This is a genomic window from Streptomyces sp. NPDC051907 (assembly GCF_040681075.1).
In the GTDB taxonomy this organism is placed as follows: Bacteria; Actinomycetota; Actinomycetes; order Streptomycetales; family Streptomycetaceae; genus Streptomyces.
In genome coordinates, this window is the sequence record NZ_JBFAYB010000076.1 from 1 (window position 1) to 45,458 (window position 45,458).

General features: G+C 72.2%; 34 protein-coding genes and 2 pseudogenes. 20 read left to right on the top strand and 16 right to left on the bottom strand.

All coding sequences use genetic code 11. The annotated features are described in order from the left end of the window. Nucleotides 1–100: 100 nt before the first annotated feature. On the bottom strand, nucleotides 101–1,567 hold the full coding sequence (locus tag AB0M39_RS30385; RefSeq protein ID WP_365369206.1) for a Gfo/Idh/MocA family oxidoreductase: 1,467 nt from the start codon (nucleotides 1,565–1,567) through the stop codon (nucleotides 101–103). A gap of 248 nt (nucleotides 1,568–1,815) precedes the next feature. Continuing rightward, nucleotides 1,816–2,262, bottom strand: a complete 447-nt coding sequence (locus AB0M39_RS30390) for a MarR family transcriptional regulator (protein ID WP_365369208.1) — start codon at nucleotides 2,260–2,262, stop codon at nucleotides 1,816–1,818. A gap of 157 nt (nucleotides 2,263–2,419) precedes the next feature. Between AB0M39_RS30390 and AB0M39_RS30395 the strand changes: the two genes are divergently transcribed. The 3 genes from AB0M39_RS30395 to mltG all read left to right on the top strand — a co-directional run bounded on the left by AB0M39_RS30395 (nucleotide 2,420) and on the right by mltG (nucleotide 5,845). Then, nucleotides 2,420–4,231 (top strand): ABC transporter ATP-binding protein, encoded by a 1,812-nt coding sequence (locus tag AB0M39_RS30395; protein ID WP_365369211.1) that lies wholly within the window; start codon nucleotides 2,420–2,422, stop codon nucleotides 4,229–4,231. 105 nt (nucleotides 4,232–4,336) lie between these two features. Further along, nucleotides 4,337–4,930 (top strand): hypothetical protein, encoded by a 594-nt coding sequence (locus AB0M39_RS30400; protein WP_365369214.1) that lies wholly within the window; start codon nucleotides 4,337–4,339, stop codon nucleotides 4,928–4,930. A 63-nt stretch (nucleotides 4,931–4,993) separates the two neighbouring features. Continuing rightward, the gene (gene mltG, locus AB0M39_RS30405) at nucleotides 4,994–5,845 is read left to right on the top strand and encodes an endolytic transglycosylase MltG (RefSeq protein WP_365369217.1); all 852 of its coding nucleotides are present in this window, start codon (nucleotides 4,994–4,996) and stop codon (nucleotides 5,843–5,845) included. Nucleotides 5,846–5,936: 91 nt separating this feature from the next. On the opposite strand, the gene AB0M39_RS30410 is transcribed toward mltG, so the two are convergent. From AB0M39_RS30410 to AB0M39_RS30425, 4 genes are all read right to left on the bottom strand, one after another. Continuing rightward, on the bottom strand, nucleotides 5,937–7,028 hold the full coding sequence (locus AB0M39_RS30410; protein WP_365369220.1) for an NAD(P)-binding domain-containing protein: 1,092 nt from the start codon (nucleotides 7,026–7,028) through the stop codon (nucleotides 5,937–5,939). 192 nt (nucleotides 7,029–7,220) lie between these two features. Then, nucleotides 7,221–8,756, bottom strand: a complete 1,536-nt coding sequence (locus AB0M39_RS30415) for an aldehyde dehydrogenase family protein (protein ID WP_365369223.1) — start codon at nucleotides 8,754–8,756, stop codon at nucleotides 7,221–7,223. A gap of 2 nt (nucleotides 8,757–8,758) precedes the next feature. Further along, nucleotides 8,759–10,099 (bottom strand): VOC family protein, encoded by a 1,341-nt coding sequence (locus AB0M39_RS30420; protein WP_365369226.1) that lies wholly within the window; start codon nucleotides 10,097–10,099, stop codon nucleotides 8,759–8,761. 106 nt (nucleotides 10,100–10,205) lie between these two features. Beyond that, the gene (locus tag AB0M39_RS30425; protein WP_365369229.1) at nucleotides 10,206–11,435 is read right to left on the bottom strand and encodes an FAD-binding oxidoreductase; all 1,230 of its coding nucleotides are present in this window, start codon (nucleotides 11,433–11,435) and stop codon (nucleotides 10,206–10,208) included. Nucleotides 11,436–11,609: 174 nt separating this feature from the next. Here AB0M39_RS30425 and AB0M39_RS30430 point away from each other — a divergent pair, with 174 nt between their 5' ends. From AB0M39_RS30430 to AB0M39_RS30440, 3 genes are all read left to right on the top strand, one after another. After that, nucleotides 11,610–12,584: a LysR family transcriptional regulator gene (locus AB0M39_RS30430; RefSeq protein WP_365369232.1), complete on the top strand. Its 975-nt coding sequence runs from the start codon at nucleotides 11,610–11,612 to the stop codon at nucleotides 12,582–12,584. Then, the gene (locus AB0M39_RS30435; protein WP_365369235.1) at nucleotides 12,581–13,003 is read left to right on the top strand and encodes a YjbQ family protein; all 423 of its coding nucleotides are present in this window, start codon (nucleotides 12,581–12,583) and stop codon (nucleotides 13,001–13,003) included. Before AB0M39_RS30430 ends, AB0M39_RS30435 begins: the two co-directional genes overlap by 4 nt. A 320-nt stretch (nucleotides 13,004–13,323) precedes the next feature. Continuing rightward, a complete protein-coding gene (locus tag AB0M39_RS30440; RefSeq protein ID WP_365369237.1) occupies nucleotides 13,324–16,224 on the top strand; it encodes an AAA family ATPase in 2,901 nt (966 codons plus the stop codon). 45 nt (nucleotides 16,225–16,269) lie between these two features. Here AB0M39_RS30440 and AB0M39_RS30445 read toward each other — a convergent pair whose 3' ends face one another. From AB0M39_RS30445 to AB0M39_RS30455, 3 genes are read right to left on the bottom strand one after another with little or no spacing between them, the layout of a single operon-like run. Continuing rightward, the gene (locus AB0M39_RS30445) at nucleotides 16,270–18,453 is read right to left on the bottom strand and encodes a bifunctional serine/threonine-protein kinase/ABC transporter substrate-binding protein (RefSeq protein ID WP_365369239.1); all 2,184 of its coding nucleotides are present in this window, start codon (nucleotides 18,451–18,453) and stop codon (nucleotides 16,270–16,272) included. A 10-nt stretch (nucleotides 18,454–18,463) separates the two neighbouring features. Continuing rightward, a complete protein-coding gene (locus tag AB0M39_RS30450) occupies nucleotides 18,464–20,740 on the bottom strand; it encodes a bifunctional serine/threonine-protein kinase/ABC transporter substrate-binding protein (RefSeq protein ID WP_365369242.1) in 2,277 nt (758 codons plus the stop codon). Continuing rightward, entirely contained in the window at nucleotides 20,740–21,537 is a 798-nt protein-coding gene (locus tag AB0M39_RS30455) for a hypothetical protein (protein ID WP_365369244.1), read from the bottom strand. The genes AB0M39_RS30450 and AB0M39_RS30455 overlap by 1 nt, the downstream gene beginning before the upstream one ends. A 346-nt stretch (nucleotides 21,538–21,883) precedes the next feature. On the opposite strand from AB0M39_RS30455, the gene AB0M39_RS30460 reads away from it, so the two are divergent. Both AB0M39_RS30460 and AB0M39_RS30465 read left to right on the top strand, forming a co-directional pair. Continuing rightward, nucleotides 21,884–22,228 carry a hypothetical protein gene (locus AB0M39_RS30460; protein WP_365369247.1) on the top strand — a complete coding sequence of 115 codons (345 nt, stop codon included), beginning with the start codon at nucleotides 21,884–21,886 and terminating at the stop codon, nucleotides 22,226–22,228. Then, entirely contained in the window at nucleotides 22,228–22,878 is a 651-nt protein-coding gene (locus tag AB0M39_RS30465; protein ID WP_365369250.1) for a hypothetical protein, read from the top strand. The genes AB0M39_RS30460 and AB0M39_RS30465 overlap by 1 nt, the downstream gene beginning before the upstream one ends. 101 nt (nucleotides 22,879–22,979) lie before the next feature. Here the strand turns inward: AB0M39_RS30465 and AB0M39_RS30470 are convergent, their stop codons facing one another. Next, nucleotides 22,980–23,546, bottom strand: coding sequence for a hypothetical protein (locus AB0M39_RS30470; protein ID WP_365369252.1), 567 nt, complete (start codon nucleotides 23,544–23,546; stop codon nucleotides 22,980–22,982). A 517-nt stretch (nucleotides 23,547–24,063) separates the two neighbouring features. Here AB0M39_RS30470 and AB0M39_RS30475 point away from each other — a divergent pair. From AB0M39_RS30475 to AB0M39_RS30485, 3 genes are all read left to right on the top strand, one after another. Further along, on the top strand, nucleotides 24,064–24,891 hold the full coding sequence (locus AB0M39_RS30475; protein WP_365369254.1) for a hypothetical protein: 828 nt from the start codon (nucleotides 24,064–24,066) through the stop codon (nucleotides 24,889–24,891). Nucleotides 24,892–25,096: 205 nt separating this feature from the next. After that, a complete protein-coding gene (locus tag AB0M39_RS30480; RefSeq protein WP_365369257.1) occupies nucleotides 25,097–26,494 on the top strand; it encodes a serine/threonine-protein kinase in 1,398 nt (465 codons plus the stop codon). 164 nt (nucleotides 26,495–26,658) lie between these two features. Further along, nucleotides 26,659–27,354 carry a pentapeptide repeat-containing protein gene (locus AB0M39_RS30485; protein ID WP_365369259.1) on the top strand — a complete coding sequence of 232 codons (696 nt, stop codon included), beginning with the start codon at nucleotides 26,659–26,661 and terminating at the stop codon, nucleotides 27,352–27,354. A 93-nt stretch (nucleotides 27,355–27,447) separates the two neighbouring features. On the opposite strand, the gene AB0M39_RS30490 is transcribed toward AB0M39_RS30485, so the two are convergent. After that, nucleotides 27,448–29,607 carry a M48 family metalloprotease gene (locus AB0M39_RS30490; protein ID WP_365369261.1) on the bottom strand — a complete coding sequence of 720 codons (2,160 nt, stop codon included), beginning with the start codon at nucleotides 29,605–29,607 and terminating at the stop codon, nucleotides 27,448–27,450. Further along, nucleotides 29,594–30,136: a hypothetical protein gene (locus AB0M39_RS30495; protein ID WP_365369263.1), complete on the bottom strand. Its 543-nt coding sequence runs from the start codon at nucleotides 30,134–30,136 to the stop codon at nucleotides 29,594–29,596. The genes AB0M39_RS30490 and AB0M39_RS30495 overlap by 14 nt, the downstream gene beginning before the upstream one ends. A 432-nt stretch (nucleotides 30,137–30,568) precedes the next feature. Between AB0M39_RS30495 and AB0M39_RS30500 the strand changes: the two genes are divergently transcribed. The 3 genes from AB0M39_RS30500 (at nucleotide 30,569) to AB0M39_RS30510 (ending at nucleotide 35,467) form a co-directional block, all read left to right on the top strand. Next, a complete protein-coding gene (locus AB0M39_RS30500) occupies nucleotides 30,569–32,437 on the top strand; it encodes an APC family permease (protein ID WP_365369266.1) in 1,869 nt (622 codons plus the stop codon). Between the two features lie 194 nt (nucleotides 32,438–32,631). Next, a complete protein-coding gene (locus AB0M39_RS30505) occupies nucleotides 32,632–34,563 on the top strand; it encodes an amino acid transporter (protein WP_365369269.1) in 1,932 nt (643 codons plus the stop codon). A gap of 157 nt (nucleotides 34,564–34,720) precedes the next feature. Next, complete coding sequence (locus tag AB0M39_RS30510; protein ID WP_365369271.1) at nucleotides 34,721–35,467, top strand: DUF4118 domain-containing protein; 747 nt, start codon at nucleotides 34,721–34,723, stop codon at nucleotides 35,465–35,467. A 96-nt stretch (nucleotides 35,468–35,563) separates the two neighbouring features. On the opposite strand, the gene AB0M39_RS30515 is transcribed toward AB0M39_RS30510, so the two are convergent. The 4 genes from AB0M39_RS30515 to kdpB all read right to left on the bottom strand — a co-directional run bounded on the left by AB0M39_RS30515 (nucleotide 35,564) and on the right by kdpB (nucleotide 40,370). Next, nucleotides 35,564–36,100, bottom strand: coding sequence for a hypothetical protein (locus AB0M39_RS30515; RefSeq protein WP_365369274.1), 537 nt, complete (start codon nucleotides 36,098–36,100; stop codon nucleotides 35,564–35,566). A 54-nt stretch (nucleotides 36,101–36,154) separates the two neighbouring features. Then, complete coding sequence (locus AB0M39_RS30520; RefSeq protein ID WP_365369277.1) at nucleotides 36,155–36,934, bottom strand: GNAT family N-acetyltransferase; 780 nt, start codon at nucleotides 36,932–36,934, stop codon at nucleotides 36,155–36,157. Nucleotides 36,935–37,138: 204 nt separating this feature from the next. Next, nucleotides 37,139–37,948: an SDR family NAD(P)-dependent oxidoreductase gene (locus AB0M39_RS30525; RefSeq protein ID WP_365369280.1), complete on the bottom strand. Its 810-nt coding sequence runs from the start codon at nucleotides 37,946–37,948 to the stop codon at nucleotides 37,139–37,141. 262 nt (nucleotides 37,949–38,210) lie between these two features. Then, nucleotides 38,211–40,370 (bottom strand): potassium-transporting ATPase subunit KdpB, encoded by a 2,160-nt coding sequence (gene kdpB, locus AB0M39_RS30530; protein WP_365369282.1) that lies wholly within the window; start codon nucleotides 40,368–40,370, stop codon nucleotides 38,211–38,213. Between the two features lie 698 nt (nucleotides 40,371–41,068). On the opposite strand from kdpB, the gene AB0M39_RS30535 reads away from it, so the two are divergent. The 6 genes and pseudogenes from AB0M39_RS30535 to AB0M39_RS30560 all read left to right on the top strand — a co-directional run. Continuing rightward, nucleotides 41,069–42,406, top strand: coding sequence for a hypothetical protein (locus tag AB0M39_RS30535; RefSeq protein ID WP_365369284.1), 1,338 nt, complete (start codon nucleotides 41,069–41,071; stop codon nucleotides 42,404–42,406). A gap of 170 nt (nucleotides 42,407–42,576) precedes the next feature. After that, nucleotides 42,577–42,666, top strand: coding sequence for a potassium-transporting ATPase subunit F (locus AB0M39_RS30540; protein ID WP_365369286.1), 90 nt, complete (start codon nucleotides 42,577–42,579; stop codon nucleotides 42,664–42,666). A 26-nt stretch (nucleotides 42,667–42,692) separates the two neighbouring features. Beyond that, a pseudogene (locus AB0M39_RS30545) lies at nucleotides 42,693–42,818 on the top strand (sensor histidine kinase KdpD); the annotation flags it as partial. A gap of 441 nt (nucleotides 42,819–43,259) precedes the next feature. Then, on the top strand, nucleotides 43,260–43,349 hold the full coding sequence (gene kdpF / locus AB0M39_RS30550) for a K(+)-transporting ATPase subunit F (protein WP_018845955.1): 90 nt from the start codon (nucleotides 43,260–43,262) through the stop codon (nucleotides 43,347–43,349). An 8-nt stretch (nucleotides 43,350–43,357) separates the two neighbouring features. Continuing rightward, nucleotides 43,358–45,022 (top strand): potassium-transporting ATPase subunit KdpA, encoded by a 1,665-nt coding sequence (gene kdpA, locus AB0M39_RS30555; protein ID WP_365369289.1) that lies wholly within the window; start codon nucleotides 43,358–43,360, stop codon nucleotides 45,020–45,022. Next, a pseudogene (locus AB0M39_RS30560) lies at nucleotides 45,019–45,458 on the top strand (potassium-transporting ATPase subunit B); the annotation flags it as partial. The gene kdpA and the pseudogene AB0M39_RS30560, both read left to right, overlap by 4 nt.

Here is a 45,458-nt window from a genome sequence, read left to right on the forward strand (position 1 = left end):
GGTGCCTCGGGGCGGGTCCGGATGGCTTCGTCGAGCGCGCCGGTCGGGAGGTTGCGGCCAGCGCCTGCGCCCGGGGGCTCTGGGCGAGGGCCAGGCGCCGTCACTCGGGCTTGGCGGAGTCCATCCCCGGCCGCGCCTTCCGCCACTCGCCGCGCGTGAAGTCCGGTATCTGCTGCGGCGCGCCCTTCGCCTTGATCGAGGCATGGCTCAGCGGAACCGGCGCGGTCCACGTCGCCGCGTCGTACACGTCGAAGTCCGGGACCAGGCCCAGCCGCATGCACTGCATCAGCCGGAAGACCATGATGTAGTCCATGCCGCCGTGGCCGCCCGGCGGGTTGGCGTGCTCCTTCCACAGCCAGTGGTCCCAGTCGGCATACTGGGCGAAGTCGGCCCACTTGTCGTCGGTGTGGTCGGGCTCGACATAGATCCGGGCGGGGTAGTCCTCGAAGACGCCCTTGGTGCCGCCGAGGCTGTTGACGCGGCTATAGGGGTGCGGCGTCGACACATCGTGCTCGAGCCGGATGACCCTGCCCTTCGCCGTCTGCACCATGGAGATCGTCCGGTCGCTCTCGATGTACGTCTCCTTCCAGCTCGGGTCGCCCGGCGGCATGTTGGCCCTGCGGTACTCGGCGAGGCCGAGCGCGGGGGTGCCGAAGCTGGAGATGCTCACCGCGCGGTCGCCGCGGTTGACGTCCATATAGTTGGCGACCGGGCCGAAGCCGTGGTTGGGGTAGAGATCGCCGCGCAGCCGCGTGTGCCACAGCCGCCGCCAGGGGCCCTCGTAGTAGTCGGGGTCGAACATCAGGCCGCGCAGATCGTGGTTGTACGCGCCCGCGCCGTGCAGCAGATCGCCGAACGTGCCGGCGTGCGCCATGCGCAGCACCCGCATCTCGTTTCTCCCGTAGCAGCAGTTCTCCAGCTGCATACAGTGCCGGCGGGTCCGCTCGGAGAGGTCGACGAGCTGCCACAGCTCGTCCATCCGCATCGCGACCGGACACTCGACGCCGACGTGCTTGCCGTTCAGCATCGCGGCCTTGGCCATCGCGAAGTGCACGTCCCAGGGCGTGGCCACATAGACGAAGTCGACGTCTGCGCGCTCGCAGAGGTTCTCGTAGTCGTGCTCGCCCTTGGCGTAGACGGCGGGCGCGGGCTGGCCGGCCTTGACGACCTTGGCCGACGCGCTCTCGACCTTGGCCTTGACCGGGTCGCAGAGGGCGACGACGCGGACGCCGGGGAGGGCCAGGAAGAGGTCGATCATGCTGCCGCCGCGGTTGCCGAGACCGATGATCCCGACGCGTACGACGCTGCGCCGCTCGAAGGCGACGCCCGCCATCGTGCGGCCCCGTCGGGCGGGCGCGGCGGCCTCGCCGGACGTGCCGGAGGCCCCGGCGGCGCCGGCCGCGGCGGTCCCCTCGGGCTCCGCGGCCGAGGCGGCGCCCGTCCCCAGCGCGCCGAGGGCGAGCCCCGCGCCCGCCGCGCCGGCGGTGGTCCGCAGGACGGAGCGGCGGCTCAGCGCGCCCTCGTCGCCTTCTTCCTCACCGTGGTTGTGGTGTGCTGCGTCGTTCATCGAGCCTCCAGGAGAGCTGACGTTGCGCGGCTGGTACACGAACCTCGGTAAGGACCCTGGTAGTTGGTGCTGCTGATGCGCAAGAGCTCAGTTTGGACTCTCGTTCCGGGTCCTTGGACTCTTCTGCGCGGGGGCGGATCGGCCTGACGACGCGGCTGCGCCCCGGCTCTACGACGCGACGGCGCCCCGGCTCTACGACGCGACGGCGCCCGGGCTCTGCGACGCGACGGGGCGGCCGTGACCGGCCTTCAGCAGCCGCGTCCCGGGCCGTCGACGAGGGCGGACAGCAGACCGCCGAAGACCTCGCGCTGCTCGGGCGTGAGCGGGGCCAGGATGTCCTCCGCGGCCGCGCGGCGCGCGTGGCGCAGCGCCCTCAGCACGGCGCGACCCCGGTCGGTGATCTCGATCCTTATCACCCGGCGATTGGTCGGATCGGGGGCGCGGCGCACGCAGTCGCTCGCCTCCAGGCCGTCGACGAGGCTGGTGACGGCGCGTGGCACCACTTCCAGCCGGGCGGCGAGATCGGCCATCCGCGGCGGCTCGTCGTAGTGCGCCACGGTCCGCAGCAGACGGGACTGCGCGGGGGTGATCGCGACGTCGAGCGACTCCAGCTGGCGCTTCTGGCTGCGGTGGAGCCGTCGGCTGAGCCGCAGCAGCTGCTCGGCCAGCAGGCCGTCGGGGTCGGGGGAGCTCATGCTGGGAACAGTATCAGGACCGCGGTCATTGTGAAGATAGGTAACAATGAGCTATGCTCGCAAAGATCTTTGCTGCTCTGCCCGACGGACCTGACTGTCCTGGCCCGTCCCTCGTTGGTTTCTCACCCTCGCTGTCACTCGACCTCTGAAGGAGCCCATGCGCCCCCAGGACCCGTCCGTCTGGACGCCGCCCCCGCCCGATCCGGAGCAGCCGCCCGCCCAGGTGCGGCGGATCCTCCGGCTCTTCCGTCCCTACCGCGGCCGGCTCGCCGTCGTCGGCCTGCTGGTCGCCGCCGCCTCGCTCGTCTCGGTCGCCTCGCCGTTCATGCTGCGCGAGATCCTCGACACCGCGATCCCGCAGGGCCGCACCGGGCTGCTCAGCCTGCTCGCGCTCGGCATGATCGCGACCGCCGTGCTGACCAGCGTCTTCGGCGTGCTCCAGACGCTGATCTCCACCACCGTCGGCCAGCGCGTGATGCACGATCTGCGCACCGCGGTCTACGCCCAGCTCCAGAGCATGCCGCTCGCCTTCTTCACCAGGACCCGCACCGGAGAGGTCCAGTCGCGCATCGCCAACGACATCGGCGGCATGCAGGCGACCGTGACCTCCACCGCGACCTCCCTGGTCTCCAATCTCACGGCCGTGGTCGCCACGGTCGTCGCGATGCTCGCGCTGGACTGGCGGCTCACCGCCGTGTCGCTGCTTCTGCTGCCGCTGTTCGTCTGGATCAGCCGCAGGGTCGGCCGCGAGCGCAAGAAGATCACCACGCAGCGGCAGAAGCAGATGGCCGCCATGGCCGCGACCGTCACCGAGTCGCTCTCCGTCAGCGGCATCCTGCTGGGCCGCACCATGGGCCGCGCGGACTCGCTCACCCAGTCCTTCGCAGACGAGTCCGAGAAGCTCGTCGACCTCGAAGTGCGCTCCAGCATGGCCGGCCGGTGGCGGATGGCCACCATCGGCATCGTGATGGCCGCGATGCCCGCGCTGATCTACTGGGCCGCCGGATTCGCGCTCCAGCCGGGCGGCACCGCGATCTCCATCGGCACGCTCGTCGCCTTCGTCTCGCTCCAACAGGGCCTGTTCCGGCCGGCCGTGAGCCTGCTCTCCACCGGAGTGCAGATGCAGGCCTCGCTCGCCCTCTTCCAGCGGATCTTCGAGTATCTGGACCTGCGGGTGGACATCACCGAGCCCGCGAAGCCCGTCCCGCTGGACAAGGTCCGCGGCGAAGTGCGGTTCGACGGCGTCGACTTCGCCTACGACGACAAGCAGGCACGACCCACCCTCGACGGGATCGACGTCACGGTCCCCGCGGGCGGCAGCCTGGCCGTCGTCGGGCCGACCGGCTCCGGCAAGTCCACGCTCAGCTATCTGGTGCCGCGGCTGTACGACGTGAGCCGAGGCCGGGTCACCCTCGACGGAGTCGACGTACGCGACCTCGACTTCGACACCCTCGCCCGGGCCGTGGGCGTCGTCTCCCAGGAGACGTATCTCTTCCACGCCTCCGTCGCCGACAATCTGCGCTTCGCCAAGCCGGACGCGACCGACGAGGAGATCGCCGCGGCGGCGCGCGCCGCGCAGATCCACGACCACATCGCGTCCCTGCCCGACGGCTACGACACCCTCGTCGGCGAGCGCGGCTACCGCTTCTCCGGAGGCGAGAAGCAGCGGCTCGCCATCGCCCGCACCATCCTGCGCGATCCGCCCGTGCTCATCCTCGACGAGGCGACCAGCGCCCTCGACACCCGTACGGAGCATGCTGTCCAGCGAGCCATCGACGCGCTCTCCGAGGGCCGCACCACCATCACCATCGCGCACCGGCTCTCCACCGTCAGGGACGCCGACCAGATCGTCGTCCTCGACGCCGGGCGCATAGCCGAGCGCGGCAGCCATGAGGAGCTGCTCGACCGGGACGGGCGCTATGCCGCCCTGGTGCGCAGGGACGCCGAGTTGGCCCCCGTGGCGCCCTGATCGGGGACGCCCCCGACGCCCTACGGCAAGTCCGGCGCAGGTCCGGCCCGTTCGGCACACCCCCGACTTCGGAGGCTCTCGTTCCGTACGGCATGATCACCGCCCATGAGAGCTCTTCATGGGGTGGAACTCCCCGGATTCCGACCTGTTGACCACGACGTATGGGCGAACGACGAAGGCGATGTGCTGTCGCTGCACCTCTTCGGCCTGGCGCCCGACCTGCCCGCTTCGCTCGACGACGGGCCCGCGCTGCGCGCCGCGCTCACCCGCCACACCGCGGAGGCCGGCGGCGGTCTGATCGAGGCGTCGGTCAAAACGCTCGGCGAGCTTCCCGCACTGCGGCAGATAGTGAAGCTGCCGCTGCCCGGACAGCCCACGGGCCAGGCGTTCATCGGCAGTTTCACCGTGCCCCGCGCCACCTGTAGCACCGTGGTGAAGATCATGGCGCCGGAGCGCGGGACGACGGGGATACGGGAGGCGACGGTGATGGCCCAGGTCGGCCACGAGGCGTACTTCCGGCCGCACCCGTACGCCCCCGAGGTCCAGGGCGGCCTGCCCTTCCACGCCGCCGACCATGTGCAGTGGGACGCGCAGTTCCCCGACCACCCGCTGTCCCGGGTGCGGCGGACGCTGGCCGATCTGGCCGAAGTGGTTCAGGTCGATCCGGGGTTCGCGGCGCTGCCGCCCTTCTCGCGCTGAGCCGCCCGTGTCGCCCCGCGCCGGGCGCCGGGTTCGGCGCCCGGCGCGGGTTAGCGTGACCATATGAGGAACGAACCGTCGTCGGCCGGGCCCGGGCGCAGGTTCCGTCTGAGCGGCCGTGGCTGGCTGATCCTGATCGTCAGCGCGGCCCTGATCGCGGCCGCCGCAGTGCTCACGCCGCTGCTGCTCAGAGAAACCGAGTCGCAGAAGGCCTCGCTGCTGGTCCCCGAGGGATGGCGGGCCGCCCAGGTGTACGCGGCCGTCGACAAGGCCCTGGACGAGCCGCCCGGCACCGCGCGCAAGGCGGCCCGCTCGGCGGGGCTGAAGCTGCCCGCCGACGCCAAGGGCAACCCCGAGGGATACCTCTTTCCCGCCACGTATCCGATCGACGACCAGACGACCCCGAAGAGCCTGCTCGCGTACATGGTCGCCACCGCGAACGAGCGGTTCGGGGCCGAGCGCATCGCGAACGGCGCGCAGCGCAGCGGGGTGACGGTCTATCAGACGGTGAGCATCGCCAGCATCGTGCAGGCCGAGGCGGACACGCCCGAGGACATGGGGAAGGTCGCCCGGGTCGTCTACAACCGGCTCGAGCGCGGGATGCCGCTCCAGATGGACTCGACCCTCAACTACGCGCTGAATCGCAGCACTTTGGACACCACGGCCGACGACACCAAGATCGACAGTCCGTACAACAGCTATGAGCGCAAGGGGCTGCCGCCCACGCCCATCGCCAACCCGGGCGAGCAGGCGGTGAACGCGGCGATCGAGCCGCCGCGCGGCGACTGGCTCTACTTCGTCACCGTCGCCCCCGGGGACACCCGGTTCACCAGCGACTACGAGGAGCACCAGCGCAATGTGGAGGAGTTCAACGCCCACCGCAGCAGCGCGCGCGGCGCCGAAGACGGCGGCTGAGGAAGGCGGCTGAGGAGGGGGCTGACGACGGTGGCTCGCGCGGCGCCGAAGACGGCGGCTGACGGCGCCTGAGGGCGGGACTGAGGGCGCCTCAGAATGCTGAGGCCGGCGCCGGCGCCCGCTCCAACAGCCGCTTGACGTCCCGCACCGCCGCCCGGCCCGCACGGTTCGCGCCGATGGTGGAGGCCGAGGGCCCGTAGCCGACGAGGTGGACGCGTTCGTCGCGCACGGCGCGCGTGCCCTCCAGCTGGATGCCGCCGCCCGGCTCGCGCAGCCGCAGCGGCGCCAGATGGTCGACCGCCGCGCGGAAGCCGGTCGCCCACAAGATCGCGTCCGCCTCCACGCTCCGACCGTCGTCCCAGGCCACCCCCGTCGGGGTGATCCGGTCGAACATCGGCAGCCGGTCCAGGACGCCCGACGCGCGGGCGCGCCGCACCGCGTCGTTGAGCGGCAGCCCGGTCACCGAGACCACGCTCAGCGGCGGCAGCCCGCGCCGTACGCGCTCCTCCACCATGGCGACCGCCGAGCGCCCGGCGTCCTCGTCGAAGGGGCCCTCGCGGAAGACGGGCGGCCGGCGCGTCACCCAGGTCGTGTCCGCGGCGACCTCCGCGATCTCCATCAGATGCTGGGTGCCCGACGCCCCACCGCCCACCACGATCACGCGCTGCCCCGCGAACTCCTCGGGTCCCGGGTAATCCACGGTGTGCAACTGCCGCCCCTGGAAGCTCTCCTGGCCCGGATAGCGCGGCCAGAACGGGCGGTCCCAGGTGCCGGTCGCGTTGATCAGCGCCCGGGCCGACCAGATCCCCTGCGAGGTCTCCACCAGCAGCCGCCCGTCCTCGCCCTCGCGGACCGCCCTGACGTCCACCGGCCGCTGGACGCGCAGGTCGAAGCGCTCCTCGTACGCCGAGAAGTACGCGCCGATCACCTCGGACGAGGGCCGGGCGTCGTCCGCGCCGGTCAGCTCCATGCCCGGCAGCGCGTGCATGCCGTGCACCTTGCCGTAGGTGAGCGAGGGCCAGCGGAACTGCCATGCCCCGCCCGGCCGCGGCGCGTGGTCGAGCACCACGAAGTCGCGGTCCGGCTCCAGGCCGGCGCGCCGCAGATGGTAGGCGCCGGACAGCCCCGCCTGCCCGGCGCCGATGACGACCACGTCCACGTCTCGCACCCCGAAGTTGTTCACGCTTCTACTAACCGTGCCGGGGTCGTGGATCTTCCCGACCCCCGGCCCCCGGCCCCCGGAAGGCGGCGCGGGGACCACCGGGAGACCACACGGGACCGCACCGGCATCGGGACCACACCGGCAACGGGACCGCATCGACAACGGGGGCCACCCCGGCAAAACAGGGTCACCTCGGCAGCAGGGCCGCCGGCATCAGAGGAAGTTGACTCCCTGGGCCAGCGGCAGGCTGTCGGAGTAGTTCACGGTGTTCGTGGCCCGGCGCATATACGCCTTCCAGGCGTCCGAGCCGGACTCGCGGCCGCCTCCCGTCTCCTTCTCGCCGCCGAACGCCCCGCCGATCTCGGCCCCGGAGGTACCGATGTTGACGTTGGCGATCCCGCAGTCCGAGCCGTCGGCGCCCAGGAAGCGCTCCGCCTCCCGCTGGTCCTGGGTGAAGATGCTGGACGACAGGCCCTGGGGGACCCCGTTGTGCAGCGCGACGGCCTCGTCCAGGGTCCGGTAGGCGAGCACGTACAGAATCGGCGCGAAGGTCTCCTGACGCACCACCGCGGTCTGCTCCGGCATCCGCACCACCGCGGGCCGGACGTACACCGCGCCCGGCGCCTCGGCCGCCAGCAGTCGGTCGCCGCCCGTCAGCAGCTTCCCGCCGTCCGCCTGGGCCGCGGCCAGCGCCTGGTCCATCGCCTGGTGCGCGGACGCCGAGATCAGCGGCCCGACCAGGGTGTCCGCGTCGAACGGATCGCCCACGGGCAGCTGGCCGTACGCGTGGACGATCTTCTCGACCAGCGCGTCCACGACGTCCTCGTGGACGATCAGCCGCCGCAGACTGGTGCAGCGCTGACCCGCGGTGCCCGCCGCGGAGAACACGATTCCGCGGACGGCGAGCCCGAGGTCGGCGGAGGGGGTGACGACGGCCGCGTTGTTGCCGCCCAGCTCCAGCAGACATCGGCCGAACCGGGCCGCCACCCGCGGACCCACCTCGCGGCCCATCCGCACCGACCCGGTCGCGCTCACCAGGGCCACCCGCTCGTCGTCGACCAGCCGCTCGCCCGTCTCGCGCGCGCCCAGCAGCAGCCGGTGCACCCCGTCCGGCGCGCCGACGTCCGCGGCGGCCCGGGCGAGCAGCGCGTCGCAGGCCAGCGCGGTCAGCGGGGTCAGCTCCGAGGGCTTCCAGACGACCGTGTCGCCGCAGACCAGAGCGATGGCGGTGTTCCAGGACCAGACGGCGACGGGGAAGTTGAACGCCGAGATCACCCCGACCACGCCCAGCGGGTGCCAGCTCTCCGAGAGACGGTGTCCGGGCCGCTCCGAGGCCATCGTTCGCCCGTACAGCTGCCGGGAGAGACCGACCGCGAAGTCGCAGATGTCGATCATCTCCTGGACCTCGCCGAGCGCCTCGGAACGGATCTTCCCGGCCTCGACCGTGACCAGGTCCGCCAGATCCTCCTTGTGCTCGGTCAGCAGCGCGCCCAGCCGCTTGACCAGCGCCCCGCGCTGCGGCGCGGGCACGGTCCGCCAGGCCGCGAACGCCTGCGCCGCCTCGCCGATCGCCGCGTCCGCCTCCTGCTCGGTGGTGGCGGGCAGCGTGAAGAGCGTCGCGCCGGTGAGCGGCGTACGGGCGATCACCTCGCCGCCGCCCTCGGGCAGCCGCACACCGCAGCGCAGCAGGCTCTCCTGCGCCCTGGCCCGCAGCGATTCGTCGTCGGGGAGAGTGCCGTTGCTGTTCATGGTCACAACGCGTCCTTGGGGAGTCCGAGGCCCTGGCGGGCCTGCCGAAGCGAGCTGTCCTGCTGAGCGGCGTACAGGTCGAAGGGGTCGTGCACCGGGCGCTCCAGCACGCCGGAGAGCCAGTCCTGGTCGTAGTGCGCGCCGGTGGCGAAGGCGTCGTGGGCGCCCTCGTCGGCGAGGTTCGACTGGAAGATCCCGGCGGCCGACCGGGGCAGGAAGTCCTCGTAGACGATGGGACAGGCGCTCAGCCAGCCGCCGTCGAGGAGGCCCGCGAGATCGTCGGGCGGGCGGCTGCCGTCGCGCGGCCGGTCGACGGCCGGCTCGAACCGGAAGTACGCCAGGCTCTCGATCGCCAGTCGCCGTTCGGTCCGCGGGAAGCGGGCGGCCCACCTCTCGGCCGGCTCGCCGACGAGCTCGTCGTACAGCGCCCGGCCCGCCCTGGTCAGCGCGGCGCCGCGCGCCTCGACCTCGCCGAACCGGACCCGCAGCGTGCCCTCGCCGATGCTGCCGTCCCTCTCGCGGAAGCGGCGCGGCTCGGCCAGCGCGCGGAAGGACGTCTGCCGCAGCAGCACGTCGGGGCCGTCCCAGCGGGGCGGTCCCTGGATCCGGTCGATCATGGTGATGCCGCGGTGCGCCATCCGCCGGTACAGCTCGTCGATGTCCAGCACGCGGGGCGTGAGGTGGTTGATGTGCGTGCTGGCGACCCCGCCGACGTCGGCGGCCACGGCGGAGATCCGCTCCAGCTCGGTGTACCAGGCGCGGTCCACCGGCTCGGGGGAGAGCTCGAAGGCCGCCACCGCGAGGGCGAGGAACCGTTCGGCCCGCTGCTCGTCGAGGCCCCCGTCCCGCTCGGCCGCAGCGGCCAGCTCCAGCAGCGCGGGCGGGAACAGCTCCCGCCTGCCGAGGAAGCCCTCCAGCCGGCCCTGCAGCTCGGCGTCGAAGAAGCGCCGGTCGGCGGTGGCGAGCAGAGAGGTGAAGACCCGGAACGGATTGCGCTCCAGCTCCTCGGCGTCGACGGGCCGGAACGCGGTGGAGACGACGGGGACCGCGCTGGGCGCGGCCTCGCGCAGATCGTAGAAGCCCACCGGCGCCATGCCGAGCGCGGCGAAGATCTGGGCGGCCTGGCGCATCTCGCGGGGCGTGCCGACCCGGATCGCGCCGTGCCGCTCGGCGGTGACCCGCGCGATGCCGCCGAGCCGCCCCGCGTCGCCGCCCCTGCCGATCACCTCGTCGTTGACGTGCGCGGACACCTCCAACAGCGTGGTGTACGCAGGGACTTCCTTGCCGTACATGTCGGAGAGCCGACGTGCGAACGCGGCCCGCAGCCGCCAGGTGGGGATCACCCGGTCCTCCTTCCCGATCTTCCCGATCTTGTTCCCGATCGTCTGGTCGTCTCGGTCGTCCTGTCCGTCTCGGTCGCCTCGGTCGTCTGGTCCTCCGATGTCCCGGTCAGATGATGTGCGCCTCGGGGCGGACGGCCGCCTCGGCGGCGCCCTGGAAGCGGGCCGCCGACAGCGGTCCGACGTCGATGAACGGCGTACGGCCCAGATACAGATCGCGGACGATCTCGCCGACCGCCGGGGCCTGGAGGAATCCATGCCCGGAGAACCCGGTGGCGTAGAGGAAGCCGCCCACCTCGTGCGCCCGGCCGATCAGCGCGTTGCAGTCCGGCGTCATCTCGTACAGCCCCGCCCAGCCGCTCTTCGCCTCGATATCGGCCAGGGCGGGGACCCGCCGTCGTGCCGCCGCACGGAACGGCTCCAGCCACTCCCGGCTGAACTCCCGCTCGAATCCCGGCTCCTGGCGCGGGTCGGACAGGCCGAGGACCAGGCCGCCGGCGCGGTCGCCGTGGAAGTAGAGCGTCGAGTCGAAGTCCAGAGTGAAGGGGACGCGCGGCGGAGCGGGGCTCAGCGGTCCGGTCAGCGCGATCTGCCGGCGCAGCGGCGTGACCGGGAGGTCCACGCCCGCCATCGCGCCGACGGCCGCCGACCACGCGCCCGCCGCGCACACCACGGCCCGGGTCTGCACCGTCCCGTCCGTCGTGCGCACCGCCCGCACCTCGCCGCCCTCGGCGTCGACGCCGAGGACGGAGCAGTGCGTGCGCACCGTCGCGCCGAGCCGCCGGGCCGCGCGCAGATAGCCGTTCACGGCTTCCTTGGGCAGCGCGTACCCGTCGTCGGGGGAGTAGGCGGCGGCGACCACGGAGCGGGGATCGAGATACGGGCACAGGGCGTGGGCCTCGGCGGGGGTGATGATCCGGCTGTCGACGCCGAGGCCGTTCTGTACGTCGACGGCCTGCTGGAACGCCGCCGCGTCCGCCTCGCTGCCGAGGAGGAAGAGATAGCCGACGCTGTCGACGCCGACGTCCGCGCCGGGGCGGGCGGCGAAGGCCCGCCAGGCCTCCAGGCTGCGCTGCCCGAGACGGATGTTGAGCGGGTCGGAGAACTGCGCGCGGATCCCGCCGATCGGCTTGCCCGACGAGCCGGAGGCCGGCTCGTCGCGCTCCAGCACCAGGACGTCGCTCACCCCCGCCTCCGCCAGATGGAAGGCGATGCTCGCTCCGACGACGCCGCCGCCGACGATGACGACCTCGGCCGACCGCGGCAGCGGGCCGGGGGCCGACGTCTGGGAGATCCGCGGCGCCGGCGACGCCTCGGCCGGCTCGGACTCGGATGACACAGCACTGTGAACCATGAAGAGCCGTCCCGTCTGCTCGATACATCCTCGTACATCTCAGTACTTCCCGGTATGCCGAGGTACGAGGCAGGGCTCGTGCGGTGTCAGCCATGGTGACCGGACGCCACTCTTGGCGTCCATTGACAGTTACAGCAGTCGATCTTTTAGATCGTCTCTATGGAACTGGGCGGTACGCATCTGCGCGCACTGGTGGAACTGTCCCGTTGCGGCACCATGACGGCGGCGGCCGCCGCGCTCGGCTATACGACCGGCGCGATCTCCCAGCAGATCGCCCAGCTGGAGAGGACCGCGGGCGCGGAGCTGATCCGGCGCGCGGGACGGCGGGTCGAGCTCACCGACGCCGGGCTCACGCTCGTCGACCACGCCGGCCGCATTCTGCGCGCCCAGGCGGAGGCGGCCGCCGCCCTGGAGCGGACCCGCACCGAGATCTCCGCGCGGCTGCGGCTCGGCGTCTTCGGCACGGCCGCCGCCGCGTTCCTGCCGCCTGCCCTGCGCTGGCTGGGCGAGCACCATCGGGGGGTGCGGGTGGCGAGCCACGAGGTGGACGTCGACCAGGCCCAGTCCGAGGTCGCCGCCGGGCGCGTGGACCTGGCGCTGGGCCTCGACTACCCCGACGCGCCGCTCGCCAGGGACGATTCGGCGGAGCTCGTACGGCTCCACTCGGAGCGGTTCTCGCTCGCCGTTCCGGCGGCCCGCGCGCCGTCGGCGGGCACGTCCTGGCGGCTCGCCGAGCTGGCCGAACGGGACTGGATCCTGCCCGCACCGGGGTCGTACTACGGCCGGGCCGTGCGCACGGCCTGCCGCCGGGCGGGCTTCGAGCCGCGCGTCGCGCACGAGGTCACCGACACGGCGACCTCGCTGGCCATGGTCGGGGCGGGCCTGGGCGTGGCCCCGCTGACTGCGCTGATGCTGCGGCTGCGCTCCGAGGGCATCGCCCCGGTGCCGCTCGACGACCTGGTCGAACGCCATGTGGTCGTCGCCGTCCGCGCGGCCTCCCGGGGACGACCGTCGGTGGAGGTCCTGATCGAGGCGCTGCGCCGGGCGGCGACGGGCGAGACGGGCGACCACGGGAGCCTGGCGCCTCCACGCGAGGAGCGCCCGCGCCGCGGATCCCCGACGATGGAGGGATGAGCGACGCATTCACCACGCGAACCCTGGCGGTGACGACCGGAACGAAAGAGGTCGTCGTGGACCTGACGGCCGACTGCGCCTCGTTCCTGCGGGAGGTCGCACAGGGCAGAAGCGGGCTCCTGAACGTGTTCACCCCGCACGCGACGACCGGAGTCGCCTTGATCGAGACCGGCGCGGGCAGCGACGACGACCTGCTGGCCGCCCTCCACTCCGTCCTCCCGGCCGACGACCGCTGGCAGCACCGCCACGGCAGCCCGGGCCACGGCCGCGACCACGTCCTGCCCGCGCTGGTCCCGCCGCACGCGACGCTCCCGGTCGTGGACGGCGAACTGGCGCTGGGCACCTGGCAGTCCGTCTGCCTGGTCGACACCAACAAAGACAACCCCAACCGTCAAGTGCGGTTGACTTTCCTCGGGTAGCGGTCGCGAGCGCGACCATGCCCGGCATCCCCGGCTCCCCCACGTGGCGTTCTTGTCTGCCGTTCCTTGTGACGCGACGCGGCCGGCGCAGCCGCGTCCGACCAGCAGCCGCCTGCCGTGAGCCGTCAGCCGGGCATTACCGTGGGACACGGAGGTCAGACCGGAATCTACCTGGTCGAATGACGCCGAGGACTGTGCAGTCGGCTCCCGCCGGGGACGATGACGTTTCTCCGAAGGCATCGGCTGGTTGTGCGGGGAGGGTTGCGCAGGAGCGACCACTGGGGAATGGACACGCGGACGTGGTGGGGAATGGAGACGCGGTGGAACCGGCGTGGGGCGGGACGGCGACGATGCTGGTCGGCAGAGCCGACGAACTGAAGCGGCTCGTCTCGGTGATCGGCAGTCTGGGGCAGGACGGCGTTCCCGCTGTCGTGGACATCGCCGGGGACGCCGGCATGGGGAAGAGCCGACTGCTGAGCGAGCTCTGTGCGCGGGCGCGGCAGAATGGGCTGACCGTGCTGCGCGGCAGGGCCACGGAGTACGAGCAGCACACTCCGTTCCAGACGTTCACGGATGCGTTCGCCGACGTCGATCGTGCCTTTCTCGACTCGGACGCCGTGCCCGAGGCGGCGGCAACGGTGCTGCGCGGAGCCGACCGTGTGGAGGGCTCGGACTCGGGTTCGGGCAACCGCGACCGGTTCGGCCTCTATCGCGCCGTCGCGGACGTGCTGACCAGGCTCGGGGAGCGCGGCGGGTTGGTGATGGCCCTGGACGACCTGCACTGGGCGGATCCCGCGTCTTTGGAGTTGCTGGACCATGTGATCCGGCACCCGGTGGGCGGCCGGGTGCTTCTGGTCGTGGCCCGACGAGAACGACAGACGCCGCACTCCCTCGCCGCTGCTCTGACCCGCGGCGTCGACAGCGGGGCCGTACTGCGCATGGCGCTGCGACCGCTGCCCGAGCAGGCGTCGATCGAGGCGCTCGCCTCCGACCTGCCACCGGGCGACGCGCAGCAGATCTATGAGTCCAGCGAGGGCAACCCGCTGTATCTCCACTGCCTTCTGCACGCCTACCGGCAGGGCGCGTCGTCGCGCGGCACGACCGCCTCGGCCCACGACCACACCGCGTCCGCGGCGACGAGCGGACTGGGATCCCTGCTCCTGGACGAGCTGACCGCGCTGACCGCGGCGCAGCGCCGTACCGCCGAAGCGGTGGCGGTCCTCGGCGACCATGCCACGCCCGCCATGCTGAGCCTGACGACCGGACACACCACGCCGGAGGAACTCGACGACTGCGTCGGTGCGCTGGCGCGGCGCGATCTGCTGCGCATGGGGTCCGACGGCCGCTGGACCCTGCGTCACCCGCTGCTGCGGGCACTGGTCTACGAGAACACCGCCGTACCACGCCGTGCCGAGATCCACCGCGGCGCGGCGGACGAACTGGCCCGGGCAGGCGCCTCCGCCGCCGAGCGTGCTCATCACGTCGAGCGGTCGCTGGTCGGCTGGGATCCTGTGTCGGCGGCCGTGCTGACCGAGGCGGCAGCCCAGTGCGCCCACACGGCGCCCGCGACGTCCGCTCATCTGCTGGACGTCGTCCTGCGGCTCATGCCGGACACGCCCGCCTGCGCGCAGCAGCGTGGAGAGTTGACGCTGGCGCGCGCCAGAGCACTCGCTGTGGGCGGCAGCCTGCGGGAGAGCCGTGACCTGCTCCACACGCTGATCAGCAGGTCCGGGCAGGACGACGCAGCGCTGCGCAGGGACGCGATAGCGCTGTGCGCCATGATGGAACGGCATCTCGGACACTCCCCGGAAGCGACGGCCCTGCTGCGGCGGGAACTGGCCCGCAGCCCCGGCCCCGAGCCCCGCCAGGCGGTCTCCATGGGACTCGCGCTGGGCATGGCCGCCCTGAACACCGTCTCCTACCCCGACGTACGCGACGAGATCGAGCGCACCCTCGCGGTGGCCCGCTCCCACGGCGACCTCATGGGAGAGCTGGGGGCCTTGGCGCTGGCGGCGTTGGGAGAGGCATACGAAGGTCAGACGGCGGCGGCCCGCCGGTTCGCCGATGCCGCCGCCGGGCTCGCAGACGGTCTCATCGACCCCAACCTCACGGAGCTGTGCGAGTCGCTGGTGTGGCTGGCCTGGGCGGAAGGCCTGCTCGAGCGCTACGCCGACGCGGAACGCCACGCCGACCGGGGTCTGGACATCGCCCGCCGCAGCGGTCAGGTCCACGTCCTGCCCCACCTGCTGAGCAGCAAGGCCTTCGTGCACCTCAACACCTGTCGGCTGCCGTCCGCCCTGGAGTCGGCCGAAGAGGCGGAAGCCGTCGCACGCGCCATCGGCAGCAGCGATCTTCTGGCCTTCACCCTCTGCTTCAAGGCGCTGATCCTTCTCGTGCGGCGCCCCCTGGGCGACACCAGGGCCTTGACGACCGCCGAGGAGGCCGTGGCCGCGGCCGGTGGCAGCAGACACTGGTGGGCGTCGTTGGCCAAGTGCATGCTCGGTCACACGGCGCTTGTGAGCGGCGACCCGCGCCGTGCGCAGGAGTCCATCCTGAACGCCGGCGGTCCCGAACTCCTGGGGCTGCAGCCCTCCATACGCCCCGGCCAGCTGGACACCCTCGTCAGCACCGCCATCGCCGTCGGCGACGCCGAGCAGGCCGCACGCTGGGCCGCACGAGCCGTCGAGGAAGCCGACCGGATGGGTCTTCACGGTCAGCGCGGGGCGGCGCTGCGCGCCGAGGCGGCGCTCGCCCAGCACCACGGTGACAGCCGCGCGGCCGCAGACCTCTTCGAGCGAGCCGCGCAGGAGTACGCACCGTCCGGTGCGACGCTCTGGGAGGCGTACTCCTTGCTGCTGGCGACCGTCCAGGCGCAGGCCGCAGGCGACGGCTCGCGCGCCGTCGCGATGTGGGAGCGGGCCCGCCGCCTCGCCGACGACGGCGGCGCGCGCCTGCTGTCCGACCTGGCCTCGATGGTGCGCCCCCAGGCCGAGGAGACCTCGCGCGTGCCCACGGAGCTCGACCAACTGACCACACGTGAACGGGAGATCGCCGAGCTCGTCGCCGAAGGACTGAGCAACCAAGCCATCGCGACGAAGCTGTACCTCAGCCGCCGCACGGTCGAGACCCACCTGTCGGCCATCTACCGGAAGACCTCCGTGCCGTCCCGCTCGGCACTGGCCGGCCTCATGACGCGTGCGGCCCTGGACCGTCGCGCGTGAACAGCCCACCGCACGGCACACCGCAGTCGAGGCACGACGCATGGCTCAGGCCGTGACGTCCCGGTAGTCGCCGAGGCAGCGGAAGGCGCCCTCGGTCGCCCGGAACAGGTACATCGCGTCCGTGTAGCGGTAGGTGGACGAGTCGTAGCGCAGCCGTTTGGTGATTCCCCGGTAGTCGGTCTCGCGCAACCGGCCCACGATCGCGCCCCGTTCCTCGCGGGACGGGCCCGTCATGGCTCGGGCCACGAAGAGCGCCGCGTCGTAGGCCTCGGCGGAGTACCAGGGCGGGGCGGCGCCGAATCGTGCGCGGTAGGCGGCGACGAACGACTTCGCGGCTGTGGCCCGGGTCGGATCGAGGAAGGACGTGGCGAACACCCAGCCCTCGGCGGCGTCGCCCGCCGAGGCGAGGAAGCGGGAGTCGAGGGCGCGCTGGGTGGCCAGCCGCGCACCGGAGTAGCCGGCGGAGCCCAGCGCGCGGGCCAGTCGCGCGGCCCGCGCGTACCCGCCGGCGAACACCACCGCGTCCGCTCCCGCGTCCGTCACCGACTTCGCGAGGGCACGGAAGACGCCGTCCGAATCGTCCGCGGCGGCGAGGGTGCGCCGGACCGTGGTGCGCTGCCCCGATCGCAGGGCGTCGTCGACGCCCGCGCAGATCTTCCAGCTGAAGTCGCCCTCGGCCGCATCGTCGATCAGCACCGTCCTGCGGGCGTCGGCGGTGCGAACGAGGTACGCGGTGATCGGCGCCGTCAGGGTCGCGTCGCCGGGGCGGGTGGCCGCGTACACCCGGTACTTGGCGGAGTCCAGGTCGTCGAGTCCGACCGACACGGAGACCATCGGGAGCCCTGCCTGCTGGTAGAGGTCGAGGGCGGCCTTCGCGCAGACGTCGGTGGTCGGGCCGATCACGGCGCGGACCCGGTCGTCGGCCGCCAGCCGCCGGGCGACCTGCCGTGCCCGGGCCGTGCTGCCTTCGTCGTCGTGCACCTGGAGCGCCAGGTCGAAGCCACGGCCGGCGCGGGAGTTGAGGCGGTCGACGGCGAGCCGGACGCCGTTCTCCTGGGCGCGGCCCGTCGTACGGCCGCTGCCGCTCAGGTCGGCGTGCAGGGCGACCGTCAGACGCGGCAGCCGCGCCTCGGCGCCGTCCGCTGCCGAGGCGCGGCCGGGGCGGCTCGCCGTCCACCACGCCGCGGTTCCGCCGGCCGCCAGGACCCCGGCAGCCGAGCCCAGGACCAGGAAGCGGCGGCGCGTGGCGCCTCCCGGGCCGACGGCCGTCTCGTCGCCGGGCGCTGCGTCGGCCACCGTCGCCCCGGACGCCCCGGACGCCCCGGACACCTCGGTCGCGTCGACGGCGGGCAGAGCGAGCACGGCGGCCGAACGGCGCGCGATCAGCCGGGTCAGGGACTCGGGCAGCCAGCCCCCGCCCTCGCCCGTACCGTCCAGGGCCCGACGTATCTCGGCCACGGCCGGCCGGGAGCCGGGCTCCTTCGCCAGGCACCCCCGCAGCAGCGGCAGCAACGGCTCCGGCACGCCGTCCAGTTCCGGCTCGTCATGGACCGTGCGCATCAGCGTCTCGGCCGCGGCGCCATGCCCGAAGGGGCGCTCGCCCGTCACGGCGTACGCCAGCAGACAGCCGAGGGAGAAGACGTCGCTGGCCGGCCCGATCTCCCGGCCCCTGCCCTGCGCCTGCTCGGGGGAGAGGAACCCGGGGGAGCCGACCACCATCCCGCTGGCCGTGAGCGCGGTGTCCTCCGGCGTCCGGGCGATACCGAAGTCGATCATCCGGGGTCCGTCGACGGCGAGCAGCACATTGCCGGGCTTGACGTCCCGGTGCACAAGCCCCGCCCCGTGCACCGCGTCCAGCGCCTCGGCCAGCCGCGCGCCCAGGACGCGGACGGTCCCGTACGGCAGCGGCCCGCACTCCTCCACCGCCTCCGCCAGCGAGGGCCCCGGCACGAACGCCGTGGCGAGCCACGGCGACTCCGCGTCCGGGTCCGCTTCGAGCAGCGGCGCCACCCAGGGGTTGGCGACCCGGCCCCCCGTCTCCACCTCACGGCGGAAACGCGCCCGGAATCCCGCGTCGTCCGCATGCGTCGCGCGGATCACCTTCACCGCGGCGAGCCCGCCTCCGGGGGAGCGGGCCAGGTACACCACGCCCATGCCGCCCGCGCCCAGCCGACGCAGCAACCGGTAGCCCGCGATCCTGGCCGGGTCGGCTCCGCGCAACGGCTCCATCAGCGTCCCATCAGGTGGACACCTGGAAGGGCGCCGGACCCTGGTACGCGAACCGGCCGCCGTCGACCTTCCACAGATAGACCCCGCTGCCGTCGGGGACCAGGGCCCCGGTCGCCTTGTCGAACGCGAGGTTCTTGGAGATCCCCTTGTACGTGGCCGAGCGCAGCGCCGTCGTCAGGTTCTGCCGGGTGCGGCGCCCGGCGGTCAGCGAGCCCAGACTCCGCACGGCGAGCTGCGCCACGTCGTACGCCTCCACGGCGTACCGCTCCGGCTCCGCGTCGAAACGCTTGCGGTGAGCGGCTCTGAACGCCTTCGCCTCGGGTGCCACGGTGGCGTCCATGACCGGGGCGACGATCACCCAGCCGTCGGCCGCGTCCCCCGCGGCGGACAGGAACCGGGCGTCGAGCACTCCCTGCGCGGCGGCCCTGGCCCCCGGGAAGTCACGACTGCCCAGTTCCTTGGCCAGCAGCGCTGCCCGGTCGTGGTAGCCGGCGAAGACCACGGAGTCCGCGCCCCCGTCGAGCAGGGCGTCCATGGTCGGTCCGAAGTCGGTGCGCAGGGCGCTGACCACCTTCGGCACGGCCGGCTGCCGTGCCTTGCGCAGGAGGTTGACGAGGGTGCTGCTGATCTCCCAGCCGTAGGCGTCCGCCGCCCGGTCGTCGACGATCCCGACCGTGCGCGACTTCGCGGCCCCGCGCAGATACACGTCCAGGTAGAGCGGCAGGATCGTGTCCGTCACCCGGGCGTGCAGGAAGGACCGGCTGCCAGCCACCCCCAGCACGGTGGCGCCGGGCGACACCGCGATCACGGGCAGCCAGGCGGCGTGGTACGCCGCCAGCGAGGCCAGGGCGGTGGCGTCCGTGGTGGGACCGATCACGGCCAGCACGGAACGGTCGGCGACGAGCTTCGCGGCCGCCTCGGGCGCCCGGGCCGGATCGCCGCCGTCGTCCACCGTCTTCACGGCGAGTGTGAAGGGCGTGTCCGCACGGGAGTTGAACGCGTCGACCGCCAGCCGCAGCCCCCGCTCCTGAGCCCGGCCGACCGCCTTCTGGTCGCCGCTCAGGTCGGCGTGCAGACCGAGGGTGTGCACGGGACTGCTGGAGTTCGGGGCGGCTTTGTCGTTGTCGCCGTCACCGGAGAGCGCCGCCCACGCGGCCAGTCCGCCTCCGGCCGTGACCACCGCCGCGCCTCCGGCCAGCAGGAGGAGACGGCGTCTGCCGAGGGCACGGGCCGCGGGCTGCGCGGCCGCCGTGTCCGTCGCAGCGGCGTCGACGGACGCGGCGTCGACGTCGGTCTCGTCGATGGAGGGCAGCGCGAGCCCGGCGGCCGACCGTTCCGCGATCAGACGGACCAACGGCTCGGGGAGCCAGGCCTCGTCGCCGGGCGCCCGCTCCTCTTCGCCGGGAGTCTCGTCCTCGGGCGCTGGAGGGCGTACCGCCCGCAGGGCCTCCCGCGGGTCGGGGAGCGAGGCGGGCGACGAGGGCGTGGCGTTCGTGAGGGCCTCGGCCAGCGCCTCGGCCGTGGGCCGCAGCTCCGGGTCCTTGTCCAGAGCGCCGCCCACCACCTCGGCGAGCTCCGCCGGAACACCCTCCACGTCCGGCGCGTCGTGCACGGTGCGGTACAGCAGCGCGTCGATCGACCCGGTGCCGAACGGAGGGCGGCCGGTCGCCACGAAGGCCAGCAGGCAGCCCAACGAGAAGACGTCTCCGGCCGGTCCCGGATCCCGCTCGCCCCGCGCCTGTTCCGGCGGCAGGAACCCCGGCGTGCCGACGACGACACCGGTCGAGGTGAGCGCGGTGTCCTCGGGATCACGGGCCACACCGAAGTCGATCAGCCGTGGTCCGTCGAGTGCCAGGAGCACATTGCCGGGCTTGACGTCCCGATGCACGAGACCTGCCGCGTGGAGCTCCCCCAGCGCCTCGGCGAGCCGCGCCCCCAGCACCCGCAGGCTCCGCACCGGCAGCGGCCCGTGCGCGGCGACGGCCTCGCCGAGCGAGGGGCCGGGGATGAACGCGGTCGCCAGCCAGGGCTGCGCCGCCTCGGGGTCCGCGTCCACGAGGGGCGCCACCCACGGGCTGGTCATCCGGCGGGCCGTGTCCGCCTCGCGCCGGAACCGCTCCCGGAAGTCGGTGTCCTCGGCGTACTCGGCCTGGATCACCTTCAGGGCGACCAGGGCGCCGCCGGCCGAGCGGGCCAGGTACACCACACCCATGCCACCCGCGCCGAGCCGTCCGAGCAGCCGGTGGCCCGCCAGCTTGGCGGGGTCGGAAGTACGCAGCGGCTCCATCACTTCTCCTTCAGCCGCTGCTGGACGCGCGTCAGCATCTGAGCCAGGGCCGTGCTGCCCAGCTGTTCGAGTTCCTGCGCGGTGTTCCCCTTCGCGCCCGTCACGGAGACGGCCACGACGACCGTGCCCAGCCGGGCGACCATCCACCGGTACGGCTGTGCGGCGCCGCCGTTCCCGACGTACTCGCCGGCCTCGACGACGTAGTCGTCGCCGTACTCCTGCCCGCGGGCGCCGAAGGCAGTGCCGAGCGACATCAGACCCGTGATCCGCTCGTCGGACCGGGGTTGCTGTTCCGGGCAGCGCAGCACCTCTTCGAGGGTGGTGCTCAGCTGTTCGTCGGCGCCGAGGACAGAGGCGTGCACGGTGGCCACGGCCGTCGCCTCGACCGCGCCCCTGCCGCCGTCGGCAGGCAGCCTGCTGTAGCGGGACGCGCTCGCCAGCACCCCGCGCGGGAGCTTCTCCCGCTGCCAGCGACAGCTCTCGCTCAGCACCGCCCAGGTGCCCGGGGTGCTCTCGCCCGGATCCTGGGCGACGAAACCCTGGCCCCAGTCGCGCGGGGCGAGCACGACGGACCCGGCCAGTCGGCGCCCGTCCTTCGAGGTCCGGGGGACGAGGGAGGCGTCGGGCGTGAAGACGGCAGGGGCGGCGGACGAGCCGTCCGACGGGGTCGCCTCGGCGCTCGGCGACGTCCTGGCCGAGGGCGAGCCGCTCCGCCGGGAAGCCCCGTCGTCGGTCTGGGCGGAACACCCGGCCAGCAGACTTCCCGCCACCAGCAGGGTCGCCCAACTTCCCCGCATTCCACGGACGTTGTCTCTCACTCAGTCCCCTCAACACCGTTCGGCGCCGTCCAACTCGTCGAACGTAGACGGCTGGGAGGGAAGGGGCCTCGGTAGAACCACGTATCCGGCTACGTATTCCGCAGGTGCGCCTCCGGGGCAGGCCCGGCCGGCGCCCAGCCCAACGCGGGCCACCAGGCCGGGTGGAGGCGGTCGGGTTCGCTGTCCGGTGCATGGGACCAGGCTCCGGCGGCTTGGACGACCCGGTCCGGGCACTGAACCTACGTACTCGATTACGTAGTTCCCCCGACGCCTAGAGGAGATGCCGCGCAGGAGACTCACGCGACGGACGACGACGGGGGCTTCGATGACGGGCGGGTTCTCAGACGGCTGGACGGCGCTGCTGCTTTTCCCGGTGCTGCTGTGGGTGCCGTTCGGGCCCTTCATCATGGGCGCCCTGGGGGTGTGGTGCGCCCGTAGACCCGGCTCGCGGCCCCGGCTGTGGTCGGTGCTGGCGCCGCTGGAGCCGGTGGGGTTTCCGGTCACCCAGACGATGCTGCCCCTGGACGACTTGGACGATCCGGTCCAGAGGGACGACTTTCTGGGCGTGTTCTACGTCTTGGTCCTGGGCACAACGGTGCTGCCCTGGCTGCTCGGCTACGGCATCACGCGCGTGAGGCGCACCCTGCGCGCCCGCCGGGGCCGGGTCTGATGGCGACGCAGGACGGGGAGTCCGCCACCACGACCGCCCGAGCCTCTCTGGCGTTCCGCGGCGTCTCCGCGTACTTCGCCCTGTCGCTGGCCATCGCCGGGCTGTACGTGGCGTGGCTGTTCGGCGCGAAGGTCCTCGCCGGCGCCGGGTGGGTCGGCGCCCCGGGCCGGCTCGCGGTCGAGCGGTGCGTGGACCAGGAGTCGACCTCGTCCGACGGCGCCGTCGTCCGGACGTCCTGGTGCTCCGGCGCCTTCCGCCCGGACGACGGCGGACCGGAGATCGAGCACGTCATGCTCAAGGGCGGCCGCGGCGACGCGTACCTGCCGCCGCGGCGGGGAAGCAGGTGCTACGGCAACGCGCCGGACCGTCCGTGGTGGTGCAAGGGCGACCAGCCGACCTCGGTCGCGGTGCGCTATCTCGACGGCGAGGCGTGGACGTTCGGCAGCGGCCTGCTCGTGCCGGGTCCCGTGTCGCTCCTCGGCCTGTGCGGCTTCGGGGTGGGGCTGCTGCTGACCCTCCAGCAGACGGTGTGGCCGGACCCCGAACGGCGCCCGCGGTGGCTGCGGCGCCGCATCTACGACATCTGCGTGGTCGGAACGCTCAGTTGGGTGGTGCTACTGGCCGCGCTGGCGTTCGACGTCAACGGCTGACAACGGGTCCGCGGACTCAGTGAGCCCAAGCGGGACGGCCAACCTCCGGACTGATGGCCATCCGGGGCCCTTGTTCGTGTTGCGTGATGCCGTGGCGGCGCTCAGAGGGTCGGGAAGACCACTGCGAAGAACAGCCACAGCAGTACGGCCCAGAAGACCGCCGCCGCCAGCGACACGAGCAGAGAGCTGCGCCATCTCAGTACCAGGAACGGGAAGAGCACCAGGGCCGCCCAATGACCGGCCACGTCGATCGACAGGCGGGCGGCCTGACCGAGGGTTTCCGCGCGCCCCGCGGCGATCCTGCGCAGCAGCCGCTGGGAGACGAAACCGTACAGGCCGAAGACGATCGGGAAGAGCCACAGCGGGGTGATCGTGACCAGTTCGGACTCGGAGAACTCGTTGAACATGACCAGGTAGACGAGGGCGGCGCCCAACACGCCGGCCATCAGCGCGGTCACGTAGAGGGCGGTCAGGGCGGTCGGCTCCGCGGCGCCGGCCGGCGCGGGATGGGGCGCGAGCACGGGCGAGGCGTAGGGAACATCGGCCGACGGGGCCCGGACTACCTGGTGGCAGTGGGGGCAGCGGACGTCCTGCTCGGCTCGGTCGGCCGGAGCCGAGATCAGGTGCCCGCACGAGGCGTGGAACTCCACTTGCTGACGCTGGTTCATGCGTTGCCTTCCCTGTACCGCTCCCGTATTGCCCGACGCCGGTGACGTGTCGGTCGACCGAAAAACAGCTCCGACCTAAGGGAGGAGAACGCCAGAGAGCATCCAGCCTGCCCCGACGCACGGCTCGTGGAGCGATCCTCACAGCGGCGAGCCTTCCCGGCATCCGGGAAACTGCGTACTCGCACACGTAGTCGCGCGGACCCGTGGCCGGTACGGCTGGGCGAGGAGTCCGCGGCTGCCGTTCCGAGACGGCCTTGGACTGAATCTGCTTGCAAGGTCGCAGCTCAACAACCGGGAGCCGCCGCGGTCCAAGGACGTCGGCCGACCCTTTGGTGCCGCTGTCGCGGGGCCGGTATGCTGCCGGGCAGGCGGCCACGACCGCCGACCGCTGAAGGGGTCGTCCGCTCACGCCGGGGCCTCGTTGGTAGGCCAAGCCGTCCTTCGACGCATCGTGCACCTGAACCGCCTGCCTTCAGAGCGGCGTGTGCGTGAGGCGCGCTGCCGTACGGAGTCAGACATGCCTACGAGCCAGCCCAGGAAGTCGCGGAAGCGCACGCGGGAGATCCGAGAGCAGAGCCGGGCCGCCGGCACGCGGTACACCGAGGCGATGCGGGCGAACGACCGCACCCGAGCCGGCGGCCGGCAGTCGCCGCCGCCGCGCCTCGCCCCCAACCTGCTGCTGCCCCTCGTACAGGACGCCTTGGAAGGCCTGTACGCACTGGACGGGCTGCTCCTGAGGCTCCGGATGGACATGGTCCTGGACCATGAGGGGGTGCTGGTGGGCTACCGGGACAGCGAGGGCGTGCCGATCCCCGGCGCGCCGGTCGAGGACGTCTTCGAGGCGTACTGGCGGGTGCGCGACGCGCTGCCCGAAGGAACCGAGGAACTGGTGGACCGGACGGAGGAGTACCCGCCCGACATCCTGCTGCTGGTGGGCCCAGACGGTGGGAACGTGGTGCACCTGACCGCCGTTGAGGTGGCCGAAGCGGACCTCGCGCTGCTCGCCGCGTTCGCCGACGCACTCGACCGCGCTGCCGGCCCGCGCCCCGGCCCGGAGTTCGAGGCCCTGACTCAGGCGCTGGGCGAGCTCGGGCGAGTGCCCTACTACCCGTGGATGCCCGAGGGGGACGAGGCCACCGTCGCCGACTGGGTTCGGCGAGCACTGTCACCGGTCCTGCGCTCGCCCTTCGAGGGCCCGCGCGGCGCCGACGACCACGAGACGCTGTCCGGGATGCTGCGGTACGCCGAGGACTTGGGCTGGGACACCGTCACGGTAGACCAGGACGAGGAGGAGGCGGTCGAGCGCGTGATGCTGAACATGGTGCGCGCGGCGCTGCCGATCTGACGGGTCGCCCGGGCCGGGGCAGCCGCCCGTAAGGGAGGCCGTCGACGGACCGCTTTGGCCGGATCAGCACTCGACAGCCGGCTCAAGGCTCCCGAGCATGGCGCAAGACGTAGGGGCGCTACGGGGGTTCCCTGGGGTGTGCACGTGCCGGGTGTGGTTCCGCCGGAGCTCGTGCGGCGCGAGGCGAGGTAGGGGTTGAGCGGCCGTGAAGCGGATCGGGGACTACACGGTCGTTCGCCTGCTGGGCAGCGGAGGAATGGGCTCCGTCCATCTGGCGCGCTCGCGGTCCGGAAGGCTCGTGGCCATCAAGGTCATCCGGCCCGAGTACGCCGCCGACCCCCGGTTCAGGGAGCGCTTCCGCCAGGAGGTCGAGGCTGCCCGCAAGGTCGGAGGCTTCCATACGGCGGCGGTGGTCGACGCCGATCCGGACGCCCCGCAGCCGTGGATGGCCAGCGCGTACATCGAGGGACCGACCCTGCAGGCGGAGGTCGCCCGGCGCGGGCCGCTCTCCGAAGGGCAGTTGTGGCGGCTTGCCGCCGTGCTGGCCGAGGCGCTCAAGGCGATCCACAGCCACGGGCTCGTGCACCGCGATCTGAAGCCCGCCAACATCGTGCTGGCCTCCGACGGCCCCCGGGTCCTGGACTTCGGGGTCGCCCGGGCCGTGGAGGAGTCCCGGCTGACGACCGACGGCGTGGTGGTCGGCACTGCGGGGTACCACTCGCCGGAGCAGGCTCTCGGACATCCGGTCACAGGGGCGAGCGATGTGTTCGCTCTCGGCGCCGTCCTCGTCTCGGCGTCCGGCGGCAGCGCGTTCGGCCACGGCTCGCCCGCGGGACTGATGTACCGAGTGGTGCACGAGGACCCCGACCTCTCCACGGTGCCGCCGTCACTGCGGCCCCTGGTCCTCGCCTGCCTCCGCAAGGAGCCCTCCCGTCGCCCGACCCCACTCGAAGTGCTCGACCTGTGTGCGGCACACGTCGGGGCCGTCCCGCAGCACGACGACACGGTGCTGGACGACGAGCCGCCCCCTCCCGCCCCTGCGTCGGCGCCGTCGTCCGACCCGCCCCAGCCGCCGACGGTGACAGCAGAGAACCCCTCGCCTCCGCTTGCTGTGTACGTCGTTCGCAGGTCCGTCTGGTTCTTGCAGATCCTGCGCAACGCGCTCGGTGTGGCCGGACTCGTCGTCGGAGCGGTGCTGAGCGGCACGGACGCCTTCCCCGTCGCGGTACCGGTGACGGCCGCTGTCGCCGCCTCCCTGCTGGCCGTACGGCTCCTGGGCCTGCTCGGCACGGCCAAGGACAGCCTCACCCTCAGCAGCCGCGGCATCGGACTGGGCCCGCCGAACAACCTCGTGGTCATGCCCTGGCAGGAGATCAAGGCCCTGGAACTGACGCGGCACACCGGGTGGACGGAGCTGACCGTCCACCTCGACGTGGTGCGGCAGCTGCCCACGGGCTCCCACCACCCGACCTGGGTCCGCAGCGGCCGCGGCGTCACCCGCATCCGTGCCCGCAGACTCGCCCCGCTCGACACCACGCCCCAACTGACCGACGCCGTCCACGCGTTCGCGAGGTGGCGGCGGATCCGGGTGAGCGAGCGCTGAACCGTGCGAGCCCGTTGAACTGATTTCAGGGTCAACTAGCCGATCGTCAAGGCAGATTGGAGCAGGAGAGCCTCCGCTTGCGATCACCTCATGCGGGGCGTAGCAATGAGGAGAGGGGGAGTGCCCCGGCAGGGGTTGCCCGGAGCCTGGGGAGGCGTTTCCCCGTGTTTGAGGCTATTTGGTGGGCTCTCGTCGCTGTTCTCGTCGTGCTCGGCGTCTATTTCGCCTTGCGTGCGTGGAGAATGGCTCTCAAAGAGAGGGGGCAGGAACCCAGAATCGAAGTGCTCGCCGCAGTGGGGGGAGGGCTTCTTTCGGGGCTGGCCGTCGGGTTGGCGGTTCTCCTCATCCAGAGGACGTACGAGGATGCGCAGCGGTACTCGATATGGAAATCGGGTGTTGAAGTCGCCGACAGAATCCCGGGCTTCACTCCTGGAGAACGTGCGGTCAAGGACATAAACTTCAGCGGCAAGGATCTGCGCAACGCTGACTTCACAGACGCCGACTTGCAGGGAACCGAATTCAGAGACGCCAACTTGCGAGGCGCCGTCTTCGACTCTGCTGATCTCCGGGACGCGAATCTCATAGGGGCCGATCTCACGTATGCCAGCTTCGCGGAGGCAGACCTCCGAGGGGCGCTCCTGCAGGATGCCAGGTTCAGCTTCGCAATCGTGTCTGAAAACCTGCTGGTTGAAGGTGCGCAGGTCAACGCGCGCACGTGTTGGCCAGCCACTCTCATTGACGATCGGCTTCGGGGAGTCGAGGTGACAGACGCCTATGACGTCCACGGAGTCCGGCAGCACGACAGCGATGACGAGTTCGTCGGCGGGCAGCAATATCCGTGTCGGACGAAGAAGGGCTAGCTGTGTACCCCAGGCAGGGTCCCGGTGGCCCGCCTGGAGAAGCCTGATGGGTCCCTGCCGGGATTCCGGAGCCCTCACTCCGCCCGGCACTGGCTAACGGAACAGCAACGCGTCCCCGGAGTGCTGGAGCCCCACGACCGCGGCGACCGCCGCGAGCACGGTGAGGGCTGGAGCGGCGATGCTCACCGCTCGATGCGTTGTGCCCCACCGGGGCAGGAGCCCTGCGGGCGCCGCCAGCGCGAGCAGGGCGACGGCGAGTCCGGACAGGGAGGCTTCGACGAGCACGGTGGCCCACGCTTCGAAGGGGTTCTTCCAGGCGCCGAGGCGGGATGCCCACAGGGCGGTCGCCGTGAGCACGGTCGCCAGGGGCGCGGCGTAGAGGGCATGGCCAAGGCCGCCGGAGCCCCGGAGAGCGATCAGCATGACGGCGCAGACGGTCCCGGCGCACAGCGCGGTCAGCACATCGAGCCGCCACGTGCCGATCCAGTCGGCCGCCGTCGCGGACGGCTGGTACGCCAGGCGGGTCGCCGCCGAGGCGACGGCGGCGCCGACGGCGGTCACGGCCGGGAGGGCTGAGAGGGCTGACAGCCAGTGGCGCCCGCGCCGACGCGTGCCGCGTACGGCGGACCACACGGCCAGCACGGCGATCGCCGCCAGCGCCACGGCCTTGGAGGCGCTCGACGGGGAGTAGGGGCCGTCGAGCAGGGACGCGTTCAGCACCGGGTCCACGGAGAACAGCTTCAGGCCGACGCAGAAGTCCATCGCGAGCCACAACGCGCCGCTGAAGAGCAGCGTGTTGACGACGACCACGGTCAGCCGGTCCCGGGCCGCGGCGCGTCCGGCCCCGCGCCGACGGCTCCACAGCTCCGCGAACGCGGAGCTCAGCGCCGCGGCCCCCACGACGGCCGCGGGAAGAACGATCAGCAGCGGCCATCCGCGCATCGGCCCGTCGTCCGAGGTGCCCGTGCCCTGCAGACGTACCAGCAGCCCGGCCGCCGTGCTCACCGCCAGGGCGAGGTGGTGCCACCGCGACGGGGCGGCGGTCCTGCCGTGCCGGGCGCGGGCGTCGCGCCACACCGCGACGCCCCAGCCGACCGCCAGGAGCAGTCCCGCGGCCAGGGCGCTGACGGGCGCCGCGCTCCACGACGTTCCGGTGAGGAGAAGGGTGGCCAGGCCGTCCACGGAGTCCAGGAGGACCGCCGCGAGCAGTCCGACGACGAGGGTGTCCAGGACGGTCGGGCGCAGCTGCAGGCGGGGGTCGCGGAGCACGGCCAGACGGCGCCGGTGGGTGGGATGGTTGGCGCGTGCTGTGCCGAGCCAGCCGCGCTCGGCCGGTGGGGACCCGCCGAGCAGGACTTCCCAGGGCGCGACCGACTGCCCGCTCGCGGCGGTCAGGTCCGCCTCGTGCTCACGCGAGCGCATGATCATCTGAGCGACGAGCACGGCGACCACCACCAGCACCAGGGCCCGTACGCCGTACTCGGCCCAGAACGGCTGGGCGAGCATGCGCGAGGGGCTGGTGTCCTCCTGCTGCCAGCCCTGAACCGCGGCCACGAGGGGCGCCGCGAGGAGGACGGGCAGGAGCGCCCACCACACCCCGCGGGTGAGCCACACCAACGTGACGTCGCCCGCGGCGATATGCCCGATCTCGTGCCGGACGATCGCCTCCGCCTCCGGGTCCGGGAGCGCGCGCATTGCCCGCGGCAGGATGATGCGGGATCGGCTGCCGCGGCCGAGCACGAACGCCTCCCGTACGTGGCCCGCGCCCCACATCACGCGCGGCGGGCGCCGGACGCCCATCTCCGCGGCGATCCTGCCGGCGCGCAGCTGCCAGCACGGCGGCGCGGTCTTCAACGGCCCGGCGCCGCGCATCAGACGGCGCGGCAGCACCCACAGACCCACCGCGCCGAGCAGCAGCACGGCTGCCGACCCGGCCAAGGAGACCAGGGCCTGGCGGCGCTGCAGCGGCCCCGTGCAGCGCGACCAGTGCTCCATCTGGCCCTGGGTGGAGTCGGGGAAGAGCCGTTGGCCCGCGTCCATGCACCGCAGCGCCCCCGCGGCCCACGACTGGCCGAGCACCATGCCGTGGACCACCTGGCCTGCGAACGCGCCGGCGAGCACCAGGGTGACGATCAGCAGCGCATAGCGTGCGCCCGTGGGCGACAGGGTGGGACCGGTCCGGCTCCTGGGCGCCGCGGAGTCCGCTGTCCCCCTCGCGGGGGCTGCTGCCGCCCTGCTCTCACTGATCGTCACCGGATCCGCCCCCACGGCCGCGCAGGACCCTGATGACCGCCTCGGCCACGGCGCGGGCCTCGGCGGCGTCCGCGCCGATGCTCTCGGCCCACGTCGCCAGCGCGGCGAGGGCCGCCTGCTCCTCGCTCGTGTCCAGGGCGACCGGCGCGGCCCCGCCGTTCGCCTCCTCGGGCGCCTCGGCGCGGCGGCGCCCGAGGAGGCGCGTGATCTTCTCGCGGGCGGCGTCGCTCAGGGCGTCCACGGCCTGGCCGGCGACGCGCTCGGTGGCCACCTTCAACAGCCAGGCCGTCACCGGAAGGATGTACACCAGTGCCGATGACACGGTGATGCCGGAAGCCACGGCAGGCGTCAGCGCGGGCCGCACCACACTCTGCGGATCCTCGCGGAACTCCTCGAACAGCTCCGCGTAGTCCGCGGGCGCATCGCCCCGCATCACCGTGAAGACCTCGTGCCCGACGGACTCCAGGACGGCCCATCCGTCGGCCCCGTCGAGCCCTTGTGCCGTGACGGAGTCGGGAAGCGGCACCACTGGCCGCGAACTCCTCGCTCTGCGCGACAGAAACATGATCCCCCCAGGTCGCGTCACGCCCCGGTGGTCCTGGTCCAGGGCGAATATCCACACCGTAGTGACGGATTCGCCGTCCACGGCGGGCGCTTCGAAAGTGATCAGAATCGAGACAAGATTGGACGGATTCGCTTCGAATCGTCGGCATCGGTGTGCTGGGGGCGAGGTCAGCGGCGTCGGCCGGCGGCGGTCTGCCGGCCGCACAAGCGACCTGCGGAAACGGCCGATCGCACCGACCGGGAGCGTCCCCGCACGTCAGACGGTGTTCCGACGGCGCCGTATGGAATGTGTGAAGACAGGACCGGCGGGCGTATGGACGACGACAAGAAAGCCGGCCCCTCCCCGTACGGCACTCACGCTGTTCCTCGACCTTGCTCACTCGGAGGAACCAGCACCATGGCCATACAGACAGGCAAGCCGCACGCGCCGGTACCGGGCGCCGGCACAGAAGAGCCCCCTGATACCGGCGCCGGCGACCGGCACAAGCTCACCGCGCTCCAGGGGCTCGCCGCGCTGTCGCTGGACGCGATGGCATCGGTGGCCTATGGGCCGGAGTCGATCGTGCTGGTGCTGGCGGTCGCCGGAGCCTACGGGATGGGGTTCACGCTCCCCGTCACGCTCGCGATCGCCGCGCTGCTGGCCGTGCTGGTGGCCTCCTACCGCCAGGTCATCGCCGCGTTCCCGGACGGCGGCGGCTCGTACGCCGTGGCCAAACGGCACCTGGGACGGCGGACCAGCCTCGTGGCCGCCGCCTCCCTGATCCTCGACTACGTGCTGAACGTCGCGGTCTCCGTCACCGCCGGCGTCGCCGCCCTGACCTCGGCCTTCCCCCAGCTGTACGGCGAGCGGACCTGGATCTGCCTGGGCGTCCTCGTGGTGGTCACGGCCGTCAACCTGCGAGGCGTCGTCGACTCGGCGAAGGCGTTCCTGCTGCCGACCGCCCTGTTCGTCGGCTCGATCCTCGCGATGATCGCGGTCGGCCTCTTCCGCGACGGCCCGGTCAGCACCGCCTCGGCCGACGGCCACGCCTCCGCGCTCGGCGAGGGCGCCACCGCCGTCGGGGCGCTCCTGCTGCTCAAGGCGTTCGCGGCCGGCTGCTCCGCCCTCACCGGCGTGGAGGCCGTCGCCAACGCCGTGCCGTCCTTCCGCGCCCCTGCCGCCCGCCGCGCCCAGCGCACCGAGGTGGCCCTCGGCGCCCTGCTCGGCGTCATGCTGATCGGCCTGTCCATCCTGATCGGCCGCTTCCATCTCCAGCCGGTCGACGGCGTGACCGTCCTCGCGCAGCTCGCGGACGCCTCCTTCGGGCACAACGCGGCCTTCTACCTCGTCCAGTTCGCCACCATGGTGCTGCTGGCGCTGGCCGCCAACACCTCCTTCGGCGGGCTTCCCGTGCTGATGAGCCTGCTGGCCCGGGACAACCACCTGCCGCATGTCTTCTCCCTCAAGGCCGACCGCCAGGTCCACCGGCACGGCGTGCTCGCGCTGGCCGTGGTCTCGGCCCTCCTCCTCGTCGTCTCCGGCGGCGACACCAACACCCTCGTCCCGCTCTTCGCGATCGGCGTGTTCGTCGGCTTCACCATCTGCCAGGTCGGCATGGTCCGGCACTGGTCCGGCGAGCGCGGCAACGGCTGGCGGGCGAAGGCCGTGCTGAACGGGTTCGGCGCCCTGCTGACCGGTGTCGCGGCCATCGTCGTCACCGCCACCAAGTTCACCGAGGGCGCCTGGCTGATCGTCCTCGCCCTGCCGCTGCTCGTCCTCGGCTTCGAGAAGGTCCACCGCGCCTACGGCCGCATCGGCGAGCGCCTGGAGCTCGGCCGCGTCCCCGAGCCGCCGAAGCGGGCCCACTCGCTGGTCGTCGTGCCCGTCTCCGGACTGTCCAAGCTGACCTGCAAGGCGCTCACCGCGGCCCGTTCGCTGGGCGACGAGGTGCTCGCCGTCACCGTCGCCCACCCCGCGCCGGAGGACCGCAGCGCGACCGAGGCGCTGCGCCGCGACTGGGAGCTGTGGAACCCGGGCGTCGAACTCGTCGAGCTCGGCTCGCCGACCCGCGCGCTGGGCCGCCCCGTCTCGGGATACGTCCGCGAGCTCGCCGCAGCCCACCCCGCCTCCCAGATCACCGTGCTGATCCCGGAGACCGAGCCCGCGCGCCTGTGGCAGCGCCTGCTGCAGAACCAGCGCGGCTCCGTCGTCGCCCACGCCGTACGCCGTGACACGGACGCGGTGATCTGCCGGCTCCGGTTCCGCGTCGACGACGACGCGCGCTGACAGGCACCGCGCCGCTGGAAGCCCCGTCGGACGGCGGGGCTTCCTCGCGCATCGGGAGGGGCCCGGGTGCGGGAGCGCGTTAAAGATCCATCAGGATTCGCGTCGAAGAGCGTATAGGTGATCAGGCTGCGTACGCTGGCTCGGCCGTCGTGTCGATGGCCGAAACCATGCCGTACGACAGGAGCGCCCCCGCCATGGCCACCCCTCCTCGCACGTCACGCCTGAGGGAGTGGCTGCTGGAAGGCTTGACCGACCGCCCCAAGCAGCAGACCCCGTCCGAAACCGAACACCAGGGCCGGCCCTGGTGGCGCGTGATGTGCCTGACGGGCCTCGACTACTTCTCGACGCTCGGCTACCAGCCGGGAATCGCGGCCCTGGCCGCCGGTCTGCTGTCGCCGCTCGCCACGATCGTGCTCGTGGTGCTCACCCTCCTCGGTGCGCTGCCGGTCTACCGGCGCGTGGCGGAGGAGAGCCCGCGCGGCGAGGGGTCCATCGCCATGCTGGAGCGGCTGCTGTCGTTCTGGAAGGGCAAGCTGTTCGTCCTGACCCTGCTGGGCTTCGCGGCGACCGACTTCCTCATCACCATCACCCTCTCGGCGGCCGACGCCACCGCGCACATGGTGGAGAACCCGCACCTCACCAGCACCCTGCACGGGCACGAGGTCCTGATCACCCTGATCCTCATCGCCCTCCTCGGTGCCGTCTTCCTCAAGGGCTTCAGAGAGGCCATCGGGGTGGCCGTGGTGCTGGTGGCGCTGTATCTCGCCCTGAACGTCGTCGTCGTCGCGTCGGGCCTGTGGCAGGTGGCCACCGAGCCGCACGTCATCACGGACTGGTCGGACGCGCTGACCGCCGAGCACGGCAACCCGTTCATGATGATCGCCATAGCGCTCGTCGTCTTCCCCAAGCTCGCCCTCGGCCTGTCCGGGTTCGAGACCGGTGTCGCGGTCATGCCGCACGTCCAGGGCGACCCGGCCGACACCGAGGCCAAGCCCGCCGGCCGGATCCGCGGCACCAAGAAGCTGCTGACCACAGCCGCCGTGATCATGAGCGTCTTCCTCATCACCAGCAGCTTCATCACCACGCTGCTGATCCCGGCCGCAGAGTTCCAGCCGGGCGGCGAGGCCAACGGCCGCGCCCTGGCCTACCTCGCCCACGAGTACCTGGGCTCCGCCTTCGGCACCGTCTACGACATCTCGACCATTCTCATCCTGTGGTTCGCCGGCTCGTCCGCCATGGCGGGACTGCTCAATCTGATGCCCCGGTACCTGCCGCGCTACGGCATGGCCCCGCACTGGGCCCGCGCCCTGCGGCCCATGGTCATCGTCTTCACCCTCATCGCCTTCCTGGTCACCTGGATCTTCAACGCCGACGTGGACGCCCAAGGCGGCGCGTACGCCACCGGCGTCCTCGTCCTGATCACCTCGGCCGCCGTCGCCGTGACCATCGCCGCGCGCCGCGCCCGGGAGCGCGGATGGACCATCGCCTTCGGCGTCATCTCGGCGGTGTTCGTCTACACCACCGCGGTCAACGTCGTCGAACGCCCCGACGGCGTGAAGATCGGCGCCTGCTTCATCGCGGGCATCATGGCCCTCTCGCTGCTGTCGCGCCTCGCCCGCGTCTTCGAGCTGCGCGTCACCGACGTGGAACTGGACGACATGGCCGAGCGGTTCGTCCGCGACACCGCGACGCGCACGATCCGCTTCATCGCCAACGAGCCCGACAGCCGCGACGCGAGGGAGTACCGCGAGAAGACGGACCAGATCCGCGACGACAACGACGTCCCTCCAGGGGACGACTTCCTGTTCGTCGAGGTGACCGTGCTCGACCCGTCCGAGTTCGAGTCGGGGCTCCGGGTGCGGGGCGAGGTGATGCACGGCCGCTACCGGGTGCTGAGCCTGGAGAGCTCGACCGTCCCCAACGCGCTCGCCGCGCTGCTGCTCCACGTACGCGACACGACCGGACAGCGGCCGCACATCTACTTCGAGTGGACCGAGGGCAACCCGATGGCCAACTTCCTGCGCTTCTTCCTCTTCGGACAGGGCGAGGTCGCGCCCGTCACCCGTGAGGTCCTCCGCGGGGCGGAGCCGGACCGAGCCCGCCGCCCGCACGTCCACGCCGGCTGACGGCACAGCTCAGGCGACGGACGAGGAGCCCGCGCCGGGACGCGGCCGCCGCGGCATCAGGAAGCCGTCAAGTTCCCCGTCGGCGCGACAGCGACCGGCCGCGCCGGGAGGAACCTGGGAGGCGGGGGAGGCTGCTGCGAGCCCTGCGAGGTGCGTCATGAGGTCTGGCCTGCGGGAGACTGTCGCCGTCCTGGCCGGGGTCCTGGCCCCGTTGCTCCTGGCACTGGCGCTGATCCCCTTCCGTACGAGCGTCACGCACACGAACCTCGCGCTGCTCCTGGTCGTCGTGGTCGTGGCGGTGGCGGCGCTCGGGAGCCGCCTCGCCGGCGCCGTCGCCGCCCTGTCGGCCGCCGCCTGGTTCGACTTCTTCCACACCGAGCCGTACCAGAGCTTCCACATCCAGGACCGGGCCGACGTCGAGACCGCCGTGCTGCTGCTGGTCGTCGGGCTGCTCGTGTCGCAGCTGGCCGCGCGGGCCCGGACGCTGCGGCGCGTCGCGGTCGTGGACGCCTCCCATCTGGAGCGGCTGCACGGCACGACACGGCTGGCCAGGTTCAGCACATCCGCCGACGACGTCGTACGACGGGTGCGGCGGGAGCTCGCGGAGGTCCTCGAGCTACGCGAGTGCCGCTTCGAGTACGGGGCGCTCGTCGGGCGTCCGCCGCGCCTCGACCCGGACGGCAGCGTGAAGGTGGCCGGGTGGATCTGGGACGTGGACCGGCAGGGCTGGCCGGACGGCGAGATCGAGCTGCGGGCGACCGTCCACGGCCGCTATGAGGGGCGGTTCATGATGACGCCCGCGCCGGGCGCCGCTCCGCCGCCGCTGGAGGCACGACTGGTCGCCGTCGACCTCGCGGCCCAAGCCGCGGCGGCCCTCGGCCACTTCGCGCCGCAGCGGTCCTGAGGCGACGGGCCGAGCGGGGCACCCCTAATCCAGGCCGGAGATCCGGAACTACTCCAGGCCGGAGACCCGGAACTACTCCAGGCCGGAGATCCGGAACTACTCCAGGCCGGAGACCCGGAAGACCGCGTGGGCGCTCTCGCGGTCGACGCGTCGGGCCAGCCGGTCCAGTTCCGTACCGCCGCGGAGCAGGGTTCCGCGCCGCTGGCAGACGCGGGCGTCCGCCTCCAGGAGGCGCCACAGGGGCGGGTTGGCGACGAGGACGCGCGGGTCGACCTCGGCCCGGCCGCCGGCCGCGTCGCGCAGGATCAGCCGCTGCGCGACACCGTCGGACCAGCGGACGGAGGTCAGCCGGTCGGTGCGCACGGTCCGCCGCGTCGTCAGGCCGCGGACGGTCAGCCGGCCCGGCGCCGCCTCGACCCGGGACGGCAGGAGCACCGCGAACAACAGGGCCGCGAGCGCGCACCACAGCAGAGCCCGAGCCGGGGCCAGGGTGCCGTTCCCGGCCTCGATGGTGAGGGACAGACCGAGGAGCAGCGCCGCGCATCCGGTGGCGGCGCGCGCCTCCGAGGCCCATCGCGTGTCGTGGACGACGCCTGCGGCGCGGTCCGCCTGCGGCACGAGGGGGAGTTCCATGAAGGGGACGGTAAGCGCGGGACGCAGGCCAGGCCCGACGCCCTGACGGAACCTCTATGCGGCGGCGGCCAGCCTTGACGGGCTGCTGACGGGCCCGGTCGCGTAGTGCACGTACTCGCGCGCGAGGCGATATCCCGCGGTCCAGGCGAGGAGCCGGCTGGGCCGGTTGTCGCGGGAGCAGCTCCAGCTGGCGCCGTGCCCGCGCTTCGCCGCGTCCGCGGTCAGGCCGGCGACGCAGGCGAGGGCGAGGTGCTGCCGGCGCTCGTCGGGCGCGGTGGCGCAGGCGACGTCCTCGTAGCGGCTGCCGAGGAAACGGGTGCAGGCCACGGCGAGCACCCGGCCCTTGCGGAACGCGGCCCAGCCGAGTCCGGACGCGGCAAGGGACGCGGGTCCGCCCCAACTCCCGTGAATCCAGGCCATGGAGGGGTCCATCTCGGCGAGCGCGGGCGCGTCCTCGGGCGTGAGGCGGCGCACGGCCACCCCACGGGGAATGCGGGGCGCGGCCGGTCGGGCGCGGTGTACGTAGAGCATGCGCTCCCACGGGAGCAGCTGCTGGAAGGCGGCGCCGAGGGCCGGCAGGAACCGGTCGGGCGCCGCGACGTAGTGCCCCGCGAGCGGATCCAGCTGGTCCGCGGCGAGGGCGGCGGGGTCGCCCGCGAGGAGGGCGTGATCGCCGCAGGAGACGGCCACCACGCTGGGCCGCTCGGCACGGTCGGTCCACCAGTCGCCGTGCCCGGTGGCGGCCACGTGCTCGGCGAGGGCCGCCGCGCCGGGCAGACCGGACGGGAACACGCGGGCGGGCGCGGGCGGCTGAAGCGCGGGGTGGTGAATCACAGGACCTCCTGGAAGGACAGAGGAAGGACAGAGAGAGACGGCTGAAGACAGAGGGGGGCGGCCCTGGCAGAGCCGCCCCCCCCCGGTGGTGCTTGATCAGCGCTGGCCGGCCTTGCGGCCGTGGTTCGCCTTCTTCTTGCGGCGTGCCCTCTTCTTGCGTGCGCGCTTGGACATCGGTGGTTCGGGTCCCTTCGGGGGAGTGGGTCAGGCGGTGTGGCCGACGAGGACGTCGGCGAGCTTGGTGAGGCGCTTGACCGTGCGCTCCTCGGTGGCGGCGGGCGCCGGGTCGACGCGGTGCTCGCGGTCGTAGTAGGCGCCGTTGACGATCTCGACGGCCGGGTCGCAGAGCCGTACGACGTGCGCGGCGCCGTCGGCCGGGGCGACGCCGTCGTGGGCGTAGAGCGGCAGCAGGCTGGTGGCGCAGACGCCGGGGTGGACGGAGACGGCGCTCACGCGCGGGTCGGCGGCGAAGACGGTCAGGGCCAGCTGGGACTGGGCGTAGGCGGCGAGCCGCGAGTAGCGCCGGGTCCGGTTGGGGTCGTTCCACTGGATGGAGCCGGTCCGGTGCAGCGAGGAGGAGACGTTCACGACCCGCCCGCCCGTGCCGCTGGTCAGAGCGGGCTCCAGCAGGTGCGTCAGCAGGTAGTGGGCGAGGAAGTTCACCTGGAACGCGATCTCGTTGCCGTCGGCGGTGACGGTGTGCCGCTCCGGCGCGGCCATCCCGGCGTTGTTGACGAGCACGTCGAGGTGCGGGTGCTCGGTCAGGACACGGGCCGCGAGGTGCTCGACCTCCTCCAGCCGCGTGAAGTCGGCGGCGATCGAGCACAGCCGGGACCCGTCGACGCCGGCGAGGGTGACCAGCCGGTCGGCGGCGGCGAGCGCCTCCTCGGCGGTACGCCCGTGCACGAGCACCGTGGCTCCGCGTTCGGCGAGGAGTCGGGCGGTCTGGTAGCCGATGCCGGAGGTGGCGCCGGTCACCAGGACGGTGCGGGAGGAAAGGTCGGAAACGGGCATGACTGGTCAGTCCCTCAGACATGGAAGGGGTGTATGGGTACGAAGAAGGGGCGTCGGACAGTGGATGTCACGACGCCCCGAAGACTCCGGAGTCCTACGTCAGCTGTGAGCTGACGCCTCCGGGCAGCGGGCGGCACGACGGGACGCCTGATGAGGCGGCCGGTCGAGAAGGAGCCACGCGCTGTTCATGCTTCCATCGAACCCGCACCGGCGCCGCTGGGCAAGCACGGCGGCCCATCCCTGACGCTCCCCTGACGGGATTTCACCCCAGGCCGGGAACCGTGGAGACGAGCAGGTCGATCGCCTTGATGCCGACGAAGGGCAGCACCAGTCCGCCGAGCCCGTACACGGTGAGGTTGCGCCGCAGCAGTTCGTGGGCGGAGGCGGGGGTGTAGCGCACCCCGCGCAGCGCGAGCGGGATCAGCGCCACGATGATCAGGGCGTTGAAGATGATGGCGGAGGCGATCGCCGAAGTGGGGCTGTGCAGCCCCATGATGTTCAGCGCCTCCAGGCCCGGATAGGCGCCGGTGAACATGGCCGGGATGATCGCGAAGTACTTCGCGACGTCGTTGGTGATGGAGAAGGTCGTGAGCGCGCCGCGGGTGATCAGGAGCTGCTTGCCGATCTCGACGATCTCGAGGAGCTTCGTCGGGTTGGAGTCCAGGTCCACCATGTTCCCGGCCTCCTTGGCGGCCGAGGTGCCGGTGTTCATGGCGACGCCCACGTCGGCCTGGGCCAGCGCGGGCGCGTCGTTGGTGCCGTCGCCGGTCATCGCGACGAGCCTGCCGCCCTCCTGCTCCCGCTTGATGAGCGCGAGCTTGTCCTCGGGCGTGGCCTCCGCCAGATAGTCGTCGACGCCGGCCTCCCGGGCGATGGCCTTCGCGGTCAGCGGGTTGTCGCCGGTGATCATCACCGTACGGATGCCCATGCGGCGCAGCTCCGCGAACCGCTCGCGGATGCCGTCCTTCACCACGTCCTTGAGATGGACGATGCCCAGGACCCGGGGCCCGTCCCAGTCGTGCACCGCCACCAGCAGCGGCGTGCCGCCGGCGGCCGCGATCGCGTCGCTCCAGATACGAGCCTCGGTGGGCGGCGTACCCCCGTACATCTCCACCCAGCCGATGACCTGGGCCGCGGCGCCCTTGCGGATATGGCAGGCGGCGCCGTTGTCCCAGCGCAGGTCGATCCCGCTCATCCGGGTCTGGGCGCTGAACGTCACGAACCGGGCGTTGGCGAGCTCCCCCTCGGCCGGCGCCCGCAGCCCGTGCCGCTCCTTCGCCAGGACGACCACCGACCGCCCCTCCGGGGTCTCGTCGGCGAGCGAGGACAGCTGGGCCGCGTCGGCCAGCGTCAGCTCCTCCACCCCCGGCAGAGGGATGAAGGAGGCGGCCGCGCGGTTGCCGAGCGTGATGGTTCCGGTCTTGTCGAGCAGCAGCGTGGTGACGTCGCCGGCGGCCTCGACCGCGCGACCGGACATGGCGAGGACGTTGCGCTGCACGAGCCGGTCCATCCCCGCGATGCCGATCGCCGACAGCAGCGCCCCGATCGTCGTCGGGATCAGTGTCACCAGCAGGGCGACGAGCACGGTCGTCGACTGGGCGGCGGAGGCGTACTGGGCCATCGGCTGGAGTGCGACGACCACCAGGAGGAAGACGACGGTGAGCGCCGCGAGCAGGATGTTGAGCGCGATCTCGTTCGGCGTCTTCTGTCGCTGCGCGCCCTCGACCAGGGCGATCATCCGGTCCATGAAGGAGTGGCCGGGGCGGGAGGTGACCCGGACGACGATCCGGTCCGACAGCACCGTCGTCCCGCCCGTCACCCCCGACCGGTCGCCGCCCGACTCCCTCACCACCGGGGCCGATTCGCCGGTCACGGCCGACTCGTCGACCGCCGCGATCCCGTCGACCACATCGCCGTCGGCCGGGATCAGCTCGCCCGCCTCCACCAGGACGCAGTCGAAGAGCTGGAGGTCGGTGGCGGCGACGGCCTCCGTCTCGGCCCGGTCCAGGTCGGCGCCGTACCGCCAGTGCTTCAGCCGGAGCGCGACCGTGTCCGTCCGGGCCCGGCGCAGCGACTCGGCCTGCGCCCGGCCGCGGCCCTCGGCCACCGCCTCCGCGAGATTCGCGAAGATCACCGTCAGCCACAGCCAGACGCTGACCACCCAGGTGAACACGGAGGGGTTGAGCAGCGCGGAGAGCGTGGTGAGCGCCGACCCCACCGCCACCACGAACAGCACCGGATTGCGCACCAGGGCCCGCGGATGCAGCTTGCGCGCGGCCTCCGGGAGGCATTTCACCAGCTGTACGGGATCGAGTAGCCCGCCCCGCACCGCGCGCCGCCGCCGTGGCCGGCGTGTCGGGCGGCGGTGCGGTGCGGAGGGAGGGGGAGCCGGTGACGCCTGCTGGGGCGCTGCGGGATGCATCGAAGACGACCTTCTGATGGGCCCGGCCGCCCGAGCGAGGACGCCGGGGAGAAAGCGAAAAGGGAAGTACAACGCGCTCGCGCCCCCGGGGGGAGCGCGGAGTCCCGGCCCCCTGCAGCGGCCGACGACGGTCGCGGCACAAGGGCACGGCCGCTGGATGGGAGGGGCGGCACGTGCCCTCGTGGCCGGGGACGGTCAGGCCACTGACGTCCACGGATCGGTGAGCGACCCGAGAGGAATCTAGACGGACCCCGGGCCCTGGGCCGTCGTCGGAGCGGGGTTCTTGACGGCCCTCTGACGACGGGCGGAATCGCCCGTCAACGCGCCGTCAGGGGTGGTCGAAAGAGCGTCAGGAGGGCGTCAACGCGGGCGGTTCGACCCCGAGAGCGATCACACAATGATCGCCACGGGGGATCGGACGACCGTCCGAAGTGCGTGAGGTTGGAGGGAGCGTGGCCACCACAGCCGGTGTCGCGCACAGTCCGGAATCGACGGCCCGGACTGGCCATGAGACGCACCACAGGACGGTTGAACGACCAGAGGGCGGTCCCGGTCCGAAGCCACGTGGGGGGCCTCGGCCGGGCGGTCGTCCCGCCGCCGGAAGCCGGTTCCTGGACCGCGCGCGCGAGCGTCGCAGCGCCTTCCGCCGCCGGTACTGGGACACGCTCCCCGCCCGACTGCGTCTGCTGCGCGCCGCCGTGATCCTGGCCGCCGCCGGCTGCGCCGCACTGCTCCTGGTCGCGGGACTCGCGGCCACCAGCACATGGGACGCCGTCGCCGATCGCCACTCCCCGCGGACCGTCAGCGCGGCGGGCCTCAACCTCGCTCTCAACGACATGGACGCCCAGGCCGCCAACTCCCTGCTGGCGAACGGCGACGCGGGCAAGGGCCGGATGACGGTCCCGTACGACAAAGCCACCGTCCTGTACGACGAGGCCCGCCGCGCCGTCAGCCGCGAGCTGCGCACCCTCGCGGTCGCGGCGGAGGGCGACCCCGAGGCCCAGCGGACCGTCGAGGACCTCACCGACCAGTTCGCGCAGTACCAGGAGCTCATCGGCCGCGCGCTGGAGAACGACACCCGCCCCGGAGGCAAGACGGCCGCCGTCGCCGACTACCGCGCCGCGACCGGACTGCTCTCGGAGCGCCTGCTGCCCGAGGCGCGCGTCCTCGTCGACGCGAACAACCGGCACTTCGAGGCCGCCTACGACTCCGAACGCGCCGACCTCCGCCTCCAGTCGGGCCTGCTCCTGGTCCTGGGCGCGGTGCTGCTCGCCGTTCTCCTCCTGCTCCAGTGGTACCTCGCCCGGCGCTTCCACCGCATCCTCAACCCGGCCGTCCTCGCCGCCACGGCCTGCGCGCTCCTCGCCCTCGTCGTCGGCGCCCAGGCCCTCGCCACGGTCTCCGAGCAGCTGCGCGTCGCCCGTCGTGACGCCTTCGACTCCGTCGTCGCCCTCTCCCGGGCCCGGTCGCTCGCCTACGACGCGAACGCCGACGAGAGCCGCTACCTCCTCGACACCGGCGCCCGCACTCACTACGAGACCGCATTTCTCGCCAAGTCCCAGAGCCTGTACGGGATTCAGGGCGCCGATCTCGACACGTACGAGCAGCGGCTGACCGAGACCTGGGAGGCGTACCGGGCGGACCACGAGGACAAACAGTTCACCGGCGAGTTCCGGCGGGAGCTGGACAACATCACCTTCGCCGGCGAGCGCGCCGCCGCCGAGCGGACCGTCGAGGCGTACGCCGTCTACCAGCGCGACGACCGGACGATCCGGGCGCTGGTCGCCGACGGCAAGGAGCAGGAGGCGGTCGCCTTCTGCATCAGCTGGGATCCGGGGAAGTCCAACGCCCACTTCGGGGCGTGGATGAAAGCCCTGGACGAGGTCACGGGGATCAACCAGGCCGCCTTCGACACGGCGGTGCGGGACGGCAGAGGCGCCGTCTCCGGGCTGCTGCCCTCGGCGGCCCCGGCGCTGTTCGGCGTGGCCGTTCTCACCGCCCTCGGGCTGCGTCCTCGCCTCGCCGAGTTCCGCTGAACGGGCGAGCCGGCGTACGGGCTGCGTCAAGACGCCGTCAGCATCCCGAACTCCGATGCCAGAGGCCCGTCAAGGTGTCCGTGCGGACGGTCGCGCACCGGGTTTCCTGAAGGCGGGAGCCCGTACAGGCGGCTCCCAGGAAGACTCTTCTCAGAGGGAGTTGATCGCTCATGGGCTTGGAGAACGTGGTCGGCCTCATCGTGGCCGCCGCTATCGTCGGATACCTCGTGGTCGCGGTGAAGCGCCCGGAGAAGTTCTGACCGCCCACACACCGCCGAAGTCGGCCCTGCCGCAGACACCCCGGGGGAAGCTCTAGGTCTTCGTCGGCGCCGCCGCCGGAGTCGGAGAGACCTACGGGATGCTCGACGAGGGCCGGCGCCGAGCGGCACGCGACACCGACGTGGTCGTCGGGCTGCGGCGGGCAGCACCTCCTCCAGCGCGGTCGCCCGAAGGCGTTCCAGCGCCTCGGCGACACCGACAACACCACCGGCGTAGGCCTCGGCCTCGCCGTGGCCGACACCGTCCCTGGGCCATCGCTCCGGGCTCGCCTGCGGACGGTGGACTGACCGCCCGGCGGCGGCCGGGAGGTCCGAGGCGCAGAGGGGAACGGACGGTCGAGCGACGCAGTTCCGCGGTGCGCGGCAGAAGTGCGTACGGGATGCGTCAAGAGCGCGCCGCAGGGCGTATGAGGGGCGTTAACGGAAGCCGTGGCCTGGCTGAAAAGCGATTTCCTCATCTGGTCCGAGAATCCGTATCTCATCTAGGAGCACACGATGGCCGACGTGGCCTTCGTCGTCGTCACGATCGCGGTCTTCGCGCTGGTGGCCTTCATCGCCAAGGGGGTGGCGAAGCTGTGACTGCCGAGAACATCGTCGGTCTCGTTGTGGCCGTCGCTCTGCTGGGCTATCTCGTCCTCGCCCTCGTCAAGCCGGAGAGGTTCTGAGTACGGATATGAGTCCTGTTGTTGCTGGTGTGCTCCAGCTGCTGGCCCTGGTGGCCGCGCTCGCACTGGTCTACCGTCCGCTGGGCGACTACATGGCCCGGGTCTACTCCTCCGAGAAGCATCTGCGGGTCGAGAGGTGGGTCTACAGGGCGATCGGCGCGAATCCGGACACGGAGATGCGGTGGCCGGCCTATCTGCGCGGGGTGCTGGCGTTCTCGGCGGTGGGCGTGCTGTTCCTGTATCTGCTGCAGCGGGTGCAGGGGTCGCTGCCGGGGTCGTTGGGGTTCGCGTCGATCGACCCGGACCAGGCGTTCAACACGGCCGCGTCGTTCGTGGCGAACACGAACTGGCAGTCGTACTACGGCGAGCAGGCCATGGGCCATGTGGTGCAGACCGGCGGTCTGGCGGTGCAGAACTTCGTGTCGGCGGCGGTGGGCATCGCGGTGGCGGTGGCGCTGGTGCGGGGCTTCGCCCGCTCCCGGACGGGCGAGCTGGGCAACTTCTGGTCCGACCTGGTGCGCGGCACCGTGCGGATCCTGCTGCCGATCTCCGTGGTCGGCGCGATCGTGCTGGTGGCGTGCGGGGCGATCCAGAACTTCGCCGGGATCCACGAGGTCGGCCAGTTCATGGGCGGCGCGCAGCAGTGGAACGGCGGCGCGGTGGCCTCGCAGGAGGTCATCAAGGAGCTGGGCACGAACGGCGGCGGCTACTTCAACGCCAACTCGGCCCACCCCTTCGAGAACCCCAATCCGATCTCGAACCTGTTCGAGGTCTTCCTGATCCTGGTGATCCCGTTCGCGCTGACGCGCACGTTCGGCCGGATGGTCGGCAGTCTGCGCCAGGGGTACGCGATCCTGGCGACGATGGGCGCGATCTGGGTCGGGTTCACGGCGCTGATGATGTGGACGGAGTTCGCGCACGGCGGTCCGGCGTTCGACCTGGCCGGCGGGGCGATGGAGGGCAAGGAGACCCGGTTCGGCGTCGGCGGCTCGTCGATCTTCGCCGTGGCCACCACGCTGACCTCGACGGGCGCGGTGAACTCGTTCCACTCCTCGTTCACCGGGTTCGGCGGCGGCATCACGATGCTGGGGATGCAGCTGGGCGAGATCGCGCCCGGCGGGGTGGGCTCGGGCCTGTACGGGATGCTGGTGATGGCGGTCATCGCGGTGTTCATCGCGGGCCTGATGGTCGGCCGGACCCCGGAGTACCTGGGCAAGAAGATCGGCACCCGCGAGATCAAGTTCGCGGCCTGCTACATCCTGGTGACCCCGGCGCTGGTGCTGGGCTTCACGGCGGCCTCGTTCGCCCTGGACACCCCGGCGGACTCGATGACGAACTCCGGCGCGCACGGCTTCTCCGAGATCCTGTACGCGTTCACGTCGGGGGCGAACAACAACGGGTCGGCGTTCGCGGGTCTGAACGCGGACACGCAGTGGTTCAACTCGACGATCGGCATCGCGATGCTGCTGGGCCGGTTCCTGCCGATGGTGTTCGTCCTGGCGCTGGCCGGGTCGCTGGCGGAGCAGAAGCCGGTCCCCGAGACGGCGGGCACGCTGCGGACGGAGAAGCCGCTGTTCACCGGCCTGCTGGTCGGCACGATCATGATCATCACCGGTCTGACCTACTTCCCGGCCCTCGCGCTGGGCCCGCTTGCCGAAGGGCTGGCGTCATGACCATCGACGTAGAGAAGCAGGACGCCATGTCCACCACTGCCCCCGCCCGTGCTCCCCACTCCGACGTTCCCACCGGCCACAAGCCGGAGCAGACACGCGTCGGCGGCGGTCTGTTCGACCCCAAGCAGCTGGTCAAGTCCTTCCCGGACGCCGTGCGCAAGCTCGATCCGCGGGTGATGGTCAAGTCGCCGGTCATGTTCGTGGTGCTGGTCGGCTCGGTGGTCACCACCGTGCTGGCGCTCAAGGACCCGACGGACTGGTTCGGGTGGGCGATCACGGCCTGGCTGTGGCTGACCACGGTCTTCGCGAACCTGGCGGAGGCGGTGGCCGAGGGCCGGGGCAAGGCGCAGGCCGACACTCTGCGCAAGGCCAAGACCGACACCGTCGCCCGCCGCCTGGTCGGCGAGGACGAGGAGCAGGTCCCGGGCGCCGAGCT

Coding starts and splice junctions, on each gene's coding strand:
- AB0M39_RS30385 (WP_365369206.1), bottom strand. CDS start 1,567: ATGAACGACGCAGCACACCACAACCACGGTGAGGAAGAAGGCGACGAG.
- AB0M39_RS30390 (WP_365369208.1), bottom strand. CDS start 2,262: ATGAGCTCCCCCGACCCCGACGGCCTGCTGGCCGAGCAGCTGCTGCGG.
- AB0M39_RS30395 (WP_365369211.1), top strand. CDS start 2,420: ATGCGCCCCCAGGACCCGTCCGTCTGGACGCCGCCCCCGCCCGATCCG.
- AB0M39_RS30400 (WP_365369214.1), top strand. CDS start 4,337: ATGAGAGCTCTTCATGGGGTGGAACTCCCCGGATTCCGACCTGTTGAC.
- mltG (WP_365369217.1), top strand. CDS start 4,994: ATGAGGAACGAACCGTCGTCGGCCGGGCCCGGGCGCAGGTTCCGTCTG.
- AB0M39_RS30415 (WP_365369223.1), bottom strand. CDS start 8,756: ATGAACAGCAACGGCACTCTCCCCGACGACGAATCGCTGCGGGCCAGG.
- AB0M39_RS30430 (WP_365369232.1), top strand. CDS start 11,610: ATGGAACTGGGCGGTACGCATCTGCGCGCACTGGTGGAACTGTCCCGT.
- AB0M39_RS30435 (WP_365369235.1), top strand. CDS start 12,581: ATGAGCGACGCATTCACCACGCGAACCCTGGCGGTGACGACCGGAACG.
- AB0M39_RS30445 (WP_365369239.1), bottom strand. CDS start 18,453: ATGGAGCCGTTGCGCGGAGCCGACCCGGCCAGGATCGCGGGCTACCGG.
- AB0M39_RS30450 (WP_365369242.1), bottom strand. CDS start 20,740: ATGGAGCCGCTGCGTACTTCCGACCCCGCCAAGCTGGCGGGCCACCGG.
- AB0M39_RS30455 (WP_365369244.1), bottom strand. CDS start 21,537: ATGCGGGGAAGTTGGGCGACCCTGCTGGTGGCGGGAAGTCTGCTGGCC.
- AB0M39_RS30460 (WP_365369247.1), top strand. CDS start 21,884: ATGACGGGCGGGTTCTCAGACGGCTGGACGGCGCTGCTGCTTTTCCCG.
- AB0M39_RS30465 (WP_365369250.1), top strand. CDS start 22,228: ATGGCGACGCAGGACGGGGAGTCCGCCACCACGACCGCCCGAGCCTCT.
- AB0M39_RS30470 (WP_365369252.1), bottom strand. CDS start 23,546: ATGAACCAGCGTCAGCAAGTGGAGTTCCACGCCTCGTGCGGGCACCTG.
- AB0M39_RS30475 (WP_365369254.1), top strand. CDS start 24,064: ATGCCTACGAGCCAGCCCAGGAAGTCGCGGAAGCGCACGCGGGAGATC.
- AB0M39_RS30500 (WP_365369266.1), top strand. CDS start 30,569: ATGGCCATACAGACAGGCAAGCCGCACGCGCCGGTACCGGGCGCCGGC.
- AB0M39_RS30505 (WP_365369269.1), top strand. CDS start 32,632: ATGGCCACCCCTCCTCGCACGTCACGCCTGAGGGAGTGGCTGCTGGAA.
- AB0M39_RS30510 (WP_365369271.1), top strand. CDS start 34,721: ATGAGGTCTGGCCTGCGGGAGACTGTCGCCGTCCTGGCCGGGGTCCTG.
- AB0M39_RS30515 (WP_365369274.1), bottom strand. CDS start 36,100: ATGGAACTCCCCCTCGTGCCGCAGGCGGACCGCGCCGCAGGCGTCGTC.
- AB0M39_RS30525 (WP_365369280.1), bottom strand. CDS start 37,948: ATGCCCGTTTCCGACCTTTCCTCCCGCACCGTCCTGGTGACCGGCGCC.
- kdpB (WP_365369282.1), bottom strand. CDS start 40,370: ATGCATCCCGCAGCGCCCCAGCAGGCGTCACCGGCTCCCCCTCCCTCC.
- AB0M39_RS30540 (WP_365369286.1), top strand. CDS start 42,577: ATGGGCTTGGAGAACGTGGTCGGCCTCATCGTGGCCGCCGCTATCGTC.
- kdpA (WP_365369289.1), top strand. CDS start 43,358: ATGAGTCCTGTTGTTGCTGGTGTGCTCCAGCTGCTGGCCCTGGTGGCC.